The sequence below is a fragment of the Achromobacter sp. Root83 genome (genome assembly GCF_001428845.1).
GTDB lineage: Bacteria > Pseudomonadota > Gammaproteobacteria > Burkholderiales > Burkholderiaceae_B > Achromobacter.
Genome location: NZ_LMIU01000026.1, coordinates 57,672 through 114,619 on the forward strand (window position 1 = coordinate 57,672; position 56,948 = coordinate 114,619).

General features: G+C 59.7%; 55 protein-coding genes and 1 tRNA gene (2 of these 56 cut by a window edge). 39 read left to right on the top strand and 17 right to left on the bottom strand.

All coding sequences use genetic code 11. The annotated features are described in order from the left end of the window. The 10 genes from ASE30_RS25670 to ASE30_RS25715 form a co-directional block, all read left to right on the top strand. A protein-coding gene (locus tag ASE30_RS25670) for a type I polyketide synthase (protein WP_057287110.1) crosses the window boundary here: on the top strand, positions 1–2,411 show its final stretch. Its footprint begins 2,590 nt before the window's first position; the window shows 2,411 of its 5,001 coding nt (coding positions 2,591–5,001); its start codon lies off the left edge, out of view; the stop codon is at positions 2,409–2,411. Between the two features lie 40 nt (positions 2,412–2,451). Then, on the top strand, positions 2,452–6,414 hold the full coding sequence (locus ASE30_RS25675; protein ID WP_057287111.1) for a non-ribosomal peptide synthetase: 3,963 nt from the start codon (positions 2,452–2,454) through the stop codon (positions 6,412–6,414). A 46-nt stretch (positions 6,415–6,460) separates the two neighbouring features. After that, positions 6,461–7,747, top strand: a complete 1,287-nt coding sequence (locus ASE30_RS25680) for an NAD(P)/FAD-dependent oxidoreductase (RefSeq protein ID WP_082601737.1) — start codon at positions 6,461–6,463, stop codon at positions 7,745–7,747. Positions 7,748–7,880: 133 nt separating this feature from the next. Next, on the top strand, positions 7,881–8,729 hold the full coding sequence (locus ASE30_RS25685; protein ID WP_057287112.1) for an HlyD family secretion protein: 849 nt from the start codon (positions 7,881–7,883) through the stop codon (positions 8,727–8,729). Beyond that, positions 8,729–10,303, top strand: coding sequence for a DHA2 family efflux MFS transporter permease subunit (locus ASE30_RS25690; protein WP_057287113.1), 1,575 nt, complete (start codon positions 8,729–8,731; stop codon positions 10,301–10,303). Before ASE30_RS25685 ends, ASE30_RS25690 begins: the two co-directional genes overlap by 1 nt. Before the next feature lie 371 nt (positions 10,304–10,674). Next, positions 10,675–10,884, top strand: a complete 210-nt coding sequence (locus ASE30_RS25695) for a DUF2892 domain-containing protein (RefSeq protein WP_057287114.1) — start codon at positions 10,675–10,677, stop codon at positions 10,882–10,884. A gap of 2 nt (positions 10,885–10,886) precedes the next feature. Next, positions 10,887–11,423: an RNA polymerase sigma factor gene (locus tag ASE30_RS25700; RefSeq protein WP_057287115.1), complete on the top strand. Its 537-nt coding sequence runs from the start codon at positions 10,887–10,889 to the stop codon at positions 11,421–11,423. Between the two features lie 50 nt (positions 11,424–11,473). Continuing rightward, positions 11,474–11,716, top strand: coding sequence for a hypothetical protein (locus ASE30_RS25705; RefSeq protein WP_057287116.1), 243 nt, complete (start codon positions 11,474–11,476; stop codon positions 11,714–11,716). Between the two features lie 226 nt (positions 11,717–11,942). Then, positions 11,943–12,662 carry a 4'-phosphopantetheinyl transferase superfamily protein gene (locus ASE30_RS28710; protein WP_162259939.1) on the top strand — a complete coding sequence of 240 codons (720 nt, stop codon included), beginning with the start codon at positions 11,943–11,945 and terminating at the stop codon, positions 12,660–12,662. Between the two features lie 393 nt (positions 12,663–13,055). After that, positions 13,056–13,131, top strand: a tRNA-Lys gene (locus tag ASE30_RS25715). A gap of 24 nt (positions 13,132–13,155) precedes the next feature. On the opposite strand, the gene ASE30_RS25720 is transcribed toward ASE30_RS25715, so the two are convergent. The 6 genes from ASE30_RS25720 to ASE30_RS29100 all read right to left on the bottom strand — a co-directional run bounded on the left by ASE30_RS25720 (position 13,156) and on the right by ASE30_RS29100 (position 17,537). Further along, the gene (locus ASE30_RS25720; protein ID WP_235515351.1) at positions 13,156–14,100 is read right to left on the bottom strand and encodes a site-specific integrase; all 945 of its coding nucleotides are present in this window, start codon (positions 14,098–14,100) and stop codon (positions 13,156–13,158) included. Then, positions 14,097–14,456: a hypothetical protein gene (locus ASE30_RS29680; RefSeq protein ID WP_227741350.1), complete on the bottom strand. Its 360-nt coding sequence runs from the start codon at positions 14,454–14,456 to the stop codon at positions 14,097–14,099. Before ASE30_RS29680 ends, ASE30_RS25720 begins: the two co-directional genes overlap by 4 nt. Positions 14,457–14,569: 113 nt before the next feature. Further along, positions 14,570–15,847: a DUF1173 family protein gene (locus ASE30_RS25725; RefSeq protein ID WP_057287119.1), complete on the bottom strand. Its 1,278-nt coding sequence runs from the start codon at positions 15,845–15,847 to the stop codon at positions 14,570–14,572. Further along, positions 15,844–15,990: a hypothetical protein gene (locus tag ASE30_RS29090; protein ID WP_156407768.1), complete on the bottom strand. Its 147-nt coding sequence runs from the start codon at positions 15,988–15,990 to the stop codon at positions 15,844–15,846. The genes ASE30_RS25725 and ASE30_RS29090 overlap by 4 nt, the downstream gene beginning before the upstream one ends. 468 nt (positions 15,991–16,458) lie before the next feature. Further along, a complete protein-coding gene (locus ASE30_RS29095) occupies positions 16,459–16,740 on the bottom strand; it encodes a hypothetical protein (RefSeq protein WP_156407769.1) in 282 nt (93 codons plus the stop codon). Between the two features lie 275 nt (positions 16,741–17,015). Further along, positions 17,016–17,537: a helix-turn-helix transcriptional regulator gene (locus ASE30_RS29100; protein ID WP_156407770.1), complete on the bottom strand. Its 522-nt coding sequence runs from the start codon at positions 17,535–17,537 to the stop codon at positions 17,016–17,018. A gap of 418 nt (positions 17,538–17,955) precedes the next feature. On the opposite strand from ASE30_RS29100, the gene ASE30_RS25735 reads away from it, so the two are divergent. The 9 genes from ASE30_RS25735 (at position 17,956) to ASE30_RS25780 (ending at position 27,919) form a co-directional block, all read left to right on the top strand. Further along, positions 17,956–18,705, top strand: coding sequence for a ParA family protein (locus tag ASE30_RS25735; protein ID WP_057287121.1), 750 nt, complete (start codon positions 17,956–17,958; stop codon positions 18,703–18,705). Then, on the top strand, positions 18,702–19,937 hold the full coding sequence (locus tag ASE30_RS28720; protein WP_082601740.1) for a ParB/RepB/Spo0J family partition protein: 1,236 nt from the start codon (positions 18,702–18,704) through the stop codon (positions 19,935–19,937). Before ASE30_RS25735 ends, ASE30_RS28720 begins: the two co-directional genes overlap by 4 nt. Positions 19,938–19,977: 40 nt before the next feature. Further along, on the top strand, positions 19,978–20,319 hold the full coding sequence (locus ASE30_RS25750; protein WP_057287123.1) for an H-NS family nucleoid-associated regulatory protein: 342 nt from the start codon (positions 19,978–19,980) through the stop codon (positions 20,317–20,319). Between the two features lie 78 nt (positions 20,320–20,397). Continuing rightward, positions 20,398–20,607 (top strand): antitoxin VbhA family protein, encoded by a 210-nt coding sequence (locus ASE30_RS25755; RefSeq protein ID WP_057287124.1) that lies wholly within the window; start codon positions 20,398–20,400, stop codon positions 20,605–20,607. Then, positions 20,597–21,559: a Fic/DOC family protein gene (locus ASE30_RS28725; RefSeq protein WP_235515352.1), complete on the top strand. Its 963-nt coding sequence runs from the start codon at positions 20,597–20,599 to the stop codon at positions 21,557–21,559. The genes ASE30_RS25755 and ASE30_RS28725 overlap by 11 nt, the downstream gene beginning before the upstream one ends. Positions 21,560–22,803: 1,244 nt before the next feature. Continuing rightward, positions 22,804–23,838 (top strand): glycosyltransferase, encoded by a 1,035-nt coding sequence (locus ASE30_RS25765; RefSeq protein WP_369819373.1) that lies wholly within the window; start codon positions 22,804–22,806, stop codon positions 23,836–23,838. Continuing rightward, positions 23,822–25,267 carry a glycosyltransferase family 39 protein gene (locus ASE30_RS25770; RefSeq protein ID WP_057287125.1) on the top strand — a complete coding sequence of 482 codons (1,446 nt, stop codon included), beginning with the start codon at positions 23,822–23,824 and terminating at the stop codon, positions 25,265–25,267. The genes ASE30_RS25765 and ASE30_RS25770 overlap by 17 nt, the downstream gene beginning before the upstream one ends. A 105-nt stretch (positions 25,268–25,372) precedes the next feature. After that, positions 25,373–25,927 carry a lipid IV(A) palmitoyltransferase PagP gene (pagP, locus tag ASE30_RS25775; protein WP_057287126.1) on the top strand — a complete coding sequence of 185 codons (555 nt, stop codon included), beginning with the start codon at positions 25,373–25,375 and terminating at the stop codon, positions 25,925–25,927. Between the two features lie 561 nt (positions 25,928–26,488). After that, positions 26,489–27,919 (top strand): hypothetical protein, encoded by a 1,431-nt coding sequence (locus ASE30_RS25780; RefSeq protein ID WP_057287127.1) that lies wholly within the window; start codon positions 26,489–26,491, stop codon positions 27,917–27,919. A gap of 164 nt (positions 27,920–28,083) precedes the next feature. On the opposite strand, the gene ASE30_RS25785 is transcribed toward ASE30_RS25780, so the two are convergent. The 7 genes from ASE30_RS25785 to ASE30_RS25810 all read right to left on the bottom strand — a co-directional run bounded on the left by ASE30_RS25785 (position 28,084) and on the right by ASE30_RS25810 (position 34,656). Beyond that, positions 28,084–29,811, bottom strand: coding sequence for an EAL domain-containing protein (locus tag ASE30_RS25785; protein WP_369819374.1), 1,728 nt, complete (start codon positions 29,809–29,811; stop codon positions 28,084–28,086). 384 nt (positions 29,812–30,195) lie between these two features. Continuing rightward, positions 30,196–32,202, bottom strand: a complete 2,007-nt coding sequence (gene ligD / locus ASE30_RS25790; RefSeq protein WP_369819375.1) for a DNA ligase D — start codon at positions 32,200–32,202, stop codon at positions 30,196–30,198. A gap of 3 nt (positions 32,203–32,205) precedes the next feature. Continuing rightward, positions 32,206–32,625 carry a DNA polymerase ligase N-terminal domain-containing protein gene (locus ASE30_RS29985; RefSeq protein WP_369819376.1) on the bottom strand — a complete coding sequence of 140 codons (420 nt, stop codon included), beginning with the start codon at positions 32,623–32,625 and terminating at the stop codon, positions 32,206–32,208. A gap of 21 nt (positions 32,626–32,646) precedes the next feature. Beyond that, positions 32,647–32,844, bottom strand: coding sequence for a DUF3606 domain-containing protein (locus tag ASE30_RS25795; protein ID WP_057287239.1), 198 nt, complete (start codon positions 32,842–32,844; stop codon positions 32,647–32,649). 197 nt (positions 32,845–33,041) lie between these two features. Continuing rightward, the gene (locus tag ASE30_RS29830) at positions 33,042–33,296 is read right to left on the bottom strand and encodes a CrpP-related protein (protein ID WP_304438830.1); all 255 of its coding nucleotides are present in this window, start codon (positions 33,294–33,296) and stop codon (positions 33,042–33,044) included. A gap of 88 nt (positions 33,297–33,384) precedes the next feature. Continuing rightward, positions 33,385–33,696, bottom strand: a complete 312-nt coding sequence (locus tag ASE30_RS25805) for a hypothetical protein (protein WP_057287240.1) — start codon at positions 33,694–33,696, stop codon at positions 33,385–33,387. A 297-nt stretch (positions 33,697–33,993) separates the two neighbouring features. After that, positions 33,994–34,656, bottom strand: coding sequence for an SOS response-associated peptidase (locus ASE30_RS25810; RefSeq protein ID WP_057287131.1), 663 nt, complete (start codon positions 34,654–34,656; stop codon positions 33,994–33,996). 255 nt (positions 34,657–34,911) lie between these two features. On the opposite strand from ASE30_RS25810, the gene ASE30_RS25815 reads away from it, so the two are divergent. The 13 genes from ASE30_RS25815 (at position 34,912) to ASE30_RS25865 (ending at position 43,862) form a co-directional block, all read left to right on the top strand. Further along, a complete protein-coding gene (locus tag ASE30_RS25815) occupies positions 34,912–35,439 on the top strand; it encodes a JAB domain-containing protein (protein ID WP_057287132.1) in 528 nt (175 codons plus the stop codon). A gap of 205 nt (positions 35,440–35,644) precedes the next feature. Further along, positions 35,645–36,055, top strand: a complete 411-nt coding sequence (locus ASE30_RS25820; protein WP_057287133.1) for an antirestriction protein — start codon at positions 35,645–35,647, stop codon at positions 36,053–36,055. A gap of 308 nt (positions 36,056–36,363) precedes the next feature. Further along, a complete protein-coding gene (locus ASE30_RS25825) occupies positions 36,364–37,263 on the top strand; it encodes an N-6 DNA methylase (RefSeq protein WP_057287134.1) in 900 nt (299 codons plus the stop codon). 300 nt (positions 37,264–37,563) lie between these two features. After that, the gene (locus ASE30_RS25830; RefSeq protein ID WP_057287135.1) at positions 37,564–38,211 is read left to right on the top strand and encodes a DNA methyltransferase; all 648 of its coding nucleotides are present in this window, start codon (positions 37,564–37,566) and stop codon (positions 38,209–38,211) included. Beyond that, on the top strand, positions 38,208–38,462 hold the full coding sequence (locus tag ASE30_RS25835) for a hypothetical protein (protein ID WP_057287136.1): 255 nt from the start codon (positions 38,208–38,210) through the stop codon (positions 38,460–38,462). Before ASE30_RS25830 ends, ASE30_RS25835 begins: the two co-directional genes overlap by 4 nt. Before the next feature lie 4 nt (positions 38,463–38,466). Beyond that, a complete protein-coding gene (locus tag ASE30_RS25840) occupies positions 38,467–38,661 on the top strand; it encodes a hypothetical protein (RefSeq protein ID WP_057287137.1) in 195 nt (64 codons plus the stop codon). A gap of 383 nt (positions 38,662–39,044) precedes the next feature. After that, entirely contained in the window at positions 39,045–39,422 is a 378-nt protein-coding gene (locus tag ASE30_RS29990; RefSeq protein ID WP_369819377.1) for a ClpX C4-type zinc finger protein, read from the top strand. Between the two features lie 528 nt (positions 39,423–39,950). Further along, positions 39,951–40,376, top strand: a complete 426-nt coding sequence (locus tag ASE30_RS29105; protein WP_156407771.1) for a hypothetical protein — start codon at positions 39,951–39,953, stop codon at positions 40,374–40,376. A 41-nt stretch (positions 40,377–40,417) separates the two neighbouring features. Further along, the gene (locus ASE30_RS25850; protein WP_057287139.1) at positions 40,418–40,867 is read left to right on the top strand and encodes a hypothetical protein; all 450 of its coding nucleotides are present in this window, start codon (positions 40,418–40,420) and stop codon (positions 40,865–40,867) included. Positions 40,868–40,940: 73 nt separating this feature from the next. Then, a complete protein-coding gene (locus tag ASE30_RS29310) occupies positions 40,941–41,090 on the top strand; it encodes a hypothetical protein (RefSeq protein WP_200964484.1) in 150 nt (49 codons plus the stop codon). Positions 41,091–41,117: 27 nt separating this feature from the next. Further along, positions 41,118–43,103, top strand: a complete 1,986-nt coding sequence (locus ASE30_RS25855) for a ParB/RepB/Spo0J family partition protein (RefSeq protein ID WP_057287140.1) — start codon at positions 41,118–41,120, stop codon at positions 43,101–43,103. A 127-nt stretch (positions 43,104–43,230) separates the two neighbouring features. Next, positions 43,231–43,470 (top strand): type II toxin-antitoxin system Phd/YefM family antitoxin, encoded by a 240-nt coding sequence (locus ASE30_RS25860; protein ID WP_057287141.1) that lies wholly within the window; start codon positions 43,231–43,233, stop codon positions 43,468–43,470. Further along, positions 43,467–43,862, top strand: a complete 396-nt coding sequence (locus ASE30_RS25865; RefSeq protein WP_057287142.1) for a type II toxin-antitoxin system VapC family toxin — start codon at positions 43,467–43,469, stop codon at positions 43,860–43,862. Before ASE30_RS25860 ends, ASE30_RS25865 begins: the two co-directional genes overlap by 4 nt. Before the next feature lie 816 nt (positions 43,863–44,678). Here the strand turns inward: ASE30_RS25865 and ASE30_RS29110 are convergent. Then, complete coding sequence (locus ASE30_RS29110; protein ID WP_156407773.1) at positions 44,679–45,206, bottom strand: hypothetical protein; 528 nt, start codon at positions 45,204–45,206, stop codon at positions 44,679–44,681. Between the two features lie 190 nt (positions 45,207–45,396). Between ASE30_RS29110 and ASE30_RS25875 the strand changes: the two genes are divergently transcribed. Next, positions 45,397–46,062, top strand: coding sequence for an imm11 family protein (locus tag ASE30_RS25875; protein ID WP_057287144.1), 666 nt, complete (start codon positions 45,397–45,399; stop codon positions 46,060–46,062). A gap of 280 nt (positions 46,063–46,342) precedes the next feature. After that, on the top strand, positions 46,343–48,001 hold the full coding sequence (locus tag ASE30_RS25880) for a hypothetical protein (protein ID WP_057287145.1): 1,659 nt from the start codon (positions 46,343–46,345) through the stop codon (positions 47,999–48,001). A 192-nt stretch (positions 48,002–48,193) separates the two neighbouring features. Here the strand turns inward: ASE30_RS25880 and ASE30_RS25885 are convergent, their stop codons facing one another. Both ASE30_RS25885 and ASE30_RS25890 read right to left on the bottom strand, forming a co-directional pair. Continuing rightward, on the bottom strand, positions 48,194–49,354 hold the full coding sequence (locus ASE30_RS25885; protein WP_057287146.1) for a nickel/cobalt efflux transporter: 1,161 nt from the start codon (positions 49,352–49,354) through the stop codon (positions 48,194–48,196). Positions 49,355–49,365: 11 nt separating this feature from the next. Next, the gene (locus ASE30_RS25890) at positions 49,366–49,644 is read right to left on the bottom strand and encodes a metal-sensing transcriptional repressor (protein ID WP_057287147.1); all 279 of its coding nucleotides are present in this window, start codon (positions 49,642–49,644) and stop codon (positions 49,366–49,368) included. 131 nt (positions 49,645–49,775) lie between these two features. Between ASE30_RS25890 and ASE30_RS25895 the strand changes: the two genes are divergently transcribed. From ASE30_RS25895 to ASE30_RS25915, 5 genes are all read left to right on the top strand, one after another. Then, positions 49,776–50,741, top strand: coding sequence for a chromate resistance protein ChrB domain-containing protein (locus ASE30_RS25895; protein WP_057287148.1), 966 nt, complete (start codon positions 49,776–49,778; stop codon positions 50,739–50,741). Positions 50,742–50,767: 26 nt separating this feature from the next. After that, positions 50,768–51,967, top strand: coding sequence for a chromate transporter (locus tag ASE30_RS25900; RefSeq protein WP_057287149.1), 1,200 nt, complete (start codon positions 50,768–50,770; stop codon positions 51,965–51,967). Positions 51,968–51,989: 22 nt separating this feature from the next. Beyond that, positions 51,990–52,454 (top strand): chromate resistance protein ChrB domain-containing protein, encoded by a 465-nt coding sequence (locus ASE30_RS25905; RefSeq protein ID WP_057287150.1) that lies wholly within the window; start codon positions 51,990–51,992, stop codon positions 52,452–52,454. Between the two features lie 43 nt (positions 52,455–52,497). Further along, positions 52,498–52,830 (top strand): rhodanese-like domain-containing protein, encoded by a 333-nt coding sequence (locus ASE30_RS25910; protein ID WP_057287151.1) that lies wholly within the window; start codon positions 52,498–52,500, stop codon positions 52,828–52,830. 685 nt (positions 52,831–53,515) lie between these two features. Beyond that, entirely contained in the window at positions 53,516–54,940 is a 1,425-nt protein-coding gene (locus ASE30_RS25915) for a DUF1254 domain-containing protein (protein WP_056569875.1), read from the top strand. A gap of 311 nt (positions 54,941–55,251) precedes the next feature. Here the strand turns inward: ASE30_RS25915 and mobF are convergent, their stop codons facing one another. After that, on the bottom strand, positions 55,252–56,948 hold the 3' portion of the coding sequence (mobF, locus tag ASE30_RS25920) for a MobF family relaxase (RefSeq protein ID WP_057287152.1). It continues 1,147 nt past the right edge of the window; only the last 1,697 of its 2,844 coding nucleotides appear in the window; its start codon lies off the right edge, out of view; the stop codon is at positions 55,252–55,254.

Consider the following 56,948-nt stretch of genomic DNA (forward strand, 5'->3'; position numbering starts at 1 on the left):
CGTTGGCCGGCGCAGTCAATATATTGCTGGCGGCGGACTGGGACTTGGCGCTGACTAAGGCCGGCATGCTAGCGCCGGACGGACGTTGCAAGACCTTCGATGCGGCGGCTAATGGCTATGTGCGCAGCGAAGGTTGCGGCGTTCTGGTGCTCAAGCGCCAGGCCGATGCGGTGCGTGACGGAGACCGCATCTATGGCGCCATTCTGGGCAGCGCCCTTAACCAGGATGGCCGCAGCAATGGTCTGACCGCACCTAACGGTCAAGCGCAGGAAGCGTTATTGCGCCGCGCACTAAGCAATGCCAGCGTCAGCGCGGCTGAGCTGGGCTACATCGAAGCCCATGGCACAGGTACTCCGCTGGGTGATCCAATCGAATGCGGCGCGTTGCGGCGAGTGTTGGGCGCGCGCGCTCGGCCATGCCTGGTCGGTTCGGTCAAGGCCAATCTCGGCCATCTCGAAGCGGCGGCCGGTATGGCCGGCATGATCAAAACCCTGCTGGCGCTGCATCATGATCTGATCCCCGCCCAGGTGCAATTCGCGCAACTCAATCCTCTGATCGAATTGGGCGATGCGTTGGCGATACCACGCGCGGCCATTCCATGGCCCCGTCCGTCGCGGGGACGGCGTTGCGCGCTGGTCAGCGCTTTCGGTTTCTCTGGCGCAAACGCTTGTGTGGTGGTGGGCGATGGCTTAGTTGCAGACACACACGTGGTGCGGAAATTGCCAGCACCTTCCGTGCTGCCCTTTGTGCTGAGCGCGCGAGACCAGCCAGCGTTGCTTCGTCTGGCGTCGCGCTACGCGGACGCTCTGGGAGCCATTGATGAGCAGGAGTGGGCGCATGCGATGTACACCGTCGCGTGCCGTCGTTCTGTTCAAACGGCGCGTTTTAGCGCCGTGGTCGACGGCCCGACAGCGCTTGCGGCGCGACTGCATGCATTGATGCATAGTGGCGATGGCGGCCCGGCCTCGGCACCGGCGCGGCGTATTCGCCCCCGGGTGGCGTTGGTTTTTTCGGGCCAGGGCATCCCGCTAGCAGGCGTGGCGCGCGAGTTGCATTTTCGTCTGCCGCCGTTCCGCGCTGCGCTGGCGCGCTGCAACGCGGTGCTGGAGCCAATACTGGGGCATAGCCTGTACACGCTTCTTTACGATACGCCCATCGGTGTCGACCTCGAGCGGCCGGCGCTGGCTCAGCCCCTGCACTTCGCGCTCCAATATGCACTGAGTCAGACTTTTCTTGGTTGCGGTATCCAGCCGGATATTGTTCTTGGGCACAGTCTAGGTGAATACGCGGCCCTGGTGGTGGCTGGTGCAATGACGCCGGAAGTGGCGTTGAGGCTGGTGGCGGCACGCGGCCAGTTGACCGAGAGCTTAGCCGCAGCGGGTTCCATGGCGACCGTGTTTGCAGATCATGGGACAGTACTCAAGGCAATCGCCGGAAGCCGTCTGGCTCTCGACGTAGCTGCCCTCAACGGCGAGCATCATTGCGTTGTCGCGGGTACCGCGCAAGAAATCAACGCCTTCTGCGAATATATGACCGAAACCCGAACGGCAGAATATCGAAAACTGGGCGTGGCGCGTGCGTATCATTCAGCGCTGATCGACCCGATTATCCCGCCATTCCGTGCGCTCGCCGAACAATGTCAGTTTGACGTTCCCCAAACGCCGCTGATATCGAATGTCAGCGGCTCGCTGTGGCCGGCTGGACAGGCGCTCGATGCCGATTACCTGGCGTGCCATCTGCGGCAGCCGGTACGATTCGCCGACGCGCTCGATACGCTGGCCAAAGCGCAAACGACGCTGGCCATCGAGATCGGATCTAAACCGGTGTTGTGCAGCATCGCTCAGGCACATCTTGACCAGCGCGGTCCGCGTTGGGTTCCGGCACTGCGCCATAACGGTCACGATTGGCGGACCTGGCTCGAATGCCTGAGCACAGCCTACAACGAGGGCGTTGAGGTTTGCTGGACCATGCTGTTCGAGGCGCCTCGCGTATGCGCCGCGCCGTTGCCGCCATATGCTTTTGCTGAACATCAACACTGGTTCACCGTGCGTGCCGACATGCTAGAGCACCAACGCCCTGATCGTTGGTTGCCCGAGTCCGGCAAGACTTTAACGCAGCGGCCGGAAAATCAAACGATCCTTGTGGAGGATCCCGCCAAGATGCCACTGCTGCAAGCGTTGACCCTTACGCTGGCGCGGTTGATGCACAAGGCGCCGGCGACGATCAACCCCGCCGACACGTTCTTCGAGCTAGGGGTAGATTCCATCGTGCTCATGGAGTTTCTGCGCATCACCAATCAGGTACACGGCTCCAAGCTGAGTGCAGCCGACATCGTCGAGCATTGCCCCAGTATCGAATTAGTCGCAGTTCGAATCCGTTCGACGGTTCCGTTTATCGCTACGGCTATATAGCCGTGGTTCGCCTTCCCAGTGCATCCCGCAAGGAGTCAATGTGAGTCCGGAATTTGAACTGCTGGTCGATGAGGCTCGGGTGGCGCCGCCGGAGGCCGCGCACGCGCCGTTCGCGCTGACCGATATGCAACACGCGTACTGGGTCGGCGAACAGAAACTTTATCGACTGCAGACTCCAGCGTTGCTTTATCGCAGCTTTGACAGCGCCACGCTGGACCTGATGCAGCTGGAGGCAGCGCTGATTGCAGTAGTAACGCGCCATCCCGCACTGCGCACACGCGTGCTGGCAGACGGCCGACAGCAAGTGGAGCCACCGCCGCTACGAATCGAGATCGCGCTAAGCGATATTAGCGGCACTGCCGACCGCGCGGATTCGCTGACCGAGCATCATCCGGAAGCTGACGGAAAATTGCCATTTTCGTGTTGGGTCGAGAGGTTGAAGGATGGTTATGTGATTCACTTCATAGTGCGGCTTATCGCGCTCGATGGCCGCTCTATCATGATGTTCTTCGATGAGGTTGCCGCAGCCTATCTGGGCGCGCCCCTGCCGCCGGCGCCGGCAGCCAGCTACCGCGATTTCGTCCTGCATCAACAGCAACTGAAGGAGCAGGCGTCCTATCAGCGGTCGCTGGAATATTGGAGGCAGCGAATTGCCGTCCTGCCGAGCTCGCCGGAATTGCCCCTTGTTGAGCATGATGCGATACCCATGTGCTCTACCTTCCTGCGTAAGCAGATTGTCCTTGAAGCCGAACAGGTGGAGCAGCTTAAGCTACGCGCACGGAAATGCGGCGTGACGCTCAACGCGCTGCTGTGCACGACGTACGCGGATGTACTGCGGCTCTGGTCGCGCAACGTCGACTTCACGCTCAATCTGTTGGTATCGCAACACGCCTCTAGCGGCCCGGAGTTCGAGGGTGTGCTGGGAAACTTCAGCAATACCTTGTTGTTGGAAGTCGCGGCTACGTCCGGCAGCTTGCGCCAGCGCGCACAAGCTCTGCAGCAGCAGTTGTACCGTGAGTTGGAACACGCCCAGGTCTCGGGCGTGGAAGTGATACGGGCTATGCGGCGCGGTGGCGGCAACGTGCCGGCCATGCCTGTCGTCTTTGCCAGTACGCTGGGCCTGGTTGGAGACCATCGGCCAGCAGGCCATTGTGCTATCGGTTGGCGCGTGCGCGAAGGCCGCTTGCACACCCCGCAAGTCTGGCTTGATCACCAGGTGTATATGGATGAGGGGCGGCTAGTTCTGAACTGGGACTTCGCTGAACAAGTGTTCTTACCCGAGGTGCCCGAGCAGATGTTCGCGGTCTATCAGCACCAACTCGATGCGCTACTGCGAACGACTGACGCGGCTGACCAGTCGTTTCTGCCTCGCGTGCCGCAGCGCTTTCTGGAGGCGCGGCTGGCAGCCAATGATACTGATATTCCCTTGCCGGGTGGTTTGCTACACGATCTCTTCGCAATGGCTTGTCGCGAGCACGCCTCCCGGCCCGCATTACTTAGCGAACAGCGCAATCTTAGCTACGATCAGTTGTGGTGCTTCAGTACCCGGCTCGCGGAGCAGTTGAGGGGGCACGGCGTAGGTGTCAACGATGTGGTTGCGGTGCTGGCGCACCGAGGATGGCGTCAAATCACGGCTGTGCTGGCTGTTTTGCAGGCTGGAGGTGCCTATCTGCCGGTGGACGCCAACACCCCACCGGCGCGTCGGGAGCATTTGATTGAGCAGCCGGGCGTCAAACTGCTACTGACTGAGCGTGCGTTGTTGGCCGATATGAAGCTACCGCCGGATGTGCTGCCTCTGGTGCTGGAAGACGTATTGGATGATGGCGAGCCAGGCCCAGCGGTCGAGCTGGCATCGGCACAGCTGCCGGAAGACCTCGCCTACGTAATATTTACGTCCGGCTCCACCGGTCGGCCGAAAGGGGTGGCGATCAGTCATCGCGGTGCAGTCAATACCGTACAGGACGTGATCGCGCGATTTGGCCTGGGCGCGTCCGACCGAGTGCTCGGCGTCTCCGCCCTCAATTTCGATCTGTCTGTGTATGACATCTTCGGGACGCTGAGCTGCGGCGCGGCGCTCGTGCTGCCGGCCCCGAGTGCGATCCCTGCCCCGGACCAATGGGGCAGTTGCGTGCAGGACTATGGCGTGACGGTATGGAACAGCGTACCGGCGTTGCTCGACATGCAGCTGGAATATTCCGGCACTCGTGCTGCCGCCGAACTGGCCACGCTGCGACTGGTGATGTTGAGCGGCGATTGGATTCCCGTGGCCCTGCCAGAACGTTTGGCGGCGCAGGTGCCGAGAGCGTTACTGGTGAGCTTGGGCGGTGCCACTGAGGCCTCGATTTGGTCAAACTACTTCGTAGTCAGGAAAGTTGATCCGGCTTGGACCAGCATTCCCTACGGCTGGCCTCTGAGCAATCAGCGTTACCACGTGCTGAACGCTGCGCTACAGCCGGTACCGACTTGGGTCGCCGGCCATCTCTACATCGCGGGTAGCGGCCTAGCGCAGGGCTACTATCTGGACGCCGTACGCACCTCCGCCAGCTTCATCTACCATCCGACCAGCGGCGAGCGACTGTACCGCACCGGTGATGTCGGCCGCTATCATCCGAGCGGCTATCTGGAGTTCCTCGGCCGTAACGACAATCAGGTCAAGATCAGAGGTTTTCGCATCGAGATTGGTGAGATCGAATCGGCGCTGGAGCGTTGCGCCGGCGTGCGCAACGCGGCGGTGGTAGTGAGAGAGGTCGGTCAACGCGACCGACAGTTGCTGGGGTTTTACGTGGCGCACTCTGTTGGCGATATAGCACTCACGCCGGAGACGGTGCGGCGAGAATTGGCCGAATCCATGCCGGACTATATGGTGCCACCCGTACTGGTAGAGTTGGAGCGCTTGCCGGTCAGCTCGAACGGCAAGCTTGACCGCGCTGCGCTGGCGATTGTCGCGCGGCATCACCAATTGGCGCGCGCGGTCCGTGTGGCGCCGCGTAACGCTACCGAGCAAGGCCTGGCAGCCTTATGGCAGAAGTTGTTGGAAGGCGAAGAGCCCGGCGTTCACGATAATTTCTTCGAACTCGGCGGTACGTCATTGCTGGCGGTGCGCCTGCTGCATATGATTGCGGAAAAATTTGACCGCCAATTGGCGCTGGCTTCTCTGCTGCGCCACGGCACCATTGCGGCTCAAGCTGAACTGCTGCAGCAAGAACGCTCACCCGTGACGCGCGCCAGGCGCAGCGCCCTAGTGATGTTGCAAGAGGGTGCGTCGGACGGGCCGTTGCTGCTGGCACCGCATCCGGTCGGTGGCAACGTGCTGTGCTACCGCGCGCTGGCAGCATTGGTGCCGGCCGGAGTGACGGTTGCTGGCCTGCAATCGCCTGGCGACGGGAGCGCGCGCACTGTCGACGGAATGGCTGACGACTATCTGCGACAGGTCGCGCCATTGCTGCGGCAGCGGCGCGCGCTATACCTGCTGGGTTGGTCGATGGGCGGGGTGATTGCGAGTCAGATGGCGCATCAGATGGAGGCAGCCGGCAACAGGGTGAACGCGTTGGTGATGATCGACAGCTGGAGCGGTGCCACTGATGCACCTGCAGACGCCACATTGACCGGCGCAGCGTTGCTACACAGCTTTGTCAGCGACCTGCTGGCTGGTGACGGAGTTCAAAACTGGCAGGCCTGGCACGAACTGTCCGAAGACGAGTGTATTGATGCTGCGATGGAAGTGCTCCGCACACAGGGAGCGGCGGCCGGACAGTTGCCGCGTCCGCTTTTCCTGGCATTGCTGGCCGAGCATGCCGCCAACTACAACGCGCTTATTCGGCACCGACCGGCATTGCTGAGTGTTCCCACGCGCCAGTACCGAGCGAGCCGAACACAGGCCTTTCCGCTGTTGGAACCAGTAGTGCAGGGGCGAGTAACACACTTGGAGCGTGACCATTTCACGATCATCGACGAAGCCGAACTTGCTCGCATTGTCGCGGCGATGTTCGCGCCGACGATGTAAAGCGCATACATCGACTCGCCGAGAAGCCCTCACCAGAAAACCACACATGGTACAAAAAATTGATACCGTTATCATCGGCGGCGGCCAGGCCGGGTTGGCCACCAGCTACCATCTGCGACGGCAAGGTCGGCCACATATAGTGTTGGAGCAAACAGGCCAACCAGCGCCTGCCTGGCAGCACGGGCGCTGGGACTCGTTCACTTTGGTCACTCCAAACTTGTCGCTCCGCTTGCCCGGAGCCGAGTATTGCGGCGATCAACCGTACGGCTTCATGGCCCGCGATCAATTGGTGGCGTTGTTCCGCCATTACGTCGAGCGTTTCCAGTTGCCTTTGCGATACAACACCAAAGTCGAGGCCGTAGAGTGCCGAGCTGACGGCGACGGCTTTGAGGTGCGCTGTGATAGCGCCCACTTCGAGGCCGAAAATGTGGTAGTTGCCACAGGTCTATTTCAGCAACCGCGGTATCCGACGTGCTCCTCCCGACTTCCGGCGCGCATCACACAGCTACATTCCGGGCTCTATCGCAATCCGGCCACGCTAGCCGCTGGCGCGGTGCTGGTGGTCGGTAGTTCACAATCTGGTTGCCAGATTGCAGAGGAATTGCGGCGCCACGGACGGCCTGTGTACTTGTGCGTAGGCGCAGCCGGGCGGGCGCCGCGACGCTATAGAGGCAAGGACTGTTCCGAGTGGTTGGACCTGCTCGGTTTGTCGGAACGTACGGTCGACATGCTCGCTTCCCCTCGTTTGAAGTTCGCCGCCAATCCACATATCGCCGGTAAAGACGACGGTAAGAGTCTCAACCTGCATCAATTCGCCCGCGACGGAATCACGCTGGTCGGCCGCCTGCTAGATGTGCGGAATGGAATTGCGCAGCTGGCGCCAGACCTTCACCAGAATCTGGAGCTGGCTGATCGTTTCGAAAGCGCATTCGTTCAGCAAATCGACCATTACGTCGCCCAACATAAGCTCGACGTGCCGCCCGAAAATCTGCCTCAGCTGGACGAAGGCTACCGGCAGCCGCAGACCACGGAGCTTGACTTGGAGAAGCTCGGAATCACGACAGTGATTTGGGCCACCGGCTATCGCTACGACTTCAGCTTGGTTAAGCCCCCTGTCTTCGACCGCGACGGGTATCCAGTGCAGCGGCGTGGCGTCACGGCTCAGCCGGGCTTGTACTTTGTCGGCTTGCCGTGGCTGCACAACCAAAAATCCGGGTTATTGAGCGGCGTGGGTGACGACGCCGCTTTTATCGCCACCGCGATCGCCGCGCGTGCTACCGGATGCTCGACGGGTCGGGGTCACGTTGTTGCGAGTTATTCGACCTCAGACTAGGAGTCACATGATGGCAGAAGTATCTCAATCAAACCCACCAACCCATTCCGCGCCCCCGGGCGCCTCTAAAGTTGGTCCTGCTCCCTTTGTGGCGGCGTCCGGCGGCGCCGAAACGCCGCCTCGGCGTGGCCGTATGATCCTGCTCATGGTGCTATTTTTGGCCACCTGTATCGGAGGCCGGATGTGGTGGCGGAGCGAGAATTTTGAAGAAACCGACAATGCCTATCTAGCCGCCAGTATCAGCACGATAGCGCCGCGCATTGTCGGTACGGTGTCCAAGGTATGGGTGCGCAATAACCAGCAGGTACAGGCCGGCGACGTGCTGCTCGAACTCGATCCGACCGACCAGCAAGTGCGGCGTGCGCAAGTCGAGGCTCAGTTGAATCAGCTTGACGCCCAGCTCCAACAGGCGGCGCAGATCGAACAGGGGCACGGAATGAGCGCGTCATCCAGTGCGTCACGCGCGGTGTTGCAAGCGCAAAAAGCAGTCGTGGTTGAGCAACTTCGGGAAGCGAAATTGCAGCTCGATTACAACAAAATCGTGGCACCAGTTAGTGGCCGCATTGGCCGCAGGAACGTCGAGGTCGGCGAGCGGGTACAGGCGGGTCAACAGTTGTTTGCCATCGTGCAGGACGGCGTATGGGTCCGGGCCAATTTCAAGGAAACTCAACTGGCCCGGCTTTCTGCCGGACAACAGGTTGGAATCCAGATCGACGCCTTGCCCGGTCGCAAATTTAGCGGGCGAATCGAGAGTTTTTCGCCGGCCTCAGGCGCAGAGTTTGCATTGCTGCCGGCTGATAACGCGACCGGAAATTTCACTAAAATTGTCCAAAGGGTGCCGGCTACGATCACGTTCGATGCAGATGAATTGAAGGGTGTGGCGGATCATATCGCACCCGGCATGTCGGCCGTGATCGAGATCGATTTGCGGCAGGAGAAGCCGGCGCCTGTTGCGGGGCGCTTCGTGCCAGCGGTCGAATAATGGGGGCCACTGGCAACTTGCTGGCGGGCGCCCCAGCTTCCGACGCGCTTCCACTGCGCACCTGGATCGGCATCTTCGCGGCCATCCTGGGTGTGTTCTTGTCCATATTGGATATCCAGATCACCAACGCCTCACTGCCCGAAATCTTGGGTAGCCTGTCGGCCACTCAAGAAGAGGGGTCTTGGATGTCGACTGCCTATCTGGCGGCCGAGGTGACGGTAATCCCGCTGACAGCGTACTTTATTCGCTTGTTCGGGATTCGTTCATACATGATAGGCAATAGCCTGCTGTTCCTATTGTTCTCCACCCTATGCGGCTTTGCGTGGAATCTGCCAAGCATGATCGTGTTCCGAATGCTGCAGGGCGTCGCCGGCGGCGCGTTGGTTCCTTCCGCGATGACGTTGCTCCTGACGCGACTGCCGGCCAGCAGACGCGGGGCCGGCTTAGCTTGGTTAATGCTATCAACCACTCTGGCACCAACGCTGGGCCCTACGCTTGGCGGCTGGCTTACCGGATTATATGGTTGGCCATCAATCTTCTTCATCAATTGGGTGCCGGGCGTCTTGATGTTGGCTGGTCTGGCCTATGGTCTCAAGTATGAGCCGCCCAACCTGCAACTGCTGCGCCAAGCGGATTGGCCCAGCATCGGAGCGATGGTGATAGGCCTGGTGTCGCTGATCATCTTCTTGGAAGAGGGCAACGCGCGGGACTGGTTTGCCTCTGACTTAGTGCGATTGGCTAGCGTACTGGCGCTGCTGGGCCTTGGTTACTGGATCATCCGAATGTTGTTCCAACCGCAGCCTTACATCAACTTGCGGCTCTACGGCCGCCGCAACTTCGGCTTCTCCTCTGTCGTCGGCGCCGCCGCCGGCATGGGCCTCTATGGCTCAACCTTTATTCTCCCTCTGTTCCTGGCACAGATTGCTGGCTACAACCCGATGCAGATCGGCGAGGTGATTATGTGGATGGGTTTGCCGCAGATCTTCATGATGCCGGTCGCGGCCAAACTATCCAAGCAGTTCGACAACCGGGCGGTTTGCAGTTTAGGTCTTGTCTTATTCGCTATCTCATGTTTCCTGAATTCAGGCATGGATGCCAATACCTCGCGTGATCAGTTGATTTATTCGCAGGTGTTCCGCGCGCTGGGCCAGCCGCTGATCGTACTGACACTATCCAACTTCGCTACCTACCGCATGGAACAGGTCAACCTGCCGTCGGCCTCCAGCCTGTTCAATATGTCGCGCATCCTGGGCGGCGCGGTCGGAACCGCCCTCCTGGCCACGGTGTTGACCATACGGGAGCAATACCATTCAGCACGCCTTGGCGAAGCCGTGTCGGTGTTCGCCAAGGCTTCCCAGGGACGGCTGGCACAACTGGCTGACGCCTATCTGGCGCAGGGCAGCACTCCCCTGCGAGCGTCGCAGCAGGCAGTCGCCGCCATTGCCGACGTGGTTCGACGCGAAGCCTATGTGGCGGCCTACAACGACTGTTTCTTCCTGCTCGCGTGGATATTGCTGGGCGCCATTGTCGCCCTTTGGGTGGTCGACCGGGTGGTGCCCGAAAGCGGTAAATAGTCTCCCAAGATGACCGCCGCGTCGTAAAGGGCGTCACCAAGCGCAAGGTTTCGGACTTAGCCGCCAATGTGCCGGTGTGCGAGCGATGTGTCCATCGCGACACATAGTAGCTGGCGGTCGAGAGGTGCCGATGTAGAACTGCGGCACTATCTTGGAAACTGAGCTGGACCTGGGGCGAGCACTACGTGGCAGCAGGAAGGGCGAAAAACAATCCTGGACGCCTTTTTCGTACCTGGCCGCCCCCAATCGGATGGGTCCCTGCTCTAGACGTCAGAGGAGTTACAAATTTCGCGGAGATCTTTGAATCCTTTGCGGCGCCGGCCGCCTCTTATCCCATAGGAACTTTGTCCTTCAACCCTAAGAGAGGTTATATGTTTTTTCAGAAGAATCTTCCCCCGTGGGAGCGCGCCCTTCGCCTGTGCATCGGTCTGGTCATAATAGTTGCCGCCTTCAACATGTCGATGGAGCCAGCCATGAAATGGGTGGCGGTGGCCGCTGGCGTTGTGTTTGCATGCACCGGCTTCATCGGTTTCTGCCCGATGTGCGCAATGCTGGGCCGAAAGATAAAACGCTCTGACTGATCATGGGACTCGATGCTCAGTTGGTGGAAGCTGCCTATCAAGGCGACGCCCATGCGCTCAACCAGTTGCTCATTACGATGCAGCCGGATCTCAAGCGCTTCGCCCGTCGCACTTGCGCGACCAGTGAAGATGCTGAGGACGCGGTTCAGGTCGCGCTATGGAAACTGCACACCAAGATCCACACGCTGCACAAGCTGTCGGCACTGGCTGCTTGGATGTTTCGGATCGTCGAGCGCGAGTGCTTTCGACTGTTTTCGCTCTTTAAAAGGACCGTTCCGATATCGGAATCGCTTGAGGAAACCCTACAGCAAGCCCCGGTGCCGCTTCAACTACGTCATGACCTTGTCGCGGCGATTGTTGCGTTGCCGACGCATTACAGGGAGATTCTGATCTTGCGAGATATCGAAGAACTGTCTGCGCCGGAGGCTGCGGCGCAACTGCATATCTCGGTCGCCGCAGTCAAAAGCCGCTTGCACCGCGCCCGCGCGCTCATGCGCGACCAACTGATGGCTGGCAGCTATTGGGCCGGTGACGAATGATATCGGCAAGGATGGCATTCATCCGAACTCCTTTATAGATGAGGAAAGCTATGTTCTGCAGTCGTTCTATTGGTGCTCACTTGCTGAAAGGCCTCGGCGCTCTTTCTCTGATTGGCTTGGCGCTGTATTTGATTTCGTATCATCCGGAGTTTGTTCTTGTTACGCCTGTGCTCGTGCTCGGTGCATTTATACTGTTCCGGGGTTGCCCGATGTGTTGGATGGTGGGGCTGTTCGAAACTATTCGTAACGGTAAAATTCGCAATCTGGATGCGAAGATTTCGGCTGACGAGTGAATGAAGCCGCCGGGGAGATAAACGTCCTGGCTCAGGCGCGTGTGATGCGCTCGAGTATCGTTGTGGTTTGGCGACTCACTTGGTCTGAACGGCAACCCGTGCGCTTATGCGGTACCTAGGACGTATCCAGGCCGCGCAAAATAATTTTATGGCTCTGATGAATTTCATATGCTTGCCTCCTAACCAGATTCATCTCTGGTTTTGTCATTACGGCGAATCCGGGAGCATGGCGTTGGATGATTTATATCGGTCTCTTCTGACACGCGAAGAACTGTTACTGCACGAACGGTTTCGCTTTGCGCGAGACCGGCATCGCTACCTTGTCACCCGCGTGCTGGTGAGATGGGTTTTGTCTCGTTATACACAGGTGCCAGCTTCGGCTTGGCAATTCGCTGCCGACCAGTTTGGGCGACCTCGCATCGACGGTCCTATGCTTGATGAAGTTCGTGGCCTGGATTTCAATGTGAGCCATACCAAGGGACTCATCGTGTTGGGTGTCGGTCGCGACATCAAGTTTGGCGTCGATGTCGAAAACACGAGCGGCTCGGCGGCGCTCGATATCGTCGATCATGCATTCTCGTCAGAAGAAGCATGTAGCTTGCGATCGCTGTCGGCGGACAAGCAGGAGCAGCGTTTTTTTGAAATATGGACGCTGAAAGAGAGTTTGGTGAAAGCTTGTGGCCTTGGGCTGCAGATGGATTTCGGAAGATTCAGCTTCGATCTGGATGGCGATGATATCAATCTCGTGTTTGCCGACAACGCCGCAACGCTCGGGCGGAATTGGCTTTTCTGGCAGTTTCAACCGTCGATGGACTACGTTGTAGCGGTTTGCGCTGCACCTAGTGGGGCCAGTACACAGATCATTTGTCGCGAGGCGTTGCCGCTCCGATGGGAGCGCGATTTTGATATCTCCCCAGCTCGCGCCACTATCGCATTGCGCAGGTAGCCCTGCCTCGTTTGCGGAGCCATTCAAGGTCGCGCGACGCAGCGCGGCCAAGGACGAGGTGACGTAGACTGACCGCTCCGGGCTCGACCCGGAACGGGCGTGGAAGTCCAGCGTATATGGTGGGTCTTGGGGGAATGCGGGGGCTTCGTACCTGCCGCAGGCGTTATCCAAGGCCTACATCCAGAGGTTAGGCTTGGTCTCGATCTGCGATGCAGTGGATCGCGTCAGCATACCCACTGAACCGCCGTATGCGGAACCACGCGTACAGTGGTGTTGGAGGGCTGAGGGGGTAACCTCTGAACCTACCCGATAACTGCGGACAGCCAAGAGGTTGGCGGCCACTCCATTTTTTGACAAAAGCTATGAAATCCGCCATAATTTCTGGCTTCGGTCGGGTTGTTAGCTCAGTCGGTAGAGCAGCGGACTTTTAATCCGTTGGTCGCGAGTTCGAGTCTCGCACAACCCACCACCAAAGCCCTGCAGTATCAAGAACTTACGCCGCTTCTACAAGTGGCGTTTTTTCTTTGCGTTCTGACTTTGACCAAAATTCGACCGTGGCTGAATGGTGAGCGAGGTGAGACGGGGCGAGATGGGCATATCGCTGCACCATGTCCAGTGTCTCCCAACCGCCCAGGTCCTTCAGGACCATGAGTGGCGTGCCAGCCTGTACATGCCAACTGGCCCAGGTGTGCCGTAGGTCGTGAAAGTGAAAATCGTCGATGCCAACGTCGGCGCAGGCGCGTCGAAGACAGCGCGCATCGACCTGACCGATCTTGCGGACGACGCCGTCGCGCGACGGCCTCTCGAAGACGTACTTCTTCGCCTTGGGAATCCGACGTTGCAGGACTGCAAGGGCATCCGCGTTGAGCGGCACAGAACGTGCGTAGCCGGACTTCGCCTCTTCTGCGATGACCCAGGCATTAGAGCGCGGCATGTCGACGTTGCTCGGCTTGAGCGAGAGCAGTTCATCCTCGCGCATGCCGGTGGCAACTGCGACCAGGCTCACGTCGCGCATCCATTCGAGCGTCATGGCGCTAATCAACCGGCCGATGACGTCCTTTGGTTCCCAGCGCACTCGATTGTCGGGCTCGACGAACTCAGCGAACTTGGGACACTTGTCGATCCAATCCCACTCCTCGCATAGCTTGAGCATTCGGCGCATCGTTGCAAGATAACGATTCTTCGTAGCTGCGCTGACTGGAGTGGGTTTGCGATGACGGTGCGTCGTGTGAGTGGGCAGCTTGTCCGCAATCTCGTCGAATTTTAAAGAGCGAATGGCGCGTCCAGAGAACTGCGTGCGCCAGTAGGCAATGTGCCGGACCTTGCTGTCGTAGTCTCGCAGGCCGTCCCACAGTCGAAGGCACCGTACAGCGGCTTCTTCGAACAAGCGGTCGGGTTGCTCACCGAGCTTGGCTTGGCGCCACAAATCAGCCTTCAACTTGTCGTGATATTCCTGCGCGGCTTGCCTGTCCGATGTTCCAGAAGAGCATCTAACTCGCGGGAGGCCTGGGACGCGGATATCAACTTGCCAGATACCTGAGGTTTCATCTTTGCGGATGGGCATGGTGCTTCTCCCAAGACCCGCAGCGATAGCTGGGTGACATTGTTCTTCTTTTCCGAGAATGCAGCAAGGCGCGAAGGCCAGATCCGCCAGGCGCCACGCGCCCTAAGCTGAAATCCAAGTTCCTTGCGATAGCTGAAGATTGTGCTGTAGGAAACATTGAGGCGTTCAGCGGCTTCATGCAGCGTGAGCGCCTTTTCATCCGTGGTCTGCACGGAAAGTGCATTGAGCATCGTGAACACCTCAAATTGGATGCATTCCCGAGGGGTCGACTCATCCGCCCGCGCCTGTCGGAAGCAGTTCATGCAGAACCATGGCGGCAATGGTGGCACCTCACGGGGAGGATCTAGGCGGTTTTGGGCGGCAATTCGGGCACTGGGTCACCGATCGCGGCATTCCACGACCACCAGCCTCCGGCACCGAATGTTTCGTCATAGTGCGCAGCTTTCTCCTTTTTGCGCGACAAGTAATCCGTGCCGGACATGCCCCAAACTTCAAGGGGGATCGGCTCAGGCAGGTCGCGCAGCCAAAAGTCGGGAAAGACCGCGTCTTCGCCTGCGTCGAATCGCAGGGGCTTTTCAAATCGGCGCTTCTCCGCAACGAGCTTCTCAGCGATCAGAACTTCATACCCCGAATTGACCGGGATGCAGTCACGCGTGATCTGCATGAGCGCGATGTCCACGACCTGCGCTCGCATGTTGCCCGCCGAGGATTTCGGCGGATCTGTTTGCGCAACCGCGATGATCGGGTTGCCAGCGCGCCAAGCGTCAATCTCGCGACCGAAGCGGCGCTCTAGGGCTGCCCAGATGCCGTCGTCCAGGGTCATGAACGGTATGCCGTGAAAACCAGCGATAGGCAGGCTTTCACTGCCCTCCATTCCATCCTGATGCTGGGCGAGCGGCGCAACAATGACCAGGCGGCGGCGCTGTGTAATCGCTTCCAGACTCTTAGCCTTGTTGTGTCCTGCCTGCTGACCCGAGCTGGACGGCGTTGCAATAACGAGGTTTTGCGACAGTCGCACGCGGCCAGCATAGGTCGATGTCGCAATGCGCATCAGGTGGTGGTGAACAACGCCGAGATTGCGCTTGCCCTCCATGCCAGGAGTCCACGTGTTCAGGCCGGCTTGCGTCCAGAGGAAATGAAGCAGGCCGAGCAGTGTCATGCTTGCTTGGCCAGACCGGGGTCGAGGAGTGGCGACCTTCGTCTTGGCCGGCCCGGCATCCTCACTTTCATCGGGCGCGACAGCCGCACGCTGCTGCAGTCCAACCTTGAGCTTGATCTTCACCGCGCCGTCATCCAGCTCCTGCACCACACCGCGGCGATAGGAGCCAAGGCCAGACATGCTGGGGTCGACGCCGTAGTAGATGCAGTCTTCGCTATGCTCGGCACCCGTCTCTGGAAAGCGGGCGAGATGGAACCTGTCGGAGTTGGCCCTGCTGTGGATTGACAGGCGCTTGTCGCCGGCACCAGGGCACGTGCAGCGCACGTCCGCCTTTCCATGAGCCATCAGCAGTACGCGCTTCCAGCCGTCCTTGTATTCGTCCTGTGTTTGAAACTCAGGGGAGTAAGGGCGTTTATTGGGACCGAGCGTTATTTCCACCGGGTGAACCTTGCGGTCCATCATTTGCCTCCCAAGGTGGCACAAAGCGTTGTGCTCACGAATTGCTGTTTTGCGCAGACGTCTTTGACATCGGAATAGATGAGGTAGAGCGCGTAGCCCGCCGCGAAGATCAACGCGGCGACCGTCCAGACGAAAAATTGCTTCATCAAGATTCCATGTGCGAGATGGCGGATGCGGAGGGAACATGCAAACGCGAGCGCGTCGCCAAGATGCAGAGGTCGACGTAAGGTCGGGTCGTCCTCCCTCCTGCAAGTGATGGCACGTCGTTTAGCCGGCAAACGGCAGAAGGCGTATCGGCCTTGCTAACGACCTAGAGTGGGCACATCCGAATCGGAGCGCTCAGCCGGGAGGCGTTTAGCTGCTAAACACTTCCTGTCGACTGCTGAACGCCGATTCGGATGCCGCCAGCGAGTTACCACGACGCTGGCGGAATCCTGCCGACTTGCACGGCGCAGGCCAGTTGTTGTCCCGGCCAGGTATTCGCCCCGCCGTTACTCGCCACGGAGGGCATGCAAATAATGCTTAGGCGCTCGGTCTCGGCATGGGGCGACTTGGTCGCCACCTGTACCTTGAGCGGTGTCAGGGCTCTTGAGCCTCTCTCGACACCTCCGAGATCAATGTGCGTTGGTTCTTTTCACCGGCGGGTACCCTGTTTTTGTTTTTTGCTCTGCCCCGGTAGGCCAGCGGACTTCACGGGTCACCAATAGGCGCATCGACTTTTGCTGCTTCTTTTCGTCCCTGGGGCTTTCCATACTCGCAGCCGTCTCCCCTCCAAGCACTGCCCAATGACAGCGCGGGACAAACTTCACTTTCAAATTTTTAAAGAACGCGTCACGGCATTGCCCTTTGCAAGAGATCCCCTTGAAGGGATCGAAATTACAAAGTGCAAATTTCATGACCAAATGCCAATTTAGCCATAACTAGCGTTCATGTCAATAGCCAAGGCTAGCAAAGAAGAGGCTGCTAGCTTTGTCTGCCTGTCTAATCGGTATCTTGGAGCTGCTCTATTAGCTCGCCTAGCATGATGTAGCTAGCGGTAATGAGGGTGAGCAGCGTCTTCTTCGGCGCATTCACCGTGTAGCGAAAGTCGCCACTGCGCGTGATGTCCACTCGCGCATGGGCCTGCACATCGGCCTTCGTTTCGTATAGAGCGCACGTATGGCGCTCGCATTTAGCGCGAGTTGCTCGTGCGCGCAGCGCGCCTCCGGACGGAACCAGTTTGAGAGTCGAGTACGTCAATTTTTGAATCCTTTGTTACATTGTGACGTAGCCGTGTCTGGGCATCCTTCAGCTTCGAACCTAGTTCTGTCAACGGCGCGGCCGTCGATTTATTAATAGGATCGCCCGGAATCGTCTGTGCGGCGTGCGTTTCGACCAAAAAGGCGACATAGCTTTCCGCCTGCTCACGCACCGGTTGAGGAAGGTTGTCCCACTGCTCCGATGTAACGGCACGGAAAGGCCAGGCGCCTTCAGTCAATCGCTCCATAGGTCCGACTCCCGCGCCCAGCCATGCCTCCGAAACGTTGAGGAGGCGGGATACGTTGACGAGGTTCGCGCCACGGAGGTTCTTTGTCCGGCCGCCCACCCAATTGGCGACGGAGGAGCTCTTAGCTCCCGTCGCACGCGCCAAGTCCGCCTGGGACTTGCCTGAGGCCTTCAGTGCGGCTTGCATTCGTTCGGAGAGTGTCTTCATGGCTCCACGCTAGCCGGAGCTACGAAAGCCATGGCTGGGAACCTGTCGAACATTTCTTGTGCGAACAGCTAGCTATGGCTATCATTCGCGCATGACTACAGAACTGCATCCCGACTCGCACAAAATCGATCTCCTTGGCGGCACCAACGCGGTGGCCCGGCTTTGCAAGGTCCGTTCACCTTCCGTCAGCAAATGGCGACAGAAAGGAATACCCAAGGCGCGAAGAATGTTCCTCGAGTTAATACGGCCGGACATCTTTGGCCCGAGCGAGTGCCAGGCTGCGAGCGGAAACGTAATCGCTCTGAGTCAAAGCACGCAGTCCCGAAAGGAATAGTCCAACCGCCGCGTCCCACTGGAAACGCGCGTATACGCCTGCCGACGCGAGCGGCAAAGCTACAAACTCCTCAAGGAAAAATCAATGAAAATCGCCGTGGTCGCACAAAACAAGGGTGGCGTCGGCAAGACCGCTGACGCCGTTCACATTGCATTTCACGCTGCCGAACAGGGCCTCAAGACACTCGTGGTGGATCTGGACACGGGGAACCTGTCCAAGACCATGCGGCAACACCGCCTGGAGGTGCCGGCGAGCGCACTGTTCCTCGACGAGGTGCCAGTCGTTCCCGAAGCCAAGGGCCCCATTTCCCTCCTGCACGCAGATCGGCTTCTGGCCAACGTGATCTATATGCCCTTCGAACGTGCGCTTCGAAATTTCCCGGTGAATCTGCGCGAGTTTGAAAAGCGAGGCTTCGATCTCTGCGTGATCGACACGCCCGCCAGCATCGGAATCGCCACCATTACTGCATTGCGCACCGCGGATGCGGTGATCAGTCCGGTCGAGATGGAGGACTACAGCATCGAGGGCATTAAGGACATGATGCGAGTGATCGTCGGGGCCAAGCAGCACAACCCGAAGCTGCACTTTCTGGGTATCGTGCCGAACCGGGTCGACCGCCGTAACCCCCGCCAGGTCAGACATCTTGCTGAGGTACAAGCTGCGCACGGCAAGCTTCTGGCACCAGTTGTGGTGGGCCTGCGCACTAGCGTCGCAGAGGCACTGGCGGCGGGTGAACCCGTCTGGAAGAGCAGGAAGACAACGGCACGGGCAGCAGGCGCGGAGATGCGCGCCCTCGGCCATCACGTCTTGCAAACGATGGGAGTGGCGAAATGAGTTTAGCCGCTAAACACGGTGATGTCGGCGGCCTGGACCTGGCAGGTCTGGGCGATCTGGCCGCGATGCTGGACGGAGCACAGCCCCAGGCGCGAGAGCCTGGGATGTACGACATCAGTCGCATTCATGAGGATGAGCGGAACTCGCGTGGTGAAGGTAATCCTGGGTACAGCGAGGAGAGCATCCGCGAACTTGCGGAATCGTTCAAACGTCGCGAGCGCCAGGGCAAGCGCGGCATCAAGTCTCCTTTGTCGCTGCGCCCGCACCCGACCATTCCGGGAGATTTCATCATCAATCACGGTCATCGCCGCTTTCGCGCCGCGAAGGTCGCCGGTTTTACGTCTGTGCCGGGGTTTGAGGATCCTGATTTTGATGACGTGGACCAAGTCGTTGAGAACGTGCAGCGCGAGAATCTGACATTCCGTGAAATTGCCGACTTCATTGGCGGGAAACTGTCGGCCGGCTGGACCCAGGCCGATCTGGCGCGTGAACTCGGGAAATCCAAGGCCTGGGTAAGCCATCATGCTGGTCTACTGACGCTGCCCGAACCCGTCGCCGAAGCTGTTGCGGCCGGGAAGGTCAACGATGTGACGCTCGCGAACGAACTTGCAATTGCCCACCGCGAGGACCCGCAGGCCGTCGCAGATCTGTTGACCGCGACCGAGGCTAAACCCACGCGTGCGGCAGTGAAGGCAATTCGGAAGGCCGCAGGGGCCAAGGAAAACTCGCCAGATGCACCGGCGGATGAGACGCTACAGTCGTCGAGTGATGAGGCGACAGCCCGCGCCGTAGTGGCGCAATGTTCGACCCATGTGTTCCTCGCAAAAGAGCCAAGCACTCCTCCCGAAAAAGGCGAACGTCCGCCGGCAGTTGGCCAGGAAGTCCAACGTAGTGTGGATCGCCTCGAGCAGCATCGCCGGGAGAGCGCAAACCCGGGGCTTCGAAAGAAGGGGACGGATGCCCTGGCACGCCTCATCAACGTCGCACAGCGCGATACTGGCCAAAGCAAACGTGTGGCGGACTTTCTCCTGTCGTGGTGGAACGCAACCAGCTGCGGCGGATTTGACCTGACCGATTTCTGGAGCGTCGACGCTGAGATAGCCGATGACATGCTCGTCGTGATTGGCCTGATTCGCCAAACACGCGCATATCCCGATACCCTCGGGACCGAGATTCATGAACAGTTCAAGGCACTCGTGGCGCTTTGGCGCCCGGCACTGTGCGACGCCTGACAGATTGTTTAGCCGCTAAACACCGAAAGAGGATCCACCGATGGAAAAGTCTCTGGCCAAAATCAATGCGCAGATTCAGGCCTTGCAGCGCCGGGCTGACACGCTTCGCATGAATCGCAGGGCGTCCGCGCTACAGAAAATCCTGGGCCAAATGCACGAGTTCATGATCTCGCCGGAAGATATCCAAACCGCCTATGCACGAAATCGGCCGGCGCGCGCTAAGCGCCGCGACGTCCAGCGTCGGCCAGATTCTCGAAGCGTCGTGGCGCCGAAGTACCGCAATCCCGAATCGGGTGAAACCTGGAGCGGCCGCGGCCGTGCCCCACGTTGGCTGACGTCCGCCGAGAAGGCAGGCCGCAACCGGGATGACTTTCGGGTTTAAGTCTCAAAGACGAGCCTGAACAAGCGGTCCCTCTTGGAAATTGCCCTGCGGTAAAATGAAACGCTTGGAGATACGCCAATGCCGACTGCCTTTGATCTCAACGAACGTCGCCGCGCCGTCCTGAACGCGGTCGCCAGTCAGCGTCTGGAAGGCCTGGAGCCCGACCCGAAGACAATCGCGGAGCTGGAACGCGTCGCTGAGGGCACCTTGAGCATTGCGGACGTGATCCAAACACTGCGCTCCCGCATCGCTGCGGGCGATTTTCGCACCCCAACGAGTGACCAATAGCGATGGCCGCCTTCTAGGTGGCCATTTTTCTTCGCCCATGGCCAAATATCCCAGCGACGCCAAGGATCCATATGTCGATCCTACTACCGGTGTCCTTCGCAACCGGCTCGGGATCAGCGACCAGGCTGAACTCGATAGGGTGGAGGCGACATTTGCGGCCGTGCGCTCTTATGAGCTCGCGATCAACCCTGTTCCTGGCGATTTTGATCTGGCGCACCTTCAACAGATCCACAGGCGGCTTTTCGGAGACGTGTATGACTGGGCGGGCCAGCTGAGGACTGTTGATATTTCGAAGGGAACCACACGCTTTGCGAGCCACCAGCAGATCGCAGGCTATGCACCTCAGATCACACGCCCGCTCGCGCGTGACCAGCGCCTGCAGGGACTTTCACCCGAGCGATTCAGCAGTAGGGCCGGCCATTACCTCGGCGAGTTGAACGTGCTGCATCCGTTCAGAGAAGGGAATGGAAGGAGTATTCGTGAGTTCATCGGTCAGCTGGCACGTGACGCTGGATATGGCATCTACTGGCAAGAGATCGACCGGGCGGCGATGACCCGCGCCTCAATCGAAGCTTACGAGGGTGATTCGAGTCGCATGGCGTCTCTAATCCTTTCGGGCTTGCGTGATCTTGACCGCGAGTTTGCGCTGGATCTAGCCAGAGCCGTGCTCGGAGACGACGCCCAGCCCATCCTTGCCGTTCAGGGCCAGACATACGATGGCATGGTCGTGGGATCCACTGAACGATACATCCTCCAAGAAGTGACGGATCGTGGCGGAGAAATGGTCCTTCACAGTCGAACTGCTCTTGTGAACGCGCAGCTTGCGGTGCCCGGCCAGGCGGTGGAAATCCGATATCCCCACGGAAGAGTTGGCCTAGTTGAGAAGGCAGTCGACGGACCAAAGCCCGAGCTGGCCCAGCAGCGCGAGAACTCTCACGAAATCGGCCGCTGAGGTATGACCGGCCGATTGCGACCCATTGCTGCCCTTCGCACATATATACCCGAATTCGGGTTCGAAAACTGTCGTCCCAGATTTGCTAGTGAGCCAGGGCGCCAACGTAAGGAACGGTTGTGAGCCGGGAACAACCAAGGTCTGGGTTTCGGAACGCTTTTTTCGAACAGGTTTCCGAGCGGCCTTGGGCTGGCAGTTTAAAGCGTGAAAGGCGGCCAAGTGTCGCGACATGGACCGTTTGGTCGCCTGTCGCCGTACCCAATTTGGCGTATGGATCATCCCTCTGCCGGTAAGTAGGGTGGTAAGCGTCGCCGCGCGGTTCCGCCACCGGTACAAGGCGCCTCTTCTGCTTGTGACTTGATGGCCACTTCCCATGCCTAAGGCGAAGTCGAGCAAAATGCTGGATTCAGACGGACCCTGCTAGCGTGAACGATCTGTGATCTGTGTCATCGGAAGGAGAGTGCATGCCGGGTGCATACTCAGAAACTCTATTGGCATTCATTGCGATGGGCGACGACGGCATTTCGTATCGTATCGAGAGGGGCCTTCGGCCGACAACTCCCGCCGGGAAGGTCATTTCTTCCCATTATTGCTTGCCCGACGGGGAGCGGGTCTGGCGTCTTGGGGATGGCCGCTTCCAACTTGAAGACGGAACGTTGCTCAGAGTAGTAGGGGTCCATCTGTCAGGGCAGGCGTCAACTGAACGACCCACCGACGAAGACAACGCCGAATCAGACTGTTGATTTTTGCAAATCTATCCGCCCCAGAGCGCGCCTGGACGCAAAATTCGGACACCTCGCGACGGAGCCTAGCCAAGCGCCAACTTCGCGCATCGCGTCGGCGGCCAATTGATCTGGCCGGTGTTTCAGGAGCCTTTACTTTTGGTGGTTTTCTCGTTGTGTGGAATGTTTAAAAAGGTTAGGCATCGGTCGCTGGTATTCCCTGCTATCTGACTGTCTTGGTAGGCGTTATTCTCAGGCTGTGCATAGAGCTAGGTCTCCCGCTATTACTCGAAGCCGCAGCGGAATTTATTGCGCATTTTTCTATGCGTATGGTTTTACCCTTGGCCTAACGTTCGAGCCATCCTCCAGACGAGAGATCAAATGCGGATATATAGCGAATAGGCGCCAACGGTCGTGGGAATGCTGCGGCAGGAGCGCTTCCGAGCTTGCACACACGTTCGACGAGTATGGTGGTGAGCTTCTGTAGGTCGGCAGTCCTTCGATATCGAACGGGGTCATACTGTGATCACATCGCTACCAAGTCCGTCTGAAGCCGTCAAGAAAGCGGTAAGCACAATTCAGATCTCGGTTGTCGTCCCGTTCTTGAACGAACAGGACGTCTTGCCCGTCTGTTATGCGAAGCTGAAAGGGATTCTTGGAGGGCTGGCCCAACCCTACGAAATCGTGTTCGTGGATGATGGAAGCACGGACAACAGCGTGGAGCTCGTGGCTGCGCTGATTCGACGGGATCCCAGGGTGCGAGTCGTGCGCCTGAGCAGAAACTTCGGAAAAGAAGCTGCGATGAGCGCAGGGTTGGCGCATGCCCGCGGTGAGGCCGTGATTATGTTGGATGCCGACCTGCAAGATCCTCCTGAGCTGATTCCGGATATGGTACGGGCTTGGCGCGACGGCTTCGACATCGTCTCCATGCGACGACGCAAGCGCGAGGGGGAGGGTGCCGCGAAGCGGTTGTCTGCGTATGCGTTCTATCGAATCCTGAGTCGTATGAGCCGTTCGCGGATACCCGCCGACACCGGTGACTTCCGCCTTATGAGTCGCAGAACGGTAGAGGCCCTGCTTCAAATGCCGGAGCGGTGCCGATATATGAAAGGTCTGTATTCCTGGATCGGATTCCCGACCAAAGTCATCGACTATGACCGCGCGCCCAGGGCTGCCGGCAAGACAAAATGGAACTACTTCGCCCTGTTCGGGCTCGCCCTTGAAGGAATCACCTCCTTCTCAACCGCACCGTTGCGGTGGGCGACGGGGATAGGCGCCGTTGTGGCATTGGCAGGCGCCACATTTGGGTTTTGGATTATCTTCAAAACCATGATGTTCGGTGATGACGTACCGGGCTATCCGTCACTGATGGCCATGATTACATTGCTGAGCGGAATTCAGCTTTTGACTATCGGCCTATTGGGCGAATACGTAGGCAAGGGGTACTTGGAAAGCAAACAGCGTCCAGTCTTCGTCGTACGCGACGTGCTCGATTACGCCACTGAGACCCACTCGCATTGCGCCCCATTCCGAGAAAAAAATGCAGTTGAAGGCTAACTGGTTTTTCTGGGGGCTGGCAGGCATCGTCATCGCTCGGCTGTTTTCAATGGCGGCAGTGCCGCTGATGGATCCCTCAGAGCCGAGATACGCTGAGATCGCCCGTCTTATGGTCGAAACCGGCGATTGGATAACGCCCTGGTTTGAACCCGGAGTGCCCTTCTGGGGTAAGCCGCCGCTATCGTTCTGGAGTCAAGCCCTGGGGATGCGAATCCTGGGGGAGTCGGAGTTCGCAGTTCGATTGCCGTCATTCCTTGCCATTGCCGCGCTGGCAGCCTTGCTTTACCGCGCGGCCAACCTCCTTTTCGGTCGAGAGACAGCGCGATGGGCCACGCTCATGCTCTCTACCATGCTTCTACCGCAGGTCGCGGCCGGCGCAGTGTTGACAGATCCGTTCTTTGCGCTAGGAATCACCTATTCAATGTTGGCGTTCATTGTTGCGCCAACGACGCCTACCAAGTTCTGGCGCTATGGCTTCTTCATAGGCTTGGCGATTGGTCTGCTGTCGAAAGGGCCCCTGACGCTTGTCCTCGTTGGGTTGGTCGTAATACCTTGGCTGGCCATCTACCGCGAGCGCACGGTGCATCTGACCGTTCTTCCGTGGTTCACCGGTACGCTGGTCATGCTCGTGCTGACGGTTCCCTGGTACCTCTGCGCAGAGATAAAGACCCCCGGGTTTCTCCAGTATTTTTTAGTGGGTGAGCACTTCCTGCGATTCGTGGATGCGGGCTGGCAGGGAGATCTGTATGGGACGGCGCACAAGAGCGCCTTGGGCAGTATCTGGGGGCAGTGGCTGCTGGCATCCTTGCCGTGGGGAATTATGGGGGGCCTGCTGGCTGTTTGGATCGGTGCCAGCGCATCACGCAGGTCCAAGGCATTCGAGGTTTATAAAGCTCCTGTCGTCGGATACCTGGCACTGTGGGCCATTGCTGCTCCCGTCTTCTTCACCTTCTCGGGAAACATACTTTGGACGTATGTGTTGCCAAGCTTGCCTGCGCTTGCACTACTTATTTCGATATACGCGCAAGCGTTTTTTCCCGCAGGCATTGCACCGTCCTTGAGTCGGATTTTGATCGGGGCGGCGGTACTGGTGCCGATAGTGGCAGTTAGTCTCGGGGTGATCTCGCTTACGGCGCCCACCACACTGATGACCGAGAAGGAATTGGTGGCTGTCGCCCGATCTCAAATGAGCGATGGCAAAAAGCTCTATTTTGTGGACAGCCGACCTTTCTCGGCACGCTTCTACTCGGACGGCAAAGCCGAACTTATCGCCCTGGGCGAGCTGGAAAATCTGATCTTGCAGAAGGGTGAATCGGCTATCGTCGCCATCCCAAAAAAAAAGGAGTCTTCAATAGCAGTAAGCGTTAGAGCCCGATTGGTGGAGATGTATAAAAGTCGGCGCTATACGCTTTACAGACTCAATGGCTAGGTTTTTTTCAGCCGTAATGGGAACGTCGATATGACCGGGAAATTAAGGACTGTCCCATTACAGTACTGGACCCGTCATTTCTCCTCGACGGCCGCAATGACCGCAATGACCGCAAGGCTCCGGGTAGCGATACTGTTTGTACTGCTCTCGGTTTTCGCGGCCCCTGCGCAGTCTTGCGACAGCATGCCCTCGTGGGCGCGGTCCGCCTGCAACCGGCTTGACCAGATCTGGACCGAAGGCGGAAACGACCTCTACATCAGCGGATATACGTGGCACAACCGCGCCACGTACAGCAAAGAACAAATCAACGGCTTTAACGAATTAGCCTGGGGCGGCGGATACGGTCGCAGCATCTACGACGAAGACGGTGATTGGCAGGGCCTGTACGCCATGGCCTTTCTGGACTCACACAGCAAGGTCCAACCCGCCGCGGGCTATGGCTTCCTGAAAATCGGCCAGGTCAGCGAGAACTTCCGACTGGGCGCGGGCTATACCGTATTCCTGACCGCGCGCCAGGACATCATGGGTTATGTACCTTTCCCCGGCATCCTGCCACTGGTCAGCGCGAGCTACAAGGGAGCCATGCTCTATGCCACCTACATCCCAGGTTCAAGCGGCACAGGTAACGTCCTTTTCATATTCGGCCGCTGGCGCTTCTGAGGCCTCGGCCCGGCACCCCGGAACGCCGGGGCAGCTTGCGGGGCCAGGTCTCCCCAGCCGGAGCGACTGGGGGAGCTGAGTGCGATCAGCTCGGGAATGTCCGAGAACCGGTCGCCACGGCGAATGCGCACGAATTCCCCGCGTATTGGATCGTGCATGCGTTTCACCGGCAGCGATGCTGATCGCTGCCGCGCACACGCTGCGCTGATCTGAACCGTCAGCAGTGCGCATGCGACCACAGCTGCAAATGCTCCAAGCCGAAGCTGTACCGCTCCGACATCCTGCCCAAGCGGTTCAAGCGGGTTCTAGATGAAATTGAAGTGTGCCCTTCCGCTGCATGACCGATTCGCCAGCCGCCGCCGTGGCCGGATAGGGCTACGCCGTCACAACAGTCAAATTTACAGGGTGGCAACGACGGGTTCTGGCCGTAGGTCGTCATGCGACCCGAAGCGGCCGCCAAGCACTTGTAAGAACCTCGGCTCAGTAGGATGACAGATACCATTCATACTTTCCCGCACCAAAGATGGTGGCTTGTAGGCCAGCCCGAAGCGACTGTGAGTTATGAACCCACTTCATCCCTATATGTTTGATGTATTTGCCTTGTCGCTGCCGAAAGGACTTAGTTTTGGCGACGAGCCTCCAGTAAATGCGTGGATTGGTAGCGGCTGGCTCACTGTCGGTGTGTTGACCCAGAACCAGCATAGCAAAAAGCACGGTGTTCTTGTCATGCGGCGCCGAGAGGACGATGTATGGGTAGTGTTGCGTAGAGAAACGGGTGCCTTCAGGCAAGAAGATGCGATGGCGATTATTCGTCAGGCATGCGACGAGCCCGCTAGACGTGTTCCCGTACCGTCGGGTGTCCGTAGACGGGCGCCACTAGCGGATGCCAAGGGTAATGAACCCAGCGGCATTTTCAAACTGCTCGCACATCCCTGTCGAGAGCGTGGAGCCTGGATGCTCAACCAGTTGTATCTCGCCATGCCGAATCCAGACCCTAACTGGGCCAGCGACTGTCGGACTAATAATTTCCACACTCGGTTATGGGAAGCTCAGCTTCTGGCTAGCTTCCGAGAGCAGGGTCTGTTGGTTACCCAGGACCACTCATCGCCAGACTTCCACGTCGCCAATCGCAAGGGTGGCGAGGCTTGGGTCGAAGCGGTAACTGCTAATCCTCCGGTGCCATACGACCATGCCCATGCAGGCACAGCTCCGTTTCCTCTAGATCGACGCGAACGCGTGCTGGGAGTGGCGGCAGAACGTTATGCCAGAACCCTGCGAAACAAGTTGAGCAAGGGCTACAGCAACATGGCACATGTGGTTGGCAAACCGTTTTTGATCGCAATAGCGGACTTCCATTCCCCAGGATCCATGATGTGGAGCCGTGAGGCTCTTATCGCCTATCTCTACGGGGTGTATGCCCGGGAAATAAGGGGCGACAAGAGGATGGTCGCTGTAGCTGAAGCAGTCAATTTTCTCCCGGGAGATCCCGATATTCATGCCGGCTTGTTCTTTTTGCCCGAAGGCCAGGAGTTGTCGGCGGTTATCTTTTCGAATGCAGCTACTTTGGCCAAGTTGAGCCGCGTACCCATTTCCGCCGGTGGAAACAGTGGCAACTACCGCTATGTGAGGATTGGTGAGTTCGCAGATGACACCCCGGGGGCACTGCGCGGTATCCCATTCAGCATGTACGTAAACAGCGACGAGTATCGTCAGTTGTGGAAGCCCTACGGCTACGAACCTTGGACGGCGGAGATCGAGGTGTTCCACAACCCAAACGCGAGGTATCCGATCAACCCGGCGCTATTTCCAGAAGCAACTCATTGGCTTCTTATCAATGGTGTGATGGATTGCCAGCGCTACTTCAACACCAGCATCCTCAAGAGCCAGACTTTGATTCAACCGGCATCGGAGCCTGTCCCAAGGGTGGACGAGCTAGTGTTTCAAGATACCTATGATGGCGTTGACACTGAGTTTGTTGAGGACATCGAATGAGGATCAATATCGCGTTAACGTATGCCGCTTTTGTGCCACTGAGGCAAGAGCGCATCCGTAATTCTGGCGTTCTTCAACGTCCGCTCCTGGCCGAGAGCGGACATCCTCTGCGACGTGCATGCCGCTAACTGAAGTTTCGCGGCCAATTCAATGGCCCTCTGCTGTCACCTTCGTCGCACAAACTCTACAAAGGCTTCTGCGCTAAGCGGCCGGCTGACCAGATAACCCTGGATGGCGTCGCAGCCCGCGTCCTTTAACTCATCGGCCTGATGTTGGTGCTCGACCCCTTCGGCGATTGTTTTCATGCCGAGCGAACGAGCGAGACCGACGATGCCTCGAATTACCGCCGAAGCCTTCTCTGACGTTGCCAGCCCGCGGACAAAGGACTTGTCGATCTTGAGCGTGTCCACAGGTAGTCGGACGAGATAGCTCAAACTTGAGTATCCCGCACCGAAGTCGTCGAGCGACGTGGATAGTCCGGCTTGTTTCATCGTGGCGAGAACTGAAGTCGCCATTTCGATGTCGCTTACTAGGCAGTCTTCCGTGATTTCGACATCGAGCATGGCGGCGGAGATGCCGTGTTTCCGGACGGCATGGTGAATTCGATCTGCCAGCCCCATATCGAGTAGTTGCCGAGCCGATAGGTTCAGGCTGATTCGCGGTACGGTGACGCCCATCTTTTGCCAAGCGGCGATATGCAGGCAAACCGCATTGAGCAGCCAATCGACAAGTACGCCCTCATAGGGGGACTCAAGCAACAGCGCCAAGAATGCGTCAGGCGTCAGCAAGCCTCGCTCGGGATGACGCCAGCGAAGAAGCGCCTCGGCACCGATCAGGGTGGCATCCACGAGAGAAATCTGGGCCTGGAAATGAAGTTCGAACTGGTTCTGCGCAAATGCCGCGCGGAGATCGGAGCGCAACGCGACACGGTTGCGCACGCCCCGGTCCAGAATCACGTCATACGTGCGTACTTGAAGCCCGCCAGCCGACTTGGCCGCGTACATGGCCGTATCGGCCTGACTCAGCAACGTCTCGGCGGTTTCGGGGTCTTCTCCCATTAGCGCGATACCAATGCTGGCGGACAGAGAGATCGCTCGACCGCTTATTTCGAACGGCATCGCGAGCGCGTTGAGCACCGCAAATGCGCATGCTTCTGCCGCGCTATTCGTGGTGTTGCGCAACAGTAGAACAAACTCGTCGCCGCCTACGCGCGCAGCAAAAAAAGCAGGTCCGAGACTTTCGGTAAGCCTTACCGAAAAATTACGCAGCAGTGCGTCACCGGCAGCATGGCCGAACGCGTCGTTGACTTCCTTCAGATGGTCCAAGTCGATAAACAGCACCGCGACAGAGACGTCATTCGGCGTGCTTGGCAAGGCAGCGCCAGCGACTGCACGAGACAGAGCTTCCATGCAACTGCGTCGATTCGCCAACCCCGTCAGATAATCGTGACTCGCTTCAAATTCCAGTTGGGCAGCGTGCTCGTGTTCGCGCGTGACGTCGCGAAAAAGCACCGTAATACCCTCATCGTGGCGAAATGAGCGCGCTTCAAACCAAGTGCGTAGCGGGGCGTAATAGCCAGTGTGGCAGCCGGGACGTCCTGTGGCCGCTGTGTGCCGGTAGATTCTGTAATAGCCGGAGTTCACCAAGTCCGGGTAACACTGCCAGATTTCGCGTCCGAGGAGGTTTTGTCGCTCCTGTTGCAAATAGCGCTCGGCGGTGTTGTTCAGGTAAGTGAAGCGCCAGGACTTGTCTATCGACATGAATCCGTCGCTAAGGCTATCAAGCATTTCCGCTAGGTGAGCCGGTGCAGGCTGATGAGCCCCAGCTGCCGGTGGTTGGTGCGTATGTCGTGCCATTTTCGGACCTATGTTCGCGTGGGACTTAAGAGCCATCGCTGGCCCGCAAACCGTGGGTCCGAATATTTTACCGGCCTGTTCTGATCCATGTTGCACAAGGGGCAAGGCCCACAATTCGCAATTGTTCAAAATTTGGACGCTGCCGTGTAGTGGCCGGTTGATTGCACCGTCGCTATCCGACCCCGTGGATATGTGGATGATCGCTGCGCGACCACTCGGCTCGCTGCGCTCGGCCCATGGACAACCGCTGATGGACAAACGGTGGACAGGCTCCGCCTGACCACGCGCTTGACCACAGGGTGTGCCCACCGGCTTCCCGAGTTTCACCCACATACCCACCGGCTCCCATCTGCCAACCATTAGATACAGAACCTCAAAACAGCAGTGCTAATGATGCAGCAGGGGCGTTCTGAAGGCGGGCTAACCCTTTGTCCGCTCCGGGCTGTAGCCGATCGCATTCATCGCCTTGCTGATCGTTTGGGGCGTGTAGTCGCCCCACGGTGAGTTGGCCACGTCAAGCCGATTCTGGATGTTTGAAATCGTCCATTGCGCGCCACCAGTGACGTCGCCCAGCTCATCCCAAGACAATGGGACAGATACGCCCAACCCGGGTCTAGCCCGTGCCGACCAGGCGGCGGCGGTGGTGGCGCCGAAGCCGTTGCGGAGATAGTCCACGAAGATCTTGCCCACGCGATTACTTGGGCCGCTCTTGGCGACGAAAAGCTGGGGGAGTGTCCTGGCTAGGTGGCGCACCATGGCAGCCGAAAAGCCTTTTACAACGTTCCAGTCGTATTGCTTTCGCAACGGCACCACCACGTGGAGACCCTTTCCACCACTGGTCTTCAGCCACCCCTCCAGGCCGAGTCCGTGCAGGAGGACGCGCACCAGCTGCGCAGCCTGCTGAACTGCTGGCCAGGACACACCTTCACCGGGATCCAGGTCCAGGATCAGCCTGTCGGGCTTCTCGATCGCGTTCTTCACAGCGTTCCACGTGTGAAATTCGATCACGTTCATCTGCGCGGCCGACATGACTGCGGCTGGCGTGGGCACTTCGAGCAGGGCGGGGTGGCCAGGATGAAGCCCTTCTGGTAAGGCGGTAACGCCCGGGATCGGGGCGTCAAGGTGCTTTTGGAAGAAGAGCTGTCCTTGAATGCCGCCCGGCGCACGCACGAAGGAGACAGGCCGGGCCTTCAAGTGCGTCACGAGCAGGGGCGCCACCAGGCCGTAGTAGCGTGCGAGGTCCAGCTTCGTCAGGCCTGTCGACGGGTCGATGACGCGATCCGGATTGGATAGCTTGCCAGACTTTGTTCGCGTGGATGGTGGCCGCTGGGCCGGCGTTGACGGTGCCGGCGCAGGTGGCTTGGTCTTCGGTTCGACCGAGCTGGCCGGCAATGCCCGTTCCCTGATAATCGCAGGTGCTGGCTTGTCCGTTCGAAGGCCGCGGAAGGTCGCGTGCCGGACATGCCCGCCCTCGGTCCATTCTGCGAACGACACCTCGCAGACAAGGACTGGCGCTACCCACTGCACGTCCCGCAACGACTTCGGCTTTCCGGCGCTGAGAGGCGTTGCCTTCTGGTTCCACGCGGTGAGCTTTTTGTGAAGATCCAGGAGACCACGGTCGTCAAAACCCGTGCCCACGCTGCCGGCATACCGCAGACCTCCCGCCGCCTCGTAGACGCCGAGCAGAAGGGCGCCGAACCCGACGCGGCCGCCCTTTGGCGCCGTGTATCCCACGATGACGAACTCTTGCCGCTGGGCGCATTTGATCTTGACCCAATCGTCCGTGCGACTCGAGACGTAGCGGGCCGATTGGCGCTTGGCCATGATGCCCTCGAGTCCCATGCGGCATGCGGATGCGACCAGGTCCGCAGGAGAAGCGCTGAATGCTTCGCTAAAACGAATGTGATCGTCCTGGCCCGCCGCGATCAGCTGGGCGAGCAGCTCACGACGTAAGCGCAGTGGCTCGCCGCGAATATCCCGCCCCGCGATGTAAGGAAGGTCGAAGGCGTAGTAGATGATGTTCGACGTGCGTTTTCCATCAAAGGCGTTCTGCAGCGCCTGGAAACTTGGCACACCGTTATCTGCCAGTACGACGATTTCGCCATCGATCCACGCGGAAGGAACGTGCATTTGCTGGATCGACGCCACCAGGTGTGGAACCTTTGCGCTCCAGTCGTGGCCATTTCTGGTGAACATTCGAACTCGGGAACCCTCGACCCTAGTCAACATCCGGTATCCGTCGAATTTGACCTCGTACAGCCAATCATCTCCGTGCCTCGGGACGCCGTCGACCAATGTGGCCAACTGGGGCTTTAGGGACGGTGGCAGATCTGCCTCGAGGCCTGGAAGCTTTGATGCAGCGGGCGCTGCTCTGCTGTCGGAGCGGCCGGTTGCACGGGCCTTCCCATTCCGAAGTCGGGTAGACATGGTTCAGTTCCGCTGCCGGTCACGAACGGAGGTGAGGATGAGTAGCCAAGGGGGCCGTTCCACGGCTCCGCTGCCAGACATCCGCACGAGGGCCCAGCGGCCCTGCAGGCGCGCGCCGTGTAGGCGAAATCTCAGATGACCGGCCTCGTATTCGCCTGCATCGCCCGCCAAGTACCACTCTCCGGCGTCCCATACAGATACCGGTTCACCGGAGAGCGGTGATACTGCAGTACGTCCTCTACGCTTCCGTCCGACCGAGGGAACTGCCGGCTGCTCCACCGCGATGCGTCTCGCCTTCGCGTCAAGCGGGATCCCGTTGATTACCGTCCAGCGCCGCATGTTTTCGCCCATCTCCAACTGGAGCTCGAACCGCTCGTGATGAGTCAAGGACCGATAAACGATAAATTTTCGGACGTTGCCCACGGTCTTGCCCCGCCACGATAGTCAAGAGCGCTTGGAGCCGGCCTGCTTCTTCAAATGTTCTCGCACCGCCGTTGCTGAGACGCCCACGGCCTGCACAGCCTTGCGCAACTGTTCGTCACTCACGCCCAACTCGTTGGTCCAGTAACGCAGCTCGTGGGCCTCGTTCACGTTGATACGCGACCGGTCTTGCGCACCTCGATTTTTCAGATCGTCCGACATGAAATCCTCCTTCTCGTGTTGGACCCAAGGTCGCAGCAACTAGCGTGCCTACGGGGCGGCAAGTCGGCATCGTTTAGCAGCTAAACACCATGGGGATGTTCTGCGCGACCGCTAGGCTGGTGTTTAGCCGCTAAACGCGCTGCGAACATCCGCCCAAACGAAAGCGCCCCATTCGGGGCGCTGGTTCGGTGGGCCGTTCAAGCGGCCGGAAGGGGGATGTCGGGTCGCCTTCTGGCCACGGACACTGCGAACGGCCTGGCGGATCGTTTGGTCCCGCGTTGCGCCGACTCTCTCTTCCAGCCTTCTTCCCAGGCATTCACTCGCTCGATCCACTCGCCCGGAGGTTCCCCGGTGTGACCTGGCATCGCGTGCGCCTTTAGGTATGGGCAGTCCAAGAGGCTCAAACCCCTGCGGGCCGCCTCTGCGCCCATCTTCTGGATGTCGTCGAGCATGACCTCGCCCTCCAAAAGTTGTGGGAGTCCAGTATGCCAATCAAACGTCGTTCGAATCAATGGTGCCCCTGTACCGGGCGGAGAGGTCTTATCGCGGCCCCATTCCCTTGCGTAGTTTGTCCGGCGCCTCCAGCAGCTCCCGGACCATCTCCTCCTGCTCGGCAACGCACGGCTCTGCAGACAGTATCTCGAACCACTCGTCGTAGACCGGCCCCAGCACCCCGGACGGTCGTTTGAATCCACCGGACAGTTGCTTGGTGCGCAAGATGAACGAGCGGTAGCGCTTGACCTCCTGGAGGAGGGCCAGGAGATCTGCGTCGCTGATCTTGCCGTCCGGACCACGATGGCGGTCCTGGATGGCGCGCAGCTGGGCTATGCGAAGCGGAGGCTTGAACGGCATGATGCTGTACCACTGTATAGACATACAGTATAAACAAGCCTAGAATCCGCGCCATATGCCCCTATTTCCCAGGGGCAACACTAGGCCACGGCCATGAGCAACCCAGAAGATTGGCGGCGTATGGATGACTACTACTGGGCGGGACCGCCTGGGTGGACCGTTTGCCGCGTTTGGGGCGACGGTCGTTACCAACACGAGCTATGGCACAGCCGAGGAGACACGGGACGGCTGATCGGCATGCGCGCGTCATTTGAAGCCGCGCTCGCCCTGTTTGACCATCAGCCGCGGTCTTGACCGTCAGATCGGTTCGATGGCGTCCGGCAGCTGATACTTCGAATTGCCCACTTCCTGCCGCACCGGGTGCCAGGTGAAAGCGTCCTCGGGTACGCCTTCGTGGAGCAGATCGCGGGCATCGGCCGTTGACGTTCCTGGATCGGCCCAACGCTGCGCGATCGCGGGCGGCAATGCCACCGGACGCCTCGCGTGGATGTCCACCATCCCACCCTTCGTGTCGTTGGTCGCGATCGCAAAGCCGTGTGCGGCATCGAACGGCTCGCCAGGTGACCACGCCGTCAACGCCGCGAAATAGAGCGGGCCATCACCGTGGATATAGTGCGGCTGCTTCGTGCCGTCCGCGAGCACAGGCCATTCGTACCAGCCGTCTGCCGGCACCAGGATGCGGCCGGCTCCGATGAGAAAGCGCCAGGGCCATCCGTTCTTCAGAATGGTCTCCAGCTTTGCGTTGCTCATGAAGTGTTTGGAGTCTGGACGCTTGTAACCCCACGGCAGCCTGCCCATGGCCTCGGCGCCTTCGGCCAGGCGATGCAAAGTGAGCGGGCGCGTGCCCGGCGGTATGTTGAATCGCGGCCCCGTTGGGTCCGCGAAGATCTGGCTCTGGTTGGTGAAGATCCGCTCGACGTAGTCCAGCGGGCCCGATTTCTGAACGATTCGACCGCACATCGATCACCTCTGTGAATGCAGATGTCTGGCCAGTATAGGCGCGCGCGTGGTGTACGGCAGGAGGTCAACACCAGCGGAGAGAGGGCAGTCTTGCGTCTTTGGCGATTGTGACACGCTGTTCTCGCCGTCAAGTGCTGCGCAACGCCGGCAGCGCCGGCGCCGCTTGCGGCCAGGGGCCGGCGGGCCACTTGACCGCTCCGCTGCAGCGTATCCCAGGATCGCCGGGCAATCCCGCCCGGCACTGGAGATCCAGCAATGCAGTATTCCATCACGTTCAATACCAACGATCACGCCGCCGGCGCGCTCTTCGTACAGGATTCCGCTGGCGCGGTGCGCCCGGCTGCGCCGAAAGAGATCCTCGCTGCGGCACGTGAGGTCGTCCTGCAGGAGATCCAGCGGGGCCAACTCATGGATTCGCCAAAGCTCGTGCGCGAGTTCCTGCAGCTGCGGCTGAACCTCAGTCTTGAGCACGAAGTGTTCGGCATCATGTACCTGAACCCGCTCGCCGAGCTGATCGCATATGACGAACCGTTCCGGGGAAGCTTGAGCAGCGCGGCGGTTTACCCGCGCGAGATCGTCAAAGCGGCGCTGGCGCACAACGCGGCCAGTGTCATCCTGGCGCACAATCATCCGAGCGGCCACGCCGAGCCGAGCCGGGCCGACGTCAACATCACGCGGCAGCTCAAAGATGCGCTCGCGCTGGTCGGCACCACCGTACTCGATCACCTGGTCGTGGGCGGCAGCAGGATCGTCTCGTTCGCGGAGAAAGGCATCATGCCCTGACCTGCAGCGCCGGGCCTGGCGCTGGTGTCAGGCCTTGGGCGCATCTTTGCCCTGCGCGCACCAGGCGCAAGGGGCTTTCGCGGCATATAGCCGCTCGCTGCGCTCGCTTTATATTCCACGTCCCCTTGCCCCCGGTGCTTGTTCCGCAGGGCGCCAGTGCTCCCGTCCCGCCACCCGGCCGGGCCCTACTTCTGAGGAGCACGACATGACCCAAGCCACTCTTTCCGTCGCACGCCTGGTTCCCGATGGCGAACGCATGAACTTTCTTCCGAAGGCGTTCGGTAGTCGCCTGATGTTGCGAGGAGAAATCAGCGTCTACAACTGGCTGGATCGCCTGTCGCAGGAATACAGCGGCGGCTTTTGGCACTACTACGAGATCCCCAACGGCTTCTACATGGCGCCCGCAGACTACGACAAGCTTCGCATCGTGTGGCCGATGAATTGCTTCGAACGGGACATGTCGGCTGACGCCGCCGGCATCGTGGCCACGCTGTACGCCCTCTGCGAACTGTGCAGCCAATACCGTAGCGACGACCTGGCCGAGAAGTACCACGCTCTGCGCGACTTCGCCGGCGAACACGCCGAGGCAAACGCCATCTTCGCGGCGATCGATTGACGCCATCCCGGCCCGCTTCGGCGGGCCTTTTTTCTTCTGCGCGTCATCAGGCCATCGTGGCTCCGCCCCTGCTAAGTGGCGCTGCAGGGAGACGGCTGCGCTTTGAAGTGGGACCGTGGAAAGCCATACGGGGTGGCGGGTCTGCTTTCCCGGTCAGGGTGCCACGTCGTTCTCGCGTTCAAGTGCGGCGCGCCCCGGGCAGCGCCCGAGCCGCTTGCGGCCGCCGGCCGTCTTCGACACTTGAGCGCTGCGCTGCGCCGTGCCTCTCAAGTTCCGGGCATTCCCGCCCTGGCAACCGGAGAGACCACATGGCCAAAACCTCAAATGCACAACAACGCCGTTTCCTGAACAACGCCGACGCCCACCAGAAGGAAATCGTTAGCCTCATCCGCCAGGTCGCACGTACGCGTGGGATCGACCGCGTGTGGAGCGACTGGGTGGAGATCTGCGCGATCGCGTTGGCCCGTGCCGATCTCGCGCAGCGCGACACGCGCGAGCAGCGCTACCTGCAGGTAATCGCTCAGTACGAGCGGGCCGAGCTGGACCTGCTGGTGCAAGCGTTCTCGCACCTGGTCATGGCCTACGAGGTCCGTGTTCAGGCAGCAGATTTTGGCGACGTGCTCGGGAGCACGTTCATGATGCTGGATATGGGCAACGCTGGCGCCGGCCAGTTTTTCACGCCGTACGAGGTGTCGCGCCTGATGGGCAACATGATGATGGGCAACGGCCAAGATCTTGTCGACAAGACGGGCGCGCAGGGGTTCGTGCGCATACTGGAACCTGCCTGCGGCGCTGGCGGCATGTTGATCGCGGCGGCGCACGCGATGCACGATGCGCAGCTGAACTATCAACAGTGCATGCACGCCACTGCAATCGACATCGATCAGCGCTGCGTGCATATGACGTTCATCCAGCTGGCGCTCTTGCACGTGCCGGCCGTGGTGATTCATGGCAACGGCCTCACGGGCGAGTGCCGAGAGCAATGGTTGACGCCCGCACACATCCTGGGCGGCTGGCGCGCGCGGCTTCGCCGTCGCGAAGCGGAGGAGGGCGCTCGAGCGCTCCTGCAGGCGCCGGCGGACATGGACGAGATCCACGTCGACCAGGCCAAGACCGACAGTCGATCGGCCGAGATCGATGCGCCGCTGCAGGCCATTCCGAAAGCCATCCGCCAAGCGGCTGCCGCTGGCCAGATGTCGCTCTTCTAGCGAGGTTGCAATGGCCCCTCTCGGGGCCTGGCGCGCCGGCGACGCGCCATCTTCGGCACATGGAGAACCGCAAGCACTGCACGGAGCATACAGTCGCATCCCACTCCAGCACGGACGCTAGGGCCGCTGCGCGCGGCTTTGTAGCCGCGGCCCCATCTTCAAGGGCTTTCGCGGCATAAACCGCTCACTGCGTTCGCTATTTATTCCACGTCCCTTGACCGCGCTTTCGTGGGCTGCGCCCGCCTGCCCCGTGCAGTGCAATGCAGATCGGCTGACATTGCTGCACGCAAGGAGCCAACTATGAGTCGTGTTGTCCTGGGCGATTGCCTGTCCGTTCTTCCCACCTTGCCCGATCGCTGCGTCGATTTGGTTCTGACCGATCCGCCATACCTCGTCAACTACGTGGACCGCTCCGGCCGGAGCATCGCCAACGATCGTACCGACGAATGGCTGGCGCCGGCGTTCGCACAGATGTTCCGCGTCCTTCGCGATGACGCCTTCTGCATTTCGTTCTACGGCTGGAATCGGGTAGACCGATTCTTTGCCGCCTGGCGCGCGGCCGGCTTTCGCGTCGTCGGCCACCTGGTCTTTGCGAAGCAATACCAATCCAAAGCGCGATTTCTGGCGTATCAGCACGAGTCGGCCTACTTGCTGGCCAAGGGCCAGCCGGCGCTGCCGGCCGAGCCCTTGCCGGACGTCATGCCATGGAAGTACAGCGGCAACCGCCACCATCCGACGCAAAAGCCCGTCGAATGCCTGGCGCCGCTGATCGAATCTTTCAGCCGGCCGCGGGACATTGTGCTGGATCCCTTCGCCGGCTCGGGTTCGACGTGCGTGGCCGCCCGCCAGGTCGGCCGGCGCTTCTACGGCATCGAAATGGACCCGAAATATCACGCAGCCGCAACGCAGCGCTTGCAGCTCGCCCGCCAAGAAAGGATCGCAGCATGAGCCGGGACGAAAATGCAATGACGGGTGGCCTGGTCGCATTCTTGCAGGGCTACGGAAACCACGACTTGGACGGCCTGGCGGCGATCGCCCGATACAGCGCCTGGCCGGCGCTGGCCGCCCGCGAGAACGAGCGGCGCATGGCGCGAATTATCGAATCCTTGCCGCTCGATGAGGTGCAGGCCATTGCCCGGTCGGAAATCGACCTCAACCAGCTCGCCCGCCAGGTGCTGGCGGATTTGGACACGGAGTGAGTCCATGGCCATGGTAGAACTCGCCATGGCGGCTCCCGCCGCCATCGCGGACATCGCGCGCCGCGTTTTGAACCTGGAGACGCTGGATTGCCGAGGCCGCGCCCAGCTCGTCTATCACGAACTGTTCGTAGGCCAGTTGCGCGAGGCGCTGGAGGCCGCGTACCTGGCCGGCATGGTGGACCACTATCGCCGGGAATAGGAAGATCGGCGCCGGCCTGCCGGCCGGCGCAGCTTTCCTGTCGGCGGCGAGACCGCGCGCATGTCTACCGCTCGTCGGGCCGAGTAGGGCGTTTACACCAGTCTGCAATGACCTGCTTCTGGATCGCACGCCTGGCTGTGGCTTCGTTCACAAAGGTCTTATACGGGCCGCCGATGTGCGACCAGGGTCCGGTGGCCGAATACCGCACCTCGGCCGTGACCCCATTTCCGTCAGGAGCTGGTAGCGTGCGGTACGCCGCTCGGACGCCGTTGATGACGATGGTGCCGTCCAAACCGATTCACCTCACTGAAGATATCGGATGCAGGAGAGTCGAGAATGCCACTCCGGTTGCGCTGCGCTACTAGGAAAAACACGAATCCGCCGTGCCGCAGCTCGTGTTAGATTGCGGGCCTTCCCGACCCACGTACCGTTCCGAGATGGATGAGCCGAAAAAAAGACGCCGTTCCAAAAAGCAGGCGCCAGAGTTGCATTGCTCGTTCTGCGATAAGTCCCAGTACGAGGTGCGAAAGCTGATCGCCCGAGATGGCGATAACCGGATCACGATCTGCGATGAGTGCATGGAAATGTGCAACCAGATCATCAACGATCAGTCGTTGGTAGAGACCGAACATCGTCCGAAAGCGCTGTTCGACTACATCGTTCGACAGCACGAAATCATCGGCCAAGCGACGGATAGGGCAAATAAGGCCATGGGCCTGCTGAACATTTCAATGCCGCCTTCGACGGATTCTCAGCATTAAGTCGGTTGATTTCAGCTCGGTCTGAACGCCTGCGCGGGCCGTTTTCGGACGGAGTGTCCACCCCTGGGCGTGCCCCTACGCCTTCGGCTGCGGGTCGGGCTCTCGCGCTTCGCGTTGAGCCTGGCCAACCCCGCCAGTCTCACCCCCGGTGGGGCTTCCAGCCGTCCCTCCCTTCGGTCGGCTCACGCCTTCGCGCCTGCCGGCGCTGCGCGCTGCCGCTTGCGGGCCGCCTTGCGGCCAGCTTGACCCGCGCTGCGCGCGGGTAGGGGCGCTCGGCGCGCGCCTGGCTTTGGTGTCGCCGCCCTGTCTCTCGCAATGCATCCATTCCCGCGAGCCCCGTCCTAAAACGCCGACCGTACCACTGCGCTCCTCCCTCCAAGGGTCCGGTGCTCACCCGTTCGGTGCTCGCCTTCGGCTGCGCTCCGCGTGCGGCCTCTGCTCCTGCCCTTTCCAGTCGTCACTACGTGGCCACGGACGGCACGGACAGGCCTCACAGGAACGGATGCGAATACCGCGGAGGGAAACACCATGAACAACCAAATCCAACAAACCTACGATCGGACGACTTCTTCAGGATCGGGTGACGCACTACCTCTTTCTTTGGGGCAAACGACCATGACTGACCACGCGGCGCTCAATGCCAACCTTCTGGCCGCAGCTAAAGAGACATTGCGCTGTGCGCAGGCGCGTCAAGATCGGCGCGGCGTGGATGTGCTCGATAAGTGGATTCTGTCGCAAGAGCATCAAGGCCCCGAGACTTGCAAGGTTCTGTGGTCGCGGGCAATGGACATGGCCTTCAACCTGGGCGAAGAAGAGTGCGAGGCTGGCCACGAGCAGGCCGATGTGCCCGCACTGCTGCAGGACGTGCCCGTGCTGATCGAGGCATGGCGAGGTGGTTGGAAATTCCACAAGAAGTCCACCGGCGAGCTGGTGCTGGCCTCCACCGCGCAGTAACCACCGCGATAAACCAACCGCCCAACGAAAGGAGACGCTTCATGAACGCACCCCAAGAACAGGACACGACCGATATGGCTATCGTCCTTTACACCGTCCTGGGTGGCGCTGAATGCGCCTTGACTAAAGCCGCCTTGGCGCAGCGCGGCCTTCAATACGCCGAGCGCAGCGCGATGGATTACGCGCCCGCGCTGGCTCGTAAAGGCTATGACTTCGCACCCGTCGTCACCGTCGCCGTTGAAAACGAGTTGATCGCCTGGACAGGCCATCGCCCCGACCTCATCGAACTGTTGGCCGACCTGCTGGATACCGGCTTGGTCGATGCGGACGGATTGCGCGAAAGAGACGCGGCAGAGGAAGCCGTGTTGACCCGGTTTCAGGTGGTGCTCCAACTGCGCGACCACCAAGCAAACGCCCAAGATTTCTTTGCCGAACATGGCGATCAGCCGCTGTATCGCGGGCGCGACTTGCTGAACTGGCTTGGCTATTAAACGAAAAAGCCCCTGATCGGCTGCAACCGATAGGGGCTTGCACCTCGACCCACCCGTCAAAAGGAGAACCGTGATGAACCACGACTTTATCAGATTGGCAAACGACATGCGCCGCGCCCACTTGCTGGGCCTGGGCTTTCGCATCCCCGCGATGACGATGCGCCAGCTTACCGCCCTCATCGCCGCGCTCGATGCGCCCGAAATTCCCGCGCAACTGCACTGATCTCGATATCGACCTGGAGCATTTTTGATGAAACTTGATTCCCACGAACTCGCCTCCGTCCACGCCGCAGCCACGCGCATGGAAATCCCGCATTCGCAATTGCGCCTCAGTGAGGCGTATCAGGCCCGTGGCCTGGAAGACCGCAAGCAGGACCCCGAGATTCTCGAACTGAAAGCCACCATCCAGGCGATGGGCGGGTTGCTGCAAAACCTCGTTGTGGTTGCAGCGCCGGACGGTTCCTATGAAGTGTGCGCGGGCGGGCGGCGCTGGACGGCCCTGGGCCTGCTGATCGCGGACGGTGTTTTCCCCGCAGACTACCCGGTCCCTTGCCTCATCATTCCAGGCGAGTTTGCCTACCACGCGAGCTTGATCGAGAACATCGGGCGCAAGGCGATGCACCCGGCAGACGTGTATGCGGGATATGCGCGGCTGCGTGCCGAAAACTGGACGGTTGCGGCCATCGCCGCCGCGCATGGCGCGTCCGAACCGGCGGTCAAGAAGCTGCTGGCGCTGGGCAGCGTGTCGCCCACGCTCATGCAGTTGTTCCGCGACGGCAAAATCAAGATGGACGAAATGCAGGCGCTGGCCTCCGTCTCTGACCATGCCCGCCAGGAGGCGGCATGGAAGGCTTCGGCGAGCCAACCCTGGAACCGGGACTACCACATCCGCCAGTTGCTGGCCGAAACCGAAATGCGCGGCGATTCGCCCGTGGCGCGGTACGTGACCGTCGCCGCATACGAGAAGGCGGGCGGCGAGGTTCGCCGCGACCTCTTCGAGAACGACGCCTATCTGACCGACCCGGAGAAGGTGCGCAGCATGGCCGATGCCAAGATGCAGCGATCCAAGCTGTTCAAGGCGGTGCAGGCCGAAGGCTGGTTGTGGGTGGAGTGCCGCGTGTCGTTCGAGTACGCCGACAAAAAGTCCTTCGGCGAGATTCAGCGCGTCCTTCGGGAGCCCAGCAAGGCCCAGGCCAAGCAGATCGACGGACTGCAAAAGAAGATCGAAACGGCGCGGACAAAGCTGGCTGCATTGCAAGAGGCCGAAGGCCAGGAGGCGGCCGACCTGGACAAAATTCGGGGCTTGATTCGCGGCTATGAAGGGCAGATTCGTGAAATTCGGGCCGAGCTTTACGACTACCCGGCCGACTTGAAGGCCCTGTGCGGCGCGATTGTGCACCTGGACTATCAAGGCGACTTGACCGTCACTCGCGGGTTGATCCGCCAGGACGAGCGCGACGCCGTGTCGCAAGCCACGCGCAGCAACGACGCAGAGGGCCAGACGGTGACGGGCGTGGACTTGCCCCCGGTAAAGACGCGCCCGGTGCATTCCGAAGCCCTGACAAATCGCCTGCAAGCCCAACGAGTGATTGCCTTGCAATACGAAGTCATGATGCGCCCGCAATTGGCTCTGTGCTTGCTGGTGGAGCAGATGCTGGGCGATATGGACTGGAACCGGCGCAGCGCCAGCGGCGATACGTTCGATTTCTCGGCACGGTCGGCCCAACATGAATTGGCGAACACGGACCCCGATATCAAGGACTGCGCGGCCTGGACCGCCGTGCAGGAAATGATTGGGTCGGTCACGAAGGACGTGCCGGAAGATGAAAGCGCCGTCCTGCCCTGGCTCCTGAACCAGTCCCAGGCCGATGTTCTCGACATGCTGGCCGTGCTGACGAGTCTGACGATCTACCGCCGCCGCAGCAATGCGCACGGCACGGAAACCAAGCACCTCGACCGTTTGTCGGGCCTCGTTGATCTCGACATGAGCAAGTGGTGGAAGCCGACCCCGCAGGCTTACCTTGCCCAAGTGTCCAAGGACCGCATCGCGGCAGTGGTCACAGAGGCGGTCGATGCCGAGCAGGCGAAGCCGTTGCTGGGAATGAAGAAGGCCCAGGCCGCAGCCGCAGCCGAGCAATTGCTCGAAGGGAAGGGCTGGGTGCCTGAACTGATGCGCGTCCAACCCCCTCAGGTCGCAATGGCCGTGGAACACCCGATGGGAGAAATGGAGGAATAAGGACATGCCCGGGGGGCTCCCCCCGGGGTTGCGCCGGGCGGGTACAACGCAAGCAGCGAAAATGACTATTCAAGCTAGTCATTTGCTGTTAAAATGACCATATGCAATGACCATTTTAGGGGGCACCATGCACAGCCAGCAAGTTTCCAAGACCGAGTTCAAAGCGCGTGCGCTTGAGCTTTTTCGGCAAGTCGAAGCGACCGGGGAGTCCATTGTCGTGACCGACCACGGTAAGCCCGCACTTGAAATCCGCCCCTATCGGGCAGTGGCCAAGCGCAATCCGTTGGATGTGCTGCGCGGCTCCGTCCTGCGGTTTGACGATCCCTTGTCGCCGGTCGGCGAAGATGAGTGGGAGGCCGCGCAATGATCGTGCTGGACACCCATGCGCTGGTGTGGTGGGCGGCTGGGGATGCGCAGTTGAGCCGTGCCGCACGCGAGGCCATTGAGGCTGAGGGGCAGGATGGACAAATTATGGTTTCGGCCATTAGCGCGTGGGAGGTGGCGATGTTGGCCAAGGCCGGACGTCTGGCTTTGACCATGGATGCAGAGGCGTGGCTGGATACGGTTGCCCAAGTTCCTGCAATTCGGTTCGTTCCAGTGGATGTGCGCATTTCTGTTCAGTCCGTGGACCTGCCCGGGGAATTCCACAAGGACCCGGCTGACCGCATCATCGTGGCCACGGCGCGGCATCATTCGGTGCCTCTGGTATCTGCTGACTTGAAGATTCGCGATTACCCCCACGTTCAGACCATCTGGTGATGTAAACCATCTCCCAAAGCAAAAGGGCCGCCCTAGGGGCGGCCCTTTGCTTTGGGTGCACGGCGTCTTGGGTCGGGGCGTCCAGTCCCACCGGCTGCGCCGGCGGGGCCGTCCTTCGGACTTCGTGAGCGTCCCCCGGACGCTCACAGGTGCCCTTAAGGCCCCCGCCGCCAGGGCGGCGGCGGTTCCCTTAAAGCCACCACACACTACGCACCCTCCGGGTGCGGTCATCTCTTTGATTTTTTTGGGTTTTCCTTGCGCAGAGTTGTTTTCTTTTGTCCGACAACAAACCGCGCTAAAGCGCCAGAGGCCACGCGGGCAGCGGGTTTGCCCGGAATGCAGCCGTATACATTCCGCCGATTCCTGACATTCGCGTCGTCGGGCGCTGGGTGATGAGACAACTATGAGACATGTGTGAGACACGTATGAGACAACTATGGGACATGTGTGAGACATCAATTAGACACACATGAGACCACAGTGGGACAACAGTGAGACAAAGTACGCCCCAGGCGACAATCTCAGCATGAAATCGACTTGTGCCGCGCCATTTCTTGCGCATGACCGTGCTTCAGTGTCAGGGCCGCTGCCGGTCGGCCGATTGTCCGAACCTAGTCGCACCAGGAAACGTGACATTTCGGGCAGGCGGTCATGCCTGTGGCGTCGGATCTGTCCTACGGGCAGTTTTCGACTAGGAACCGCGAGCTGCCCTTGTCGACTGGCCGATGACGACCCAGAACAGTCTTTCGACAAAGCGGAAAGCGGTCACTCCTCGGGCGCATCGCCCCCATCGCTCAGAAGGCCCCGAGCGTCGTATCAGCCTCGTTTTGCCGGCACGCTGAAGTTGCCAGAGGGGCAGATCTGGTTCGTTTGCGCAACAGAAACTGTGATTTTTGGCTCATCCACAGAGGCGACGTCAACAATATGATTTAGACAAAGGGCGGCCCAATGCCTGTATGGGCCGGGATGTTCGGCACAAGCCCACGAAGCTCGATTGAGATATTCCAGGTAGGTCGACGACTGATATTCAACGAAGAGACGACCGATGCCAATGGAAGTCTTCGGCTCCGGCAACGCGAAGCTTTCATTAAGAACGGAATAGCCGACGTAGCTATGCCACGTGATGTCAAAGATACGGCAACCGATGCAATGCTCGATCGATTTCGCCTGAGCGAGAATCGCCTTCACGGGTTCAAGTGGTTCTGCATCAAGGATCGCCGTCGGTACCGAACCGCCATCCGTAGCCTCAAGCACCCGCATTGCCAGCTGATTTTCCGCCGGTTCAAACAGCTTATCGAGATAGAGGTATTTGCAGTCGGCAAAAATATCGGTCAAGTGTGGCATCGGTAGTCGTTCCAACTAGCATTGGTCGAGGTGATTTTCGTCGATCTTTGGCGACACGTCGAACCACCGCTTCTGGCCGGAAGCGGCCAAGTGAATCAAGTATCACAGGCACCATTTCGACGGAACTTGTGGCTGCGCTAAAGCCCCGTTAGCATCGGCTCACCTGCATTCCCGTTCTGCGCCCACATCCATGATAGAAGCCACCGTGACCGAACCCACCGCCATTGAAGTTTCAGGCGAAGCCGCATCTCATAAGGGCAAATTTTTCCTGATCGACGCCAGCTTCTTGGGAAACGGCAGGGTTCCCGGTATAGAAATCGCCAATGAACAGAAGCTGATCGATCCGGGGATGAATGTCGTCTCGCGTCCTAATGGAATGCCAGATCAGTATCCGAAGCGTCCGCACCTGGTTCATGTACCGGAGAAGGGCGGAATGCCACGCGATCTGGAAGAGCTCGCTGGCATATGGATTGTGTCGGAGCCGTTGAAGCAACTGTTTGAGCAATTGGACGCCGAGGCGTTTGCATTTGTGGCATGCGACTTCAGCCTTGCTGACGGCAGCCCCGCCCCTCAATACTACCTAGGCAATGTGCTGCGCACACTCGATGCCCTGGATGAAGCCGCTTCTCGCGTGAGGATCAAGCTCAGCCACAATTATCAGACCGGCGAGGACGATAAGCTTTATAGCCTCGTTGGCGGAGCCAGCTTGGTGTTCAAACAGGATGTTGTGGGAGATGCCCATATCTTCCGCCAGGATCGCATGGGAGCACCTCTTATCTGCGACCGCGCGATGTTTGATGCATTGAGTGCGGCCAACTTCTCCGGCGTACGGCTGCGCGATGTAGCCGATATTTAGAGCTGACACGGGAGGGGAGGGTTATGGCCGCTGCGGGACCCTAAGTGGCCACGCTGGGATGTCGGTGCGGTGACACGAATGCTCGCTTTTGGCCGGGAACCGTTCTTGTCGAACGGCCGAGGACGACCCTGAGCGGACGTAGCCCGAGCTCGCACGGGTGCTACCCAACGGACGACAAATTTCGTGCTGTGCGTCAACCGGGGGCCGCTCGTGCAACGCAAAATCTTACAGCCTCGTCATTTTGGTATCCTGCGCCTGACAACAAGAGCCCGGAGGCAGGATGAGCGTACAGATTACCAAGGCCGTTCTGAAAAATTTTCTGGGTGATGCGGAAACGGACGTCCTAGCGTTGACGGGAGCTTGGGGAACCGGAAAGACTTACGCGTGGCGCGAAGCGCTGTTGACGCACAGGGACAATATCAAGTTCAAACACTACTGCTATGTCAGTCTGTTCGGTATCAACAGTATGGCCGAGTTGCGAATGTCGTTGTTTACCAAGTCGGTCGCGGTGTCGACTCTCGGCCAGAAGCTCGATTTCTCGATGATCAATGAGCACGGGAGCTCGATGATAAAGGACTGGCTAAAAGTGCAGTATGCGCGATTTAGCCCGATGCTGAGGAGCCTGCCCCATGGAAGCAGCATCTCGCTGGGTCTGGAAGCCCTAATGCCCAGCGCAGTGCGCGATACCCTGGTGTGCTTTGACGACTTCGAGCGCCAAACCGCAATAAAAGCGGAGGACGTACTGGGCCTGATCACGGAGCTGAAAGAGGAACGCGGTTGCAAGGTCGCCCTGATCTTCAACGCCGAAAAGCTAGGCGCAAAGGACGCATACCGCGCCTACCGCGAGAAAGCGATTGACTTTGAGGTCCTATACGCGCCTACGGTTCAAGAGGCTTTCGACCTCGTGTTTGATTCCGAATTCCCGAATCGCGAACTCGTATTGCGTAATGTTGTCGATCTTGGCATTACGAACGTGCGGATTCTACGCAAGCTACGCCAGCTGATCACGCGAATCACGTCGGCAATGGGGCAAATGCACTCGAACGTGGTAGAGGAGTCCATTGCTACCATCGTTCTGCTGTGTTGGTGCGAATACGCCCCTGACATGTCAAAGCCAAAGATTGAGGAGATCGAGAACTGGAACAAGTATTTAATGTCCTTCCTGAAGGAAGCCGATCAAGATCCTTTTACCTTAGCTTGGGTGCAGCGGCTGAAGGCTTACGGCTTCACGCACGTCGATGACCTCGATTTGGCAATTGCCCGTGTTGTCGAACGCGGCTACGTTGAAGGTACCGGGTTTGTCGACGTAGCGAAGAAGCGCGACGAAGACCAACGCAACGCCGAGATGTCTGTGCCATTCACAGCGGTTTGGCGTCGCTTCCATGACTCATTCTCTGACGATCAGGACGCATTCATCGCGGACCTTCACGAAGCCGCGCTCCACGCGATAGCCCACATCAGCAGTAGCGATCTCAACAGCACCGTCCGGTTGTTGAGAGAGCTATTGCGAGACGACTTCGCCGACGGTCTGATTGACAAGTTCGTTGAAGCGAACAGGGGAAAACCAAAGACTTTCGATCTGAAGGAGCATCCTTTTGGTGGCTCAATCAATGACACCAAGTTGCGCGCCACGTTCGAAGCTGTTCACTCTGGTCTCACGCAACTGCCCGGGTTAGAGGAGGCAGTCACCTTTATGGCCAAGAACAGTGGCTACAATCCCGAACACCTTCAAGCGATGAAGGCCGCATCTGTGGATGAGTACCAAGCCATGTTTTTGAAACAGCACCATGACGTCAAGTTGGCGAGCCTGATCAGTTGGTCGCTGCGGTGGGCAGACAGCGAACACAGTGAGATCACAGCCAAGGCTAAGGAGGCGCTCGAACGTATCAAAGCTACGAGCTTGCTAAACGCAATCCGAGTGAGCAGATACGGCGTCTAGTCGGCACCGGCCATATTCGGATCGCTCCGACTAAGCCACGCCGGTGTACGCGAGTTGAGGCCCTCGCCGGAGCTGATTTGTCACCTCCAAACCTGCCCAATGCCTACGACCGATTTTGGCCGGAAGCGGACCCATGCAGATGCCCGCTTCCGACCCAAAGCAGTCATTGAGCCTAGAGTCCTGGCTCTGACACTACCCGCGGATGCCATGCCATCCGTTCATCCCCACGTAAATGCCCACGGCGATAATCAGCAGGCTGGAGAGATATGGCGCCCGCTGGGCCACCACGCTAAACCACGGCGCGCGCTTGTTGACCTGGCGCACGCTGAGCGCCGCCACGGCTCCAACCGTCACCAGCGTGATGGCCAGCCCGATCGAGAAGCACAGCACTAGCACAGCGCCCAGCGTGAACTCCTTCAACTGGAGGCACAACAGGAGCACGGTAATCGCCGCCGGGCACGGAATCAGCCCGCCGGTCAGGCCGAACAAGGCGATCTGCCAGTTGGTCACGTTCCGATTGGTGAAACGTCGGCGAATGTCATTGGCATGGGCTAACTGGTGCGCATCCTGGTATCCCTCGCCCGCCACATCCAGCCCTCGCAGTTCTTCGTGAAGGTGGTCATGCTGGAACTCGTCCGGCTCCATGAAAGCGATATCAAAGCTGTGGGCGTGCCCGCCGTGGCCCAGGGCCAGGCGCGCCATGAACTCGTGCGGCTCGGGAATTTCCTCGAGCGACTCCAGATAGCCGTCCTTCTTCGCGAATCGGAATTCGTGGCGCGTCCCGTCGACCCTCTCGGTCGTCACGGAAACGTCCTGCGCCAGCCAGTTCCCGCCCCGCAGGCTGGTCAGCCTCCAGCGCGGCACAACACCGTCCTCGAACACCTCCAGCGCGACCAGGCCGTGCCCGGTATCGATCTCGCGCCGCTCCAGGCCGTGGGAATGGCCCTCATGCCCGTGGCTGTGGCCGTGATCGTGGCCATGGTGGTGATGGTCATGGCCCGCGCCATGCTGATCCCGCCAGGTTCGCCAGAACATCCATGCCGCGATCAGCACGATGACCACCCCGGACGCCAGCTGGAAATAGGGCTCCAGTTCCTCCGCGTCGCCCCCGCGCCAGAGATACATGCCGCCCAGGCCGATCCCCCACACGATCAAGGTATGCGAAATGGTCGCGGTGATGCCCAGCAGCACCGCCTGCCCCACCGAGCCCCGAATCGCGACGATGAACGCCGCCATCATCGTCTTGGAATGGCCGGGCTCCAGCCCGTGCAGCGCACCCAGCAGAATGGCGCTTGGAATAAACAGCCAGGCGTGCGACGCACCCTGGGCGATCAGGTCGGAAAACGACAACATGGATAGTGTTCTTAGAGGTACTTGGTGATTTCTTTGAACTCGTCGATCGCGCGCTGCCTGTCCTCGTCCAGCTCGCCCACCGCATCCTGAAGGCAGTGGTCGATATGGTCTTGAATGAGGATCTTCTTGGCCTGGGAAATGGCACGCTCAACCGCATGCAACTGCTGGGCCAGATCAAGGCAGGGGCGGTGTTCTTCCATCATCGACAGAATGCTGCGCAAATGTCCTTCCGCCCGCTTTAGACGTTTGGCCACGGCGTCGTGGTGATGGTGAGGGTCGGGCTTGTTCATGTGGCAATCATATCCCCCCCCGGGGGATATGACGCGAGAAACCATGCCGCCATTCGGGGAAACAAAAAAAGTCTGCTGTAGTGATATCTACATGATTGCAGAGATCGCAACGCTTTCTTATTCTGCTCCCCATGGACACCCCACTCGCATCCTCCTGGTTTCTGCTTATTGTCAGCCTGCCCACCGGCGGTGCCACGGCTCGCATGCGCATCTGGCGCAAGCTCAAGGTCCTGGGCTGCGCCGCCTTGCGCGACGGCGCCTATCTGCTGCCTGCGCACGCCGAGCAGGCATCCCAGCTGGCCGATCTGGCTGCCGAAACAACCGAGGAAGGCGGCCAGGCCTGGCTGCTGCGGGTCCAGCCCCAGGACAACGACGAGTCCGCCTCGTTCCAGGCCCTGTTCGACCGCTCGGCCGACTACGATGCCTGGCTGGTGGAACTGGCGCAGGCGCGCCAGACGCTAGCCGCTTTGAACGCGACGGAACTGAACCGCCTGTTGCGCCGTTACGATCGCAGCTACCAGGCATTGCGCCGGATCGATTTCTTCCCGGCTGAAACCTCGCTGCGCGCGCAAGCGCAGCAGCGCGATTTCGCCAGTGCCATCGAAGCCCTCCTGTCGCCCGGCGAGCCCCACGCAGCCCAGGGAGGCATCGCACGCCGTGATCCCATGCATCACCGGGGACGGCTCTGGGCGACCCGGCGCCATATCTGGGTGGACCGCGTTGCCTGCGCGTGGCTGATCCAGCGCTTCATTGACCCGTCCGCGCGCTTTCTATGGCTGGAGACCCCGGCGGAGTGCCCCGCCGATGCCCTGGGCTTCGATTTCGACGGCGCCACCTTCACGCACGTGGGCGACAGGGTGTCGTTCGAGGTCCTGCTCGCCAGCTTCGGCCTAGACGAGAATCGCGGCCTCGCGCGCCTCGGCGCAATGGTGCATGCGCTCGACGTAGGCGGCGCCGCTGCGCCGGAGGCGGCCGGTTTCGAGGCCATGCTGGCCGGCGCGCGCAAACGCCTGCCCGATGACGACGCATTGCTGGCCGAAGTCGGCACTGTGCTGGACTCCCTGTATGCCCACTTCTCCAGTGGGCGTAAGGCCTAATCTCTTTTCCGTTCAAGTGCGCAACCATGAACGCCACTCAAGAATCCGCCAGCGATAGCGCGGCGCCACTCCTCTCGCAACCAGCCTATACCCTCTGGCAGCTCGTTTGGTATTTCATCCGGCTGGGGACGCTGGGCTTCGGTGGCCCGGTTGCCCTGGCTGGCTATATGCATCGCGATCTGGTGGACAGGCGAAGCTGGATTACCGACGGCGACTATAAGGAAGGTTTGGCGCTCGCTCAACTCGCGCCTGGCCCTCTGGCCGCGCAGCTCGCTATCTACCTCGGTTATGTGCATTACCGTATCCTCGGCGCCACGCTCGTGGGAATGGCCTTCGTGCTGCCATCGTTCTTCATGGTCGTGGCCCTGGGATGGGCATACGTGCGTTTCGGCGGCCTGACCTGGATGCAAGCGGTGTTCTACGGCGTGAGTGCCGCCGTGATCGGCATCATTGCCATCAGCGGCTACAAGCTCACTACCAAGAGCGTGGGCAAGGACAAACTGTTGTGGGCCATTTATCTGGCGCTGGCCATCGTCACTGTCATCACCGAATCTGAAATCGCCTGGCTGTTTCTCGCGGCGGGTCTGCTTGTCTGGTTTTGGCGCGCGCCACCCAAGTGGCTGAAGTCCGGACATCTGTCGGCCGCCGCAGCGGTTTCGGTACCGGCCGGGGCTACGCTGAGCACGCTGGACTGGCCACTGCTCTGGCAGATCGGCGTGTTCTTCGCCAAGGCAGGGGCTTTCGTCTTCGGCTCAGGGCTGGCCATCGTGCCATTTTTATATGGCGGCGTGGTCACCGACTTCCAGTGGCTCAACGACAAGCAGTTCGTCGATGCTGTAGCGGTAGCCATGATCACGCCCGGACCCGTGGTCATCACCGTGGGCTTCATCGGCTACCTGGTCGCCGGATTTCCCGGGGCCTGTGTGGCGGCCTTGGCCACCTTTTTGCCTTGCTATCTGTTCACAATAATTCCAGCGCCGTACTTCAAGAAGTACGGAAAGCTGCCCAGTATTCTCGCATTCGTTGATGGCGTGACGGCCGCGGCGATCGGCGCCATCGTGGGCGCGGTCATCGTTATCGCCCGACGCACGATCGTCGATTTGCCGACATTGATGTTGGCAATAGCAGCAGTGCTGTTGCTGTTGCGATTCAAAAAACTGTCCGAGCCGATGATCGTTGCTGGCGCGGCGTTGATTGGCTTGGCGGTTTATCCACTGGTGCACTAAGTTCTTTTTCCAGGAGCCCATCATGCAATGGATCACTCGTGAACGGCCCAAGATCGACCGCATCGCCTGCCCGTGGCTAATCGCCCGTTTTATCGACGAAACGCCAGAGTTTCTCTACGTTCCGGCAGGCGACGTTCTACGCATTGCCAAGGAAACCGCCGCGATTCCCTACGACATCCCAGGCGTGGAACTATCGCATGTCGGAGAACTGTGCAGCTTCGACGCTTTTCTCGATAAGTACCGGTTGGCAGATAACCCGCCGTTGCAGCAAATGGCCGGAATCGTTCGCGGCGCCGACACTTCGCGCCTGGACCTGACCCCGCAGTCAGGCGGACTGTACGCACTGTCGCTGGGTTTGTCGCACCTTTACACCGACGACCACGTCATGCTCGGCCATGGCATGGTCATGTACGACGCCTTGTACGCATGGTGCCAGTCGTGCCAAGGAGAAACGCATCGATGGCCACCGGCGATGCCGACGACATAAGGCGCGATCCCAGAATGAGCAACAACATCTTTGGGAGACCCTCATGCAAAGCATATCTGTTCCCGAACTTGCACTCTGGCGTAATGCGGAGTTTCCCCATACGCTAATAGATGTGCGCCGCAAGCTCAGGCGCAACGAGGATGGCGTGGCGATTGCCAATGGCCAATGGCTCGATCCCGCCTTGTGGCTGGAATGGAAAGACACCATCCCAGCCACGCAACCCGTCATCATCTATTGCGCCCACGGTCATGAGCTAAGCCAGGGGCTGGCTGCGACCCTCCGTGCTATGGGCATCGACGCTAGGTATTTGCTCGGAGGGATAGAGGCCTGGCGCTCGACTGGGCAGAGTGTGGAATCAATCAAAGTTCACGACTAACCAGCCGGCATTCCATGACCATTATCCAAATCGGCATTGCTTAAGAGGTCTGGGGGATCCGTAACGACTGCTACTGGCCGATGGCAGTCGCTCGTCACCGCGTGTACAGGCGGGGACCTGTGGTTAAACCTGGAGCTATGCGACTCGGATTGCGACTACCGGCTTATGGGCTTAATCAATCGAGATAGTTGAGTGCGCGGGCCACTGCGCATAGATTTAGCTAGGCTTGTTCACTGCATGACCTATGGGGAGCGTGTCCCCCAAAAAGTTGGTGTGAGCGCGCATCAGAGGATCATCCCCGACCGCTCCGACCGTCTGCATCCAATCGACCAGCAAGGTTGCGGTTTAGGGTGTATGCCTAAGTTCACGGATAAGAATCGCAGTCAGCGATGCCGACTGTGGGGTGTTGGGCTGCTACTGCAGTAGGAACACCCTCGGGCGCATTTGCGGCGTCACGGTCGTGGAATGATTAGCGTTTTTCATAGTGCGCGGGAGGGCCTCTGCCTGCGGATTAGATGAATTCCGGATTTGTTAGCAGTCCCGCGACCTATCGCCTGGCAGGTCTGCAAATAAATACAGGAGCGCGATTGGTTATGAGGTAGGTACCCACCTCGACCCTTCATGTCGCCCGATGGGGGTTAGTTGTCGACTCACTTGTCCCATTCACTTTACGGAGTCAGGATTCATGAGAAAAACGCTACCGAAAGCTCTTGGCCTCGCGTTGCTGCTTATCGGTTCATCGGCAAGCCACCTCGCCTGCGGGGCGAACATCACTCCAGCGGAGACGAGGGCAATTGCGGAAGAAGGCTATATCTACGGCTTGCCTATCGTGATGAACTACGCGGTAATGTACGACTACGCTGTCGACAAAAGCTCCAGCCAGTACAAGGCGCCGTTCAATCGGATTCGCAGCTTGCACCATGTTGCGACGTACAAGGACACGGCGATCATCTCGCCAAACAGTGATACACCCTATTCCATGATGTTCATGGATCTGCGAACCGAGCCGATAGTGTTGTCGGTGCCTCGTGTGGAAAAACCTCGGTACTACTCGGTTCAGCTTATTGACGGCAGCACCTTCAATTTTGGCTACATTGGAAGCCGCTCGACGGGGGAGGACGCCGGCGATTACATGGTCGTCGGGCCGGATTGGAAGGGGGCGGCCCCATCGAGCGTAAGAAAGGTCTTTCGCTCCGGTACGCAACTTCCCTTTGCGGTCTTTCGCACCCAACTCTTCAACCCGGCAGATATGCCGAACGTTGTGGCTATCCAATCGGGCTACAAAGCCCAACCGCTTTCAGCGTATCTCAAGCAGCCTGCGCCTACCGCAGCGCCAGCAATCGACTTTCCGAAGATCGACAAAGAACTCGCAACGACTGACTTTTTCAAGTATCTGAATTTTGCTTTGCAGTTCGGCCCGGCTGCCCCGGACGAAGTGGCGATTCGTACGAAGCTTGCTCGTCTTGGAATCGGGACCGGCAAGAGTTTCAGCTTCGAGGATTTGCCTGCCGAGCATAGAAGCGCGGCTGCCGAGGGCATGCAGGCCGGGCACGCAAGGGTCGAAGATGCGATCAAGCGTCTCGGAACAAAGGTCAACGGCTGGAATATCGTCGGTGCGGGCGGCGACAGTGCCTTCTACCACGGCGATTGGCTGAAGCGGGCTGCGGTCGCGCAGGCGGGAATCTACGCCAACGACGCTGAAGAAGCCACATATCCCCTGACCACGACCTTGCCTGATGGCGAACCGCTAGACGGAAGCAAATACAACTACACCATCACCTTTCAGGCCGGACAGCTTCCGCCCGTCAACGCCTTCTGGTCTGTGACGATGTACGACGGCAAGACGCAGTTGCTGATCCAGAATTCGATTGATCGTTACCTCATCAACTCGACGATGATGTCCAGCATGAAGAAGAATACGGACGGCTCGCTGACGCTCTACCTCCAAAAGGCGTCTCCCGGCGCGGACAGAGAGAACAACTGGCTTCCCGCACCGAACGGTCTCATGTACCTGGTAATGCGCCTATATTGGCCGACTACAGAATCACCTTCCATCCTGCCGCCCGGCCAAGGAACTTGGCGCCCACCACAGGTCGTCAAGGTTATGTGACCCGGGACGATCAGTGGCGCTTTTGGCGATACCAAATTCCGCATGAAGCCTCGCAGCGCCCGCTCGCGAACCTCTGCTCAATCACCGCCTCCGAGGAACAACGGTCACCTGAACGTCAAAATTTCGTTGGGCCGGATGACTGTTCATGGCCGAAAGCGGGCGTCGATGACAACCAACTTCCGACCAACACGTCCGAGGGGTGTCTCCCGCCGGCCACCCCCAGGAGGGCCGCTCTGTCGGCGGTGATGATTAAGAAGGAAGGTTGCCCCGCGTGGTCGTCGTCAAGCACGCTGTTTCGAACGAACTGCACTCTATTTAGAGTGGAGTTCCATTGCGGCGGGAGCCTTGTTGGGCCTCCAGGGTCGGGCGGATTCCAATCCGATGTCCAGCGCGGCAGTCTTCTGCTCGAGCCGATCTACGACTCCGGTCAACTTGCTGGCGTCGTTCGTGTAGATCTCCGTCTGATGACGGGCGCGTGAAATTGCCACGTAATACACGTCCCGCTGCGTGGTACGGCTGAAGCTCTCCGCGTTGATGAGCGCGCGATCGCACGTTAGGCCTTGGGCGCTGTGGCTGGTCGTGGCATATGCGCGATCCAGGTGGAGGGGGCCATTTGCAACATCCAACGTGAGCCGCCGGCCCCCGGCACCGATGGTGATGGTCGTGGGGGTCACAGCTAGCACTTCAAATCGGCCACCGTTGACCAGGTCGAGCTTGGCGTTGTTGCGAGTTACGCGCACCCAGTCGCCTGCAGACAGCTCGGCCTGGACGGGCTCGTACACGGAAAGCTTGGCAGCGCGTTCAGGATTGAACTGCGTGCGCTCCCCGGTGATGACGTGTTCCACTACCAGATCATTCGGCCTATCCGGCGCCAGGCCGATGACGCGGTACATCTCGGCTTGGCGCAGGTTGCCCGCTTTGTAGTCTCGTTCCGGTTGCAGGATGTCGCCGGCAACGTAATACTTGGCGACCCGTCGCTCCGCCTGGGTGGTGTCGCGGCGCGTGAGCAGGTTGAAGTCGAAGCCTCGTCCGGCCAGACCGAGCGCTTGGTGCGTCGCCTCATTCAACGCATTCCGAGAATCATTAGTGCCGGTGACGATCAGCGTCTCGCGTCTGGCGTCCGAGTCGAGCGCCGCGTACTTGGTGGCGATGGCGAAATAGCGGGTGCCGTTGTCGTCAATGGTGTGGACCGCTTTCAGCTTTCGATCCAGAATGCCTAGCGAAGCGGAGGCCTGGCCGCTCGCCGCAAGTTCCACTGCGGCCTTCAGCACCGGCGACTTTTGGCGGATAATGTCACCCATGAGCGCGGTCTCCATGCCAGCCACCTGCAGCTGATGAAACGGCCGCCCCGCTTCAATCGCCTTGGTCTGTCCGGTGTCGCCGAGCATTACGACACGGGCTCCGTCCGCCTCGGCCATTTTCATCAGGCGCTCCATGATGCGGGCAGGTACGACACCGGCCTCATCGATGACGAGCACTGTCTTTGCGTCCAGTTGGAAGCGGTCCTTTTGCCGTGCTTCCAGCACGGACGCCACCGTACGTGCCTCCAAGCCCAACTCTCGAAGCGCTTCGATCTGCTTGCCATACGACGCCACCGCCTGGACACGATAGCCGGCCGCCTCAGCCGCTTCCTTGACCTGCGCCAACATGTGCGACTTGCCAGTGCCGGCCAAGCCCTGCACACCGACAAATCGATGTGCCGTGCTGAGTATCAGGCTGGCCGCCGCGAGCTGGCCAGGCTTGAGCCTTTTGCCCGCCAACGCAGTCTGCGCCACGCCTATCTGCAGGACCGGGGCGACCGCATCTCGGCCTTCGCGCTCAATCTGCAGAATGCGCTTTTCACGCTCGCGGGCGGATTGTGTAGTGTAGCGGGCACCGGTCAAGACATATTCACCGCGCGCGATGGCTTTGCGAATCTGCTCGTCGGCTCGCGTCTTGCTCATACCACGGCTGACCAGCGCGTCCACCATGGCAACCCGCGACATAGCAGCCCCATCGCGGTCTTTGG

What these genes read in the sequence shown, in the direction of transcription:
- ASE30_RS25680 (WP_082601737.1), top strand. Translation starts at nt 6,461, where the DNA reads ATGGTACAAAAAATTGATACCGTTATCATCGGCGGCGGCCAGGCCGGG.
- ASE30_RS25685 (WP_057287112.1), top strand. Translation starts at nt 7,881, where the DNA reads ATGATCCTGCTCATGGTGCTATTTTTGGCCACCTGTATCGGAGGCCGG.
- ASE30_RS25690 (WP_057287113.1), top strand. Translation starts at nt 8,729, where the DNA reads ATGGGGGCCACTGGCAACTTGCTGGCGGGCGCCCCAGCTTCCGACGCG.
- ASE30_RS25695 (WP_057287114.1), top strand. Translation starts at nt 10,675, where the DNA reads ATGTTTTTTCAGAAGAATCTTCCCCCGTGGGAGCGCGCCCTTCGCCTG.
- ASE30_RS25700 (WP_057287115.1), top strand. Translation starts at nt 10,887, where the DNA reads ATGGGACTCGATGCTCAGTTGGTGGAAGCTGCCTATCAAGGCGACGCC.
- ASE30_RS25705 (WP_057287116.1), top strand. Translation starts at nt 11,474, where the DNA reads ATGTTCTGCAGTCGTTCTATTGGTGCTCACTTGCTGAAAGGCCTCGGC.
- ASE30_RS28710 (WP_162259939.1), top strand. Translation starts at nt 11,943, where the DNA reads ATGGCGTTGGATGATTTATATCGGTCTCTTCTGACACGCGAAGAACTG.
- ASE30_RS29680 (WP_227741350.1), bottom strand. Translation starts at nt 14,456, where the DNA reads ATGCTCAATGCACTTTCCGTGCAGACCACGGATGAAAAGGCGCTCACG.
- ASE30_RS25725 (WP_057287119.1), bottom strand. Translation starts at nt 15,847, where the DNA reads ATGATGGACCGCAAGGTTCACCCGGTGGAAATAACGCTCGGTCCCAAT.
- ASE30_RS29090 (WP_156407768.1), bottom strand. Translation starts at nt 15,990, where the DNA reads ATGAAGCAATTTTTCGTCTGGACGGTCGCCGCGTTGATCTTCGCGGCG.
- ASE30_RS29095 (WP_156407769.1), bottom strand. Translation starts at nt 16,740, where the DNA reads ATGAAATTTGCACTTTGTAATTTCGATCCCTTCAAGGGGATCTCTTGC.
- ASE30_RS29100 (WP_156407770.1), bottom strand. Translation starts at nt 17,537, where the DNA reads ATGAAGACACTCTCCGAACGAATGCAAGCCGCACTGAAGGCCTCAGGC.
- ASE30_RS25735 (WP_057287121.1), top strand. Translation starts at nt 17,956, where the DNA reads ATGAAAATCGCCGTGGTCGCACAAAACAAGGGTGGCGTCGGCAAGACC.
- ASE30_RS28720 (WP_082601740.1), top strand. Translation starts at nt 18,702, where the DNA reads ATGAGTTTAGCCGCTAAACACGGTGATGTCGGCGGCCTGGACCTGGCA.
- ASE30_RS25750 (WP_057287123.1), top strand. Translation starts at nt 19,978, where the DNA reads ATGGAAAAGTCTCTGGCCAAAATCAATGCGCAGATTCAGGCCTTGCAG.
- ASE30_RS25755 (WP_057287124.1), top strand. Translation starts at nt 20,398, where the DNA reads ATGCCGACTGCCTTTGATCTCAACGAACGTCGCCGCGCCGTCCTGAAC.
- ASE30_RS25770 (WP_057287125.1), top strand. Translation starts at nt 23,822, where the DNA reads ATGCAGTTGAAGGCTAACTGGTTTTTCTGGGGGCTGGCAGGCATCGTC.
- pagP (WP_057287126.1), top strand. Translation starts at nt 25,373, where the DNA reads ATGACCGCAAGGCTCCGGGTAGCGATACTGTTTGTACTGCTCTCGGTT.
- ASE30_RS25780 (WP_057287127.1), top strand. Translation starts at nt 26,489, where the DNA reads ATGAACCCACTTCATCCCTATATGTTTGATGTATTTGCCTTGTCGCTG.
- ASE30_RS25785 (WP_369819374.1), bottom strand. Translation starts at nt 29,811, where the DNA reads ATGGCTCTTAAGTCCCACGCGAACATAGGTCCGAAAATGGCACGACAT.
- ligD (WP_369819375.1), bottom strand. Translation starts at nt 32,202, where the DNA reads ATGTCTACCCGACTTCGGAATGGGAAGGCCCGTGCAACCGGCCGCTCC.
- ASE30_RS25795 (WP_057287239.1), bottom strand. Translation starts at nt 32,844, where the DNA reads ATGTCGGACGATCTGAAAAATCGAGGTGCGCAAGACCGGTCGCGTATC.
- ASE30_RS29830 (WP_304438830.1), bottom strand. Translation starts at nt 33,296, where the DNA reads ATGCTCGACGACATCCAGAAGATGGGCGCAGAGGCGGCCCGCAGGGGT.
- ASE30_RS25805 (WP_057287240.1), bottom strand. Translation starts at nt 33,696, where the DNA reads ATGCCGTTCAAGCCTCCGCTTCGCATAGCCCAGCTGCGCGCCATCCAG.
- ASE30_RS25810 (WP_057287131.1), bottom strand. Translation starts at nt 34,656, where the DNA reads ATGTGCGGTCGAATCGTTCAGAAATCGGGCCCGCTGGACTACGTCGAG.
- ASE30_RS25815 (WP_057287132.1), top strand. Translation starts at nt 34,912, where the DNA reads ATGCAGTATTCCATCACGTTCAATACCAACGATCACGCCGCCGGCGCG.
- ASE30_RS25820 (WP_057287133.1), top strand. Translation starts at nt 35,645, where the DNA reads ATGACCCAAGCCACTCTTTCCGTCGCACGCCTGGTTCCCGATGGCGAA.
- ASE30_RS25825 (WP_057287134.1), top strand. Translation starts at nt 36,364, where the DNA reads ATGGCCAAAACCTCAAATGCACAACAACGCCGTTTCCTGAACAACGCC.
- ASE30_RS25830 (WP_057287135.1), top strand. Translation starts at nt 37,564, where the DNA reads ATGAGTCGTGTTGTCCTGGGCGATTGCCTGTCCGTTCTTCCCACCTTG.
- ASE30_RS25835 (WP_057287136.1), top strand. Translation starts at nt 38,208, where the DNA reads ATGAGCCGGGACGAAAATGCAATGACGGGTGGCCTGGTCGCATTCTTG.
- ASE30_RS25840 (WP_057287137.1), top strand. Translation starts at nt 38,467, where the DNA reads ATGGCCATGGTAGAACTCGCCATGGCGGCTCCCGCCGCCATCGCGGAC.
- ASE30_RS29105 (WP_156407771.1), top strand. Translation starts at nt 39,951, where the DNA reads ATGAACAACCAAATCCAACAAACCTACGATCGGACGACTTCTTCAGGA.
- ASE30_RS25850 (WP_057287139.1), top strand. Translation starts at nt 40,418, where the DNA reads ATGAACGCACCCCAAGAACAGGACACGACCGATATGGCTATCGTCCTT.
- ASE30_RS29310 (WP_200964484.1), top strand. Translation starts at nt 40,941, where the DNA reads ATGAACCACGACTTTATCAGATTGGCAAACGACATGCGCCGCGCCCAC.
- ASE30_RS25855 (WP_057287140.1), top strand. Translation starts at nt 41,118, where the DNA reads ATGAAACTTGATTCCCACGAACTCGCCTCCGTCCACGCCGCAGCCACG.
- ASE30_RS25860 (WP_057287141.1), top strand. Translation starts at nt 43,231, where the DNA reads ATGCACAGCCAGCAAGTTTCCAAGACCGAGTTCAAAGCGCGTGCGCTT.
- ASE30_RS25865 (WP_057287142.1), top strand. Translation starts at nt 43,467, where the DNA reads ATGATCGTGCTGGACACCCATGCGCTGGTGTGGTGGGCGGCTGGGGAT.
- ASE30_RS29110 (WP_156407773.1), bottom strand. Translation starts at nt 45,206, where the DNA reads ATGCCACACTTGACCGATATTTTTGCCGACTGCAAATACCTCTATCTC.
- ASE30_RS25875 (WP_057287144.1), top strand. Translation starts at nt 45,397, where the DNA reads ATGATAGAAGCCACCGTGACCGAACCCACCGCCATTGAAGTTTCAGGC.
- ASE30_RS25880 (WP_057287145.1), top strand. Translation starts at nt 46,343, where the DNA reads ATGAGCGTACAGATTACCAAGGCCGTTCTGAAAAATTTTCTGGGTGAT.
- ASE30_RS25885 (WP_057287146.1), bottom strand. Translation starts at nt 49,354, where the DNA reads ATGTTGTCGTTTTCCGACCTGATCGCCCAGGGTGCGTCGCACGCCTGG.
- ASE30_RS25890 (WP_057287147.1), bottom strand. Translation starts at nt 49,644, where the DNA reads ATGAACAAGCCCGACCCTCACCATCACCACGACGCCGTGGCCAAACGT.
- ASE30_RS25895 (WP_057287148.1), top strand. Translation starts at nt 49,776, where the DNA reads ATGGACACCCCACTCGCATCCTCCTGGTTTCTGCTTATTGTCAGCCTG.
- ASE30_RS25900 (WP_057287149.1), top strand. Translation starts at nt 50,768, where the DNA reads ATGAACGCCACTCAAGAATCCGCCAGCGATAGCGCGGCGCCACTCCTC.
- ASE30_RS25905 (WP_057287150.1), top strand. Translation starts at nt 51,990, where the DNA reads ATGCAATGGATCACTCGTGAACGGCCCAAGATCGACCGCATCGCCTGC.
- ASE30_RS25910 (WP_057287151.1), top strand. Translation starts at nt 52,498, where the DNA reads ATGCAAAGCATATCTGTTCCCGAACTTGCACTCTGGCGTAATGCGGAG.
- ASE30_RS25915 (WP_056569875.1), top strand. Translation starts at nt 53,516, where the DNA reads ATGAGAAAAACGCTACCGAAAGCTCTTGGCCTCGCGTTGCTGCTTATC.